Origin of the sequence: Pseudomonas carassii, assembly GCF_036324045.1 — a bacterium.
In the GTDB taxonomy this organism is placed as follows: Bacteria; Pseudomonadota; Gammaproteobacteria; order Pseudomonadales; family Pseudomonadaceae; genus Aquipseudomonas; species Aquipseudomonas peradeniyensis.
Map to the genome: position 1 here is coordinate 55,769 of NZ_JAZDCT010000023.1, position 40,778 is coordinate 96,546.

Here is a 40,778-nt window from a genome sequence, read left to right on the forward strand (position 1 = left end):
CCATGCCGATCATAGTGGTAGGTCACCTCACGCCCGAGGGGGTCAATGTGCCGCTCCAACTGGCCCCGGCTGTTTCGGTGGTATTGAGTCACATGACCTGCACTGTCGATATGGCGAGTCAGCAAGCCATTGGAATCAAGCAGGCATTCTTCTCGACGGCCGTCGGGCAGCACCATGCCGACCAGGCGCCCCAAGGCATCGTGTTGATATTCGGTGCGTTCGCCCAGTGCATCTACCAGGGTATGGAGATGGCCGGAGGTGTCGTAGCTGAAGCGCGTGGTGTATCCCGAACAGTCAGTCTGTCCGACCAGCAAGCCTAGGTCGTTCCAGCGAAGTTTGCGTGACCGACCCGCGCCATCGGTGATCTCGACCGGGTTGCCATGAGTATCGTGGAGATAACGGGTTTGCTGACCAAGCGGATCGGTTTCTCGAATGCAGTTGCCGCGTGGGTCGTAGGCGAAGGTCCAGTGGTTGCCGGCCCGGTCGGTATGGCTGCGGGGCAGTGACCAGTGCTCAAGCCAGACGGTGGACTCTTTTTGCCCGAGAGGGTCGATGGTTTCGGCAAGGTTGCCGGACTCGTCGTAGAAGTATTGCCACTCTGCTCCCATGGGGTCGCTGGCCGCCAGCAACTGTCGCTCATCGTTCCATTCGAAACGCCAGGTCTGGTCGAGGGCATCGGTGAAGGCGATGATCTGGTACTGACTGTTCCACTGTCGCACGCTGGTGCGTCCCAGGCTGTCGGTCACCTGAGTGATGCCTGCGGCTACATCGTAGGAGAAATCGTAATTGTCTCCCGCATCGGTCCAGTGACGGGACACTCGCCAGCCATCGGCATGACGTGCCCATTCATAGAAGCAGCGCAAGCCGCTGCGAGTTCGATGCTCGACCATGCGGCGAGCCGGGTCATAAGCAAAACTGCGGACTAGCCGGCCATCCCCATCAAACACCTGGGCAAGGTCCCCCTGGCTGTCGTAACCGTAGCTAGCCAGTTTTTGGAGGCCACCATCGGCGTCTTCACGCTCCAGCAGGCTGACACGTTGTGGCCATTCATGGCTGTAGTGCAACCGGATACGCACCAGGTCGAAGTTATCGCGCAGTTGCAGGAGCCTGCCTTGCTCGTCGTAGTCTAGGTAAATGCGGTTGTCGTTGCGGTCACCGAGCTGGCTCAGGCGCAGAATGTCAGGCTGACCGGGCGTAGGTTGGAACAGACGGTACTGCCCCTCACGGCTTTCGGTCAGTAGTTCACCGTTGAGTGCGCGGCGCACGCTCAGGCCTTCGCCAACGCTGAAGACCGCCTCGCCGGGCGTGATCGATCCCATGTCCACGACTCGTGCTTGCTCGTCGGTCAGCAGCAGCCGCTCACCCTGACCGGCAGTAGACTCGATGCGTACATGGACTTCGTAAGGCACGCTCCAGCCTGCGCCGAACAGTCCGTCGATACGTTCATCGTGACTGTTGTAGTAACGCTGCCAGTCCATTGGCAGCATGGCCTGCACGCTGAAGTCGAGATCGTCTTCAGAGCACAGTATCTTTGCTCCGGTCGGCGCATGCACAGGGTTGGGCGAGCCGGCGATTGCACGGGTCAGTGCGCCGGTCACCTGGCCTGTGACGACATTGCTTACACCCCCAATCAACATGCACCCAAACTTGCTATAAAACTTCCCCCCCCGCCCGCGCAACATCATCAACGCCGTAATCGCCAGGCCGATCCCCGGTGTCTTGCCGCTGCGGATCTCGCGCACCACGATCGGCCCGCCGCCGATGCGCACGTTGTTCGACACCAGTCCGCCATCGACGATCACCGCCTCGCAGGTGCTGCGATCGCCGCTGCGACAGGCCGGGTGGCCGTTGATCAGCACCTTGCTCGAGCCCTCGGCCAAGTACTGCGGCGGCATCGGCGGGTGCTTGGTGCACAGCACCTTGTCGTCGGGGGCTTCCTGGGTGTTGGGCGCGGGGCTGGCGACGGTCGGCCGCCACATCTGCGAGAAGAAGCCCTTGGCCATGTCGAGGAAGGTTTCTTCCTGCTCCTCGGCCTGCGCGTCACCGCCCCCGCCACTGGCCGGGGCCGAGGGGGCGGTCACCACGCCAGCCGCGCGCGCGGCGCGCATGCCGTTGGTCTTGGTGTTGGGCGAGCCACTGACGATGGTGGCCTGCACGGTCGGCGGGAACAGGGCGTTGCCGATGCCCTCGCATAATCGACTGAGCCCGGTGTCCGCGCCGGTCTTGGCCATGACCACGCCGACCACCAGGCCCACCACCGCGCCCAGCACGAAGCAGCCCAGGCCGCCGGTGACCACGGTAATGCCCAGTGCCGCGGCCACCGCGGCGGTGGCCAGGGCGCCGATGGCGACGTTGGCGGCCACTTCCAGCACGCCGCCGATGATGTCGGCCATCACCGAGGTGTGCAGCAGCGCGTCGCCCTCGCGGGCGGCCCAGAGTGCGTCGGACATCCGCTACGTCAGCCCAGGTTGTCGAAGGCGAGGGACTGCTTGAGCGTCGCCCAGTGCGTCGCCTCGGCCTCGCCCAGCGGGGTCGGCTTGACATAGCTCAGGGCGAACATCTTGCGCGTGCCCGGCAGCACCAGCGCCAGCTGGTACTGGTAGACTTTCTCCTGGCCCTTGCTGAACTGGCTGCTCAGCTCGATCGCCTCGATCGGCTGGGCCGCGCCTACCTGGGTGGCGCGGGCCGGCTGGAACTGCAGGTCCTTGACCTGCTGCTGCAGGCGCTGCAGCTGGCCGTCGAAGTTGCTCTGCAAGGTCTCGCCCTCTTCGAGCAGGCTGCGGCTGACGATCAGCGAGGTGCCCAGCGCCTCGAAGCGCAGGATGTTGATACTGGTGTCGCGTACCTGCGCGTCGGGCAGGGCGAAGCGGAATTCGTTGAGGCGGTAGCTCATGGTTCGGTCTCGTTACTTGCCGGCGGCGGGGAAAAGGGCCTTCACCGCGCCGTCGATGGTCGATTTCACGCCCTGGCTCTGCGGGTCGGTCTGCGCGCCGCTGCCCACGTTCAGGTCCAGGGTGCCGCCGGTGTTGATCTCGGCGTCGGCATTGGCGTGGAAGCTGAACTGCTCGCAGCTGATGTTGATCTGCCCGCTGGCGTTGAGCTCGATCACGCTCTTGCCGCAGACCAGGCGCAGGTTCTCGCCGACTTCGATCAGGTAGCTGGTGCTGACGCTGTCGGTCTTGCTGGCGCCGACCAGCAGCATGTCGTCGCGGCGCACGGCGCGGATGCGGTCCTGGCCGATGGTGATGGTCTCGAGCATGCCGACGGTCTGGCTGCGGTTGATGCCCACCGACAGCGTCTCGCTCTGCTCGACCACGGTGTCCATGTTGCGCTCGGCGTGCACGTACAGCTGTTCGGCGCCCTTCTTGTCCTCCATGCGGATTTCATTGAAGTTGGCCGGGCTGCCGCCCTTGCTCGAACGGCTCTTCATGCCGCTTTGCGTGGCGCCGCCGGGCAGGTCGTAGGGCACCGTCTGTTCGGCGTTGTACACCCGCCCGGTGATGATCGGTCGGTCGGGGTCGCCTTCGAGGAAGCTGACGATGACCTCCTGGCCGATCCGCGGCACCTGGATCGAGCCCCAGTTCTTGCCCGCCGTGGCTTGCGATACGCGGATCCAGCACGAGCTGTTCTCGTTGGACTGGTCGTGGCGGTCCCAGTGGAAGTGCACCTTGACCCGGCCATACTGGTCGGTCCAGATCTCCTCGCCGGACGGGCCGACCACCACGGCGGTCTGCGGCCCCTTGACGATCGGCCGCAGGGTGCTGCCCACCGGGCGGTAGCTCTGCTGCGCGTCGATGCAGCTGAGGTTGCTCTCGAACTGCGCCGCGCCGCTGCCGCCACCACTTTCCAGGCGCTCCTGGTGCACGTAGTAGCGGGCGGCGACGATCAGGTACTCGCGGTTCTGGTCCTGGCGGCTGAAGTTGCTCAGGCTGAACAGGTGGCCGCTGCCCAGGCCCCGGGCATTGCCGCGCAGCTCGACCCGCTCGTGCAGGCTCTGCAGCGACTCCAGGCGGGTGCGGGCGTAGTGCTCGCCGTCCTGGGTCTGCTCGTAGGCACCGGGGTAGTCGTACAGCGGGTAGTCGCCGGCCTGGTGCGGGCGCGGCATGGCCGAGCGCACGTCGATGCGCGCGCTGGGGCGCTGGAAGTCATAGTCGTTGAGCTCCAGGGAGCCCGACTGGACTTCCTGGGCCAGGTGCCAGTCGTTGATATGGTCGCGCTCGCGGTGCTGGCCGTCCGGCGGGTAGTAGGGCACGGTCTCGTAGCCCGGGGCCTTCTGGTGCGCGCCGTAGGCGTCGGCCAGTACCAGCACGTGGCGTTCCTGCTCGTGGCGGAAAAAGTAGTAGATGCCTTCTTCTTCCATCAGGCGGCTGACGAAGTCGAAGCTGGTCTCGCGGTACTGCACGCAGTACTCGCGCTCGCGGTAGTTGCGGCTGAGCAGGTCCTCGAAATCCGAGAAACCCAGGTCGCGGAACACCTGCTTGATGATCTGCGGCGCGCTCAGGTGCTGGAAGATCCGGCAGTCGCTGGTGCGCGTCAGCAGCCACAGCCACGGGCGCAGGGTGACCCGGTAGGCGGCGAACTGGCCCTGGTCCACCGACTGGCTGCAACGGGCGACGATGCCGTGGAAGTGCCGCGAGCTGCCGACGCTCTGCTGCACGCTCAGGCTCATGGGCTTGCCCAGCAGCTGGTTGAGGTCGATGGCCGGGTCGTCGCTGGTCAGCTGCAGCTCGTAGTCGAACAGGCGGCCGAGCTCCTCGCTGCCGCCCATCTCGGCAAGGATCAGCTTGTCCGGCCCCAGGGGGCTGTTGATCTGCGCCAGGCGCGTGAACTGCTTGAACAGCATGGTCGGTCCTGTCAGTCGGCGGCGCCGAAGTCATAGTGCAGGTCGTTGTCGCGGCGGCTGATGCTGACGCTGGCCAGCGGCTTGCCCTCGAGCAGACGGGTCAGGAACTCGCGGCTCATGTCCGGCAGCAGGCCGTTGGTGAGGATGGCGTCGATCATGCGGCCACCGCTCTCGGTCTCGCTGCAGCGCGAGACGATCAGCTCGACCACGCCGTCGTCGTAGGCGAAGCCGACCTTGTGGGTGCCTTCCACGCGCTTGCGGATGCGCTCCAGCTGCAGGCGGGTGATGGCCTTGAGCATGGCGTCGCTGAGCGGGTAGTAGGGGATGGTCACCAGGCGGCCGAGCAGCGCCGGCGGGAAGATCTCCAGCAGCGGCTTGCGCAGCGAGGTGGCCACGGCCTCCGGATCGGGCAGGGCCTGCGGGTCCTTGCAGATGTTGGCGATCAGCTCGGTGCCGGCGTTGGTGGTGAGCAGGATCAGGGTGTTGCGAAAATCGATCTGGCGGCCTTCGCCGTCTTCCATCACGCCCTTGTCGAACACCTGGAAGAAGATCTCGTGCACGTCGGGGTGGGCTTTCTCCACCTCGTCCAGCAGCACCACGCTATACGGGCGACGGCGCACCGCTTCGGTCAGCACGCCGCCCTCGCCGTAGCCGACGTAGCCGGGTGGCGCGCCCTTGAGGGTGGAGACGGTGTGGGCTTCCTGGAACTCGCTCATGTTGATGGTGATCAGGTTCTGCTCGCCGCCGTACATGGCCTCGGCCAGGGCCAGGGCGGTCTCGGTCTTGCCCACCCCGGAGGTGCCGGCGAGCATGAACACGCCGATCGGCTTGTTCGGGTTGTCGAGGCCGGCGCGGGAGGTCTGGATGCGCTTGGCGATCATCTTCAGCGCGTGGTCCTGGCCGATGATGCGCTTGGCCAGGTGGCTGTCGAGGTTGAGCACGGTCTCGATCTCGTTGCGCGCCATGCGGCCCACCGGGATGCCGGTCCAGTCGGCGACCACCGAGGCCACCGCCTGGTAGTCCACGGTCGGCAGGATCAGCGGGCTTTCGCCCTGCAGTTGGCTCAGGCGCTGTTGCAGGTCGATGAGTGTTTCACGCAGCTCATGGCTGCCCTGTGCGTCCACTTCCCGGTCGACCACGCCGACCTGCTCGCGCAGTTGCGCGCGGGTGGCCAGCAGTTCATCGACCAGGGCCTTCTCTTCGGCCCAACGGTTTTCCAGGTCGGCCAGGCGCTCGCGCTCCTCGACCAGCAGGCTGTCGGCCTGGGCCTGGCGCTGCCCGGTGCTGACGCCGATGGCGGCTTCGCGGGCAATGATCTGCAGTTCCACCTCCAGCGCTTCGATGCGCCGACGGCTGTCGTCCACCTCGGCCGGCACCGCGTGCAGGCTGATGGCGACGCGGGCGCAGGCGGTGTCGAGCAGGCTCACCGACTTGTCCGGCAGCTGGCGCGCCGGGATGTAGCGGTGCGACAGCTTCACGGCGGCTTCCAGCGCTTCGTCGAGGATCTGCACCTGATGGTGCTTCTCCATGGTCGAGGCCACGCCGCGCATCATCAACAGCGCCTTGGCCTCGCTCGGCTCGTCGACCTGGACTACCTGGAAACGGCGGGTCAGGGCCGGGTCCTTCTCGATGTGTTTCTTGTACTCGGCCCAGGTGGTCGCGGCCACGGTGCGCAGGCTGCCACGGGCCAGGGCCGGCTTGAGCAGGTTGGCGGCGTCACCGGTGCCTGCCGCGCCGCCGGCACCGACCAGGGTGTGGGCCTCGTCGATGAACAGGATGATCGGCTTGGGTGAGGCCTGGACGTCCTCGATCACCTGGCGCAGGCGCTGTTCGAACTCGCCCTTCATGCTGGCGCCGGCCTGCAGCAGGCCGACGTCCAGGCTGCGCAGCTCGACGTCTTTCAGTGCCGGCGGTACGTCGCCGGCGACGATGCGCAGGGCGAAGCCTTCGACCACGGCGGTCTTGCCGACGCCGGCCTCGCCGGTGAGGATCGGGTTGTTCTGGCGGCGGCGCATGAGGATGTCGACCAGCTGGCGGATCTCCTCGTCACGGCCGACGATGGGGTCGAGCTTGCCGCTGCGGGCCTGCTCGGTAAGGTCGACGGTGAAGCGCTTGAGCGCCTCCTGCTTGCCCATCGCCGCCGGAGCCATGGCGCCGCTGGCCTCGCCCGGCGCGGCGGCGCTGAAGCCGTCGCTGGCGGCCAGGTTGTTTTCCGGCGAGTCGCCGACGTACTCGTCGAAGCGCTCGCTCAGGGCCTCGATCTTCAGCTTGGCGAACTCGCTGGACAGCCCCAGCAGCGCGTTGCGCAGGCTTGGGGTCTTGAGGATGCCGACCAGCAGGTAGCCGGTGCGCACCTGGCTTTCGCCGAACATCAGGCTGCCGTAGACCCAGCCGCGCTCGACGGCTTCCTCGACCTGGGAGGACAGGTCGGTGATCGAGGTCGAGCCCCGTGGCAGGCGGTCCAGGGCGTCGGTCAGGTCGCGGGCCAGGCGTGCCGGCTCGACGTTGAACTGGCGGATGATGCGGTGCAGGTCGCTGTCCTGCAGTTGCAGCAGCTGGTGCAGCCAGTGCGCCAGCTCGACATAGGGGTTGCCCCGCAGCTTGCAGAACACCGTGGCCGCCTCGATGGCCTTGTAGGCGACGCTGTTGAGTTTGCCGAACAGCGCGGCGCGGCTGATTTCACCCATGGTCCTGACTCCTTGTGAGGGGGGCGGCGACCGGCTGGTCGGCGTAGTACCGGGCCAGCTTCAGGTCGCGTGCATCGTGCGAGGGGCGGCCGAGCCAGGTGTCGAACCCCAGGCGCTGACCGGCATTGAGTTGCAGCGCGGGCACCTGGCCCTGCGCGAGGATGAGGTTGAGGTCCCAGTCCAGTTCCTGGCCCAGGTACTCGGCGACCCAGGCCGCCAGCTCGACGAACGCCTGCCCGCCGGGGAGCAGGGCGTGGTACTGGTCGAGGGTCAGCGGGCCCAGGCACAGGCGGAACTTGTGCTGGCGGTCCCAGACGTAGCGGCCCAGGCACAGGTCGACGCCCAGGCGGTTGGCGCGTACGCCGAGCTGGCTGCGCTCGGGCAGCTCCAGCCACTGGCCGACGTACTCCTCGAGCTGCACCGGCACGCCGAAATAGCTCGACAGGATGCTGCACAGGCCGTCCGGGTAGCGGGTCTGCGCCGCCAGGTGGCCGGACCAGTGCAGCTTGGCGCTGTCGGCCAGTGGCCCCTGGCCTTGCAGTTCCGGCTGGCCGCGGCCGCTGAGGGCGGCCAGGCGCGCGGCCCAGTAGTCGTCGCCGGGGCGGTCGTGGCTGACGGTCGGCCGGGCCTCGGCCCAGGCGCGGTAGAACAGGCTCAGCAGGCGGTGGTGGAAGATGTCGAGGAAGCGCTTGCTGGTCGGGTCGGCGTGGTTGCGCTGGCGCTCGCGCATGTACTCGGTCAGGTGCAGCGGCAGCGGACCGTTGGGGCCGCCGAGGCCGAAGAAGAACTGCTCCAGGCGCGCCGGCTGATCGTCGTTGGCCGTGACCGAGGCCAGCGTCGCCGGGGCGAAGCTGCAATCCAGGCGCTGGCCCAGGCGCACCGGCTCGTCGGCCAGGCGTAGCGAATGGCCGAAGCGCGGCAGCTCGGGGTTTTCCGCCTCGAGGCGTCGCAGCGCCTGGAAGAAGTCGTACTCCCAGGGCTGCGCCTGCATGGCCTGTAGCGTGTTCACAGGGTCGGCCTGCGCCCGGGCTTGGCGTTCCAGCGCATGATCTCGCCACGTTCGCTGGTGCGCAGCACGGTTTCGGTGAAGCTGTTGATCGACACGTAGCGGGTCAGGAAGCGCTCGAACACCGCGCCCAGGAGGAACACGCCGGTGCCGCGGAAGGCATTCTCGTCGAACGTCAGGGTGATCTCCAGGCCGCGGCCGAAGACGATTGGCCCGGGCATCGGCAGGCGCCGGGTGCAGGGCTTGCAGCTGACTTCGCGCAGGCCGTCGATCTGCAGTTGCAGGGCACTGTCCTGCTGGTCGCCGTACAGGCGCAGCAGTTCGCGCAGGGCGGCGGCGCCCTGGCCCTGTTCGGCCAGGGACAGGTAGTTCAGCGACAGTTGGCTGATCAGACGCCAGGCCCGGTTGTCATGGGCATGGCTGGCCTTCGGTCGACTGGGGCCGGCCAGGCAGCGCACGGCGGACACCGGCGCGCTGTCGGCCAGGCTGAAGTCGCTGCGCCCGTCGCCGACGTTCATGAACAGCGGCAGGTCGCGGTTGCTGCACAGCGCGCTGATGCCCAGCTGGCGCAGGTCGTGGCGGTACGGCGCCTGGTGGCCGTCGACCAGGCTGACGAAGGTCTCGCTGCCCATGTAGCTGGAGCGCGTGCCGTTGCGTCGCTGCTCGCTGGACAGCACCCGGGGCTCGCGGCGGACGATGTAGTAGGCCTGGTCGCGGCCGTAGCGTGACGGGTCGCGCACGGCGTAGAACGGCAAAAATGCCTGGTCCGGCCCGGTGCCGTGGCCGCTGACCTGCTGCAATGAGTGGATCTCGAAATCGGTGGGCCGGGTGCGGTCGGCGATCACATGGTGCTCGTGGACCCGGTCGGTCAGGTGGATACGGTCGACCCGGCGCGGGAACAGGTTGATCGCCGGGGTGCAGAACGGCACGAACTGCGCGCTGCCCACGCTGCTCTCCAGCGCGGCGTCGAAACGCTCGAACAGCACCAACAGTTCCAGTTCCTGGCCATCGCAGCGTTTGACTGCCCGCTCCAGCCCGGCGAAATCAACGAACAGGAAACGCTGCGGCAGGGCGAAGTATTCCTGCAACAGGCGATAGCCCTGGAACGCCTGGGGGACCACCGGCAACGCCGCTTCGCGGTCGTCGAAACCGCACGGTAGCAAGGCCTGCTCGACCGGGATGCGCTCGACCCAGTCGGCCCCGGGCTGGCGCACGAACACCGCGCAGGCGCTGCCCAGCAGTTGCTCGTACAGGCGGAAGGGTGTTTCGTCGGCGCCATTGAGGTACAGCGGCAGGTGCGTCAGCGGCAGGCTGTTGAAGGGGATTTCCGCGCCGCTGCGCAAGCTCAGGCGCAGGCCGGCGCGGGCCTTCGGCTCGCTGGCGGCCAGGCGCCCGAGCACGGCGCCGGGGTTGCCGAAGTATTCGGCGCGGGCCACCTGCAGCGGCCACAGGGTCACGTCCTGGGTGCTGCGGAATTCGCACGGCGTCTGCGAGTTGCGGCCGAGGTTGGCGCGCAGCACGCTGTCGCGGGGCAGCTGGAAACCGGCGGCCAGAGAGCCCTCGTCGGGGTCGGTCTGCAGTTGCACCACGGTCATCGACGGGGTCGGCGCCAGGTAGTGCGGGTAGGCGATTTCCAGCAGGTTGTGGGTGAAGGTCGGGTACTCGGCGTCGAGTTTCAGCTGCACTCGCGCGGTGAGGTAGGCGAAGCCTTCCAGCAGGCGCTCGACATAGGGATCGGCGCATTCGATCCCGGACAGCGTCAGGCGCCCGGCGATCTTCGGGTATTCCTTGGCGAACTCGGCGGCACCCTCGCGAATGTGCTGTAGTTCCTGGTTGTACAGCTCGAGCAGGCGCGGGTTCATGCGCGTCTCCGGCGGTCGGCGGGGGCCACGCGCACGTGCCCGGACTCCAGGTCTACGTCGGTCTGCAACAGCAGCGGCAGGGCCGCCGGCTGGGCCCACAGGTCGCCTTCGATCTCGAAGCTCAGGGCATTGGCGTTCATCTCGCCGGGCGCGGCCTGGGCGCGCACCTTCAGGGTATGGGCGAGGATGCGCGGCTCGTAGGTGGCGATGGCCTGGTGGATGATGCGCTCGAGCGCGTTGAGGTCGATGTTCGACGCGCTGTTGCCGGCCAGGGCCGGCAGGCCGTAGTTGATCACCGAGGCGCCGGCCGGGGAATTCAGCGTGGCGCCGGTGTCGAGCAGCGAGGTGGTGTTGAGCAGCCAGGCCAGGTCGCGCAGCACCGAGGCCTTGAGCTGCTGCAGGCTGAGCACGCGCTTGTCGGGGGCTTCCTGCGGGTTGCCCGGGTCGTCATCGGTCAGGCGATCCAGCAGCGAGGGCTGCAGGCGGTCGCGGGTGGCGATCTCGGCTACCACTGGAACATCCCTGTGAACATTTTCTGGTCTTCGAAACCGGTGTCGCAGGACGCGCTCGGCGCCGGCGTGGAGGCTTCCAGGCCGGCCGGGGTCAGGCGCACGGCGCGCGAGGTCTTCAGGCATTCGCCCTTGAGCGTCGGGTGTGGCTGCACATGGGTCACCAGCACGATCGGCACACCGTCGAACTGCTCGACCCGGGCCTTGCCGGCGCGGTCGGGGCTCAGGCCGCAGGGCCATGGCATGTCCAGTGCCAGACGCTGTTCGCCGCGATCGAGCACGCACTGCCCGGCATTCTCGGTCAGCTTCACGGTCTGCCCGCCCAGGTTCGCCTGGTCCAGCAGTTCGGCGTCGGCGCAGGCGCTCAGGGCCAGCAGCAGGGCGCCGGCCAGGGCCACGCGCTTCATGTCAGCTCCCAGAACCAGACCTGTTTCGACTGGTAGTTCTGATCGGAGAAGCCTTTGGTCAGGCCGCGGTTCCACAGGTCGATATGGTCGCCCGTGCGGTTTTCCTGGCTTTGCCCGGTGCGGGCGAAGCAGTCCTTGTAGAAGATGATCCCGGTCTTGGCCTTGAGCTTGTCGCGCTCCTGGGCGCTGCCGCCGATGCGCTGCGGGCGTCCCAGCTGGCGCTCCAGCCAGTTGGCCAGGGATTCGGCGCCACGGGCATGGCCATGGGCGCATTTGGGTTCGGTATAGGTCGATTTGTTGACCTTGAGGCTCATCTCGCCATTGAGCGCGATGCTCATGCGGATGGCGCACTGGTTGTCCCACGGACCATCGCAGGGCGAGGACACTTTCGGATAGGCATTCCACAGGTTGATGAAAGAAGGCTTGGCCATGATGTTCACCGTGGGCGGGTGAGGCGTGGAGAAGGGCGCCCGCGCCGCCTGGGGCGGCACGGGCGCGGTCGGTCACATCTTGACGTTGGAGCGGATGTTCCAGCCGTACTTGATCGGGCCGCCTTCCTTGGTGCCGTCGGCCTTCTGCGGCTGGTAGTCGACGGTGACCTTGGCGAAGTTCAGGGTCACGTTCTCGGTCAGGCGGTCGTCGCTGCCCGAGCCGCCGGTGCTCAGCGAGCTGACGATCACCTCTTCGAGGTTGATGATCAGGTACTCGACCTGGCTTTCACCGCCGGCCTTGCGCACGGTCAGCTTGACCTTGTCGATGTGCTTGCCGCTGGAGCAGTGGGCCATCAGGTTGGGGCTGGACTTGTCGATGTACTTGGTGATCGACAGGTCCTGGATGTTGACCTTGCCCGAACCGCCGCCGCTGCCCATGTGCATGTTGCCGGACTGGGACATGCCCCAGCTCCAGTTGAGCACGTCGATTTCGTCCTTGTGGGCCTTGTCGTGGGACTCGCCCTTGATGTCGCCGATCTTGATGAAAATATCTACAGCCATGATGTCCTCGGGATTTCGCGTCGGTTAGCGGTAGTAGTGGCTAGTCGCGGGGCACGCCCGCTCCCTGCGTGGGAGCGGGCTTGCCCCGCGATGATCAGGCCCCTTTGGCCGAAGGCAGCTTCGACACCAGGCGCAGCGACACGGTCAGCCCTTCGAGCTGGTAGTGCGGGCGCAGGTAGAAGCGCGAGTTGTAGTAACCCGGGTTGCCTTCGACTTCCTCGACCACCACTTCGGCGGCCGCCAGTGGGTGCTGGGCCTTGGTGGTCTCGGTGGAGTGCGCCGGGTCGCCGTCGACGTAGTTGAGGATCCAGTCCTGCAGCCAGCGCTGCATCTCGTCCTTTTCCTTGAACGAGCCGATCTTGTCGCGAACGATGCACTTCAGGTAATGGGCGAAGCGGCAGGTGGCGAACAGGTACGGCAGGCGCGCGGCCAGGTTGGCGTTGGCGGTGGCGTCCGGGTCGTCGTACTCGGCCGGCTTCTGCAGCGACTGCGCGCCGATGAAGGCGGCGAAGTCGGTGTTCTTCTTGTGCAGCAGCGGCATGAAGCCGTTCTTGGCCAGCTCCGCCTCGCGGCGGTCCGAGATGGCGATCTCGGTCGGGCACTTCATGTCCACGCCACCGTCGTCGGTGGGGAAGGTGTGCGCCGGCAGGCCTTCGACTTCACCGCCCGACTCCACGCCGCGGATGCGCGAGCACCAGCCGTAGTGCTTGAACGAGCGGTTGATGTTCACCGCCATGGCGTAGGCGGCGTTGGCCCAGGTGTACTTGCTGCTGTCGGCGCCGTCGGTGTCTTCCTCGAAGGCGAAGGCCTCCACCGGGTCGGTCTTGGCGCCATAGGGCAGGCGTGCCAGGAAGCGCGGCATGGTCAGGCCGATGTAGCGCGAGTCTTCCGATTCGCGCAGCGAGCGCCAGCCGGCGTATTCCGGGGTGGTGAAGATCTTGGTCAGGTCGCGCGGGTTGGACAGCTCCTGCCACGAGCCCATGCCCATCACCGTCGGCGAGGCGGCGGAGATGAACGGCGCGTGCATCGAGGCGCAGACCTTGGACACTTCGCCCAGCAGCTCGACATCGGGGGGCGACTGGTCGAAGTAGTAGTCGCCCACCAGGCAGCCGTAGGGCTCGCCACCGAACTGGCCGTATTCCTCTTCGTAGAGCTTCTTGAACACCGGGCTCTGGTCCCAGGCGGTGCCCTTGAACTTCTTCAGGGTCTTGTGCAGGTCGTTCTTCGAGATGTTGAGCACGCGGATCTTCAGCTGCTCGTCGCTCTCGGTGTTGTTGACCAGGTAGTGCAGGCCGCGCCAGGCGCTTTCGAGCTTCTGGAAGTCATCGTGGTGGATGATCTGGTTGACCTGGGCGGTGAGCTTGGCGTCGATGGCGGCGATGATCTGCTCGATCGAGCCGATGGCATCGTTGGAGACCAGGCTGGTCTGTGCCAGGGCTTGCTCGGCGAGGGTGCGCACGGCGCTCTCGACGGCTTCCTTGGCCCGCTCGGTCTTGGGCTTGAATTCCTGCAGCAGGAGGCTGGCGAACTCGCTTGGGTCCTGGGTGGCCGCCTGCGGGGCCTGGCTGTCGCGCAACGGATCGTTCATGGTCGGTCTCCTCAGGCCTTCGGCTCGGTGTCGGCGGGTTTCGGCGCGCTGGCCAGGGCCTGGAGCAGCGCCGGGTCCTTGATGGCCTTGAGGATGATGTCCTCGGCGCCGGTCTTGCCGTCCATGTAGGTCAGCAGGTTGGCCAGCTGGGTACGGGCCTCGAGCAGCTGGTTCAGGGCATCGACCTTGCGCGCCACGGCGGCGGGGCTGAAGTCGTCCATGCTCTCGAAGGTGATGTCCAGGCTCAGGTTGCCTTCACCGGTCAGCTCGTTGGGCACGTTGAACGCCACGCGGGGCTTCATGGCCTTCAGGCGCGAGTCGAAGTTGTCGACGTCGATCTCCAGGAACTTGCGGTCGGCCACGGCCGGCAGCGGCTCGGCGGGCTTGCCGGCGAGGTCCGAGAGCACGCCCATGACGAAGGGCAGCTGGACCTTCTTCTCGGCGCCGTACAGCTCGACGTCATATTCGATCTGTACCCGCGGCGCACGGTTGCGCGCGATGAATTTCTGGGAGCTGTCTTTCGCCACGTTGTTCCTCCTGGTCGCCGGTACGGCGGCTCTGCTTGTTGCGGGCGTCGGTGTTTAGGCGGCCGGAACGACGTCAATCGTGTTCCGGGCCACGCAGGTTCTCGAATTGCGACATGCCATCGGGGATCAGGTCGCGGACGATGGTCGCGAAGTCGGCGTCGACCAGCTTCTTCGCCCGGCGCAGCAGCACCGGCAGCGGGCTGGAGGGCTCGTGGCGGGCGTAGTACTGGAGCAGGCGCTCGAGGCTCTGCAGCACGTCGTCGCGGCTGTTCACCTCGCCGGGGCGCGCGGCGACACGTGGCGCGGCGACGGCGGCGGGCAGCGGGTCGTCAGGGACGCCGTGCGCCGTCACTTCGTCCATGCTCGCGCTGACCGGCGCCGAGCCTTCCGGGCTGTAGTCGGCCAGCACCTGCTGGACCTGGCGCAGCGGCTGGCGCAGGGCGGACAGGTCGACGCCGCTGGCCGAACCGACCTGGTCGTTGACCCGGCTCTCGATGGTGTCCAGGGATTCGCGGGCCAGTTGCAGGGCTTGGCGGCATTGCGCGAGCTGCTCGGGGTCGGCGTCGCGCAGGGCGGCGGCCAGTTCCTCGGCGCTCAGCTGCTCGCTGGCGAAGTGCTGCACGCCCGCCGCATGCAGGGCGGCGCGCAGGGTGACCGGGCCAAAGGTGCGCGAACGCACCAGCACGGCGTCGCGCAGCAGGGCGATGTTGGTGTCGCAGGTGAGCCCGGCCAGGGCATTGACCCGCACGGTGGGGTCGTTGTCGTCGGCGGCGTCCAGCTGCGGGTGCAGGTGCAGCCAGTATTCGCCCAGCAGGTCGCGGATCAGCTCGAGGCTCGCGGCCAGGCCTGGCAGGCCATGCAGGGCCAGGTTGGCCTGGACCAGGAAGTGGGTGATGCGCAGGTCCTTGCTGCGTTGCAGCAGGCTGGTGCAGGACTGCTCGATGTCACGCCACTGCGGCGGCTCGGCCGCTTGCACGGCGTCGCCCATCACGCGCTCGGGGCGGCCCTGGGCGTCACGTTCCAGTTGCAGGAAATCGGCATCGTATTCGAGGTCGTCGCCGCACGGAAAGTCTGCGGAAACAGCGGCGAGCAGCTGCGGTGAGTTCACCAGAAATCGATCTCCATATCGGCCCTTGGTGAGGGCGTCGTTTGCGCCAAGTTGCAAATGTGAAATGGCGCACAAACTTGTCAAAGAATGCGAAGTTGATATCACCGTGATATCACTTTGGCACTCTTAAGTTGCGCATTTATGGTTTATTTCCAAATTGCTGTCAAGGTAAGCTACGCGCCGCGAAGGGTGACTGTGAACCAGTTGGCAGGTATTCGTGTCCATTGGTCAGGTGCCATCAAAGTGCCTTGCCGATAGGGTTTAATACGACCTTCCGGGAAGCGAATTTCGGTGTTATGCCCAGTATTTACAAGGGTTTAGCCGGAAAGCGAGGTCGGGCTCGCGAATCCACTCAAATGGATGTGTGAGTGTTTCATATATATGCAAGGAGGCGTGATGGCACTTTGCCTGACCATTACCAGTTATCACAAGATCACCCCTGGGCAATGCCCGGAGAAGTTGCTGGAAAACGGTGCCATCAGCGTAGGTCGTGCGGCGGATAATGACTGGGTACTTCCCGATCCGGAGCGCCTTGTTTCTTCGAAACATTGTGTGATCCAGTTCAAGGATGGCCGCTATTACTTGACCGATAACAGCACCAACGGCGTGGAACTGGTGCATGCCGGTATTCGCCTGCGTCGCGGTAACAGCGAACCGCTGATGGACGGTGAAGTTATTCGAATCGGCGATTACGAGATCCAGGCGCGCATCGATGCCGGCCTGTCGATTCCGGTCGCCGGGCAGCCGCAGACCCACAGTTTCGAAGCCCTGATGGCCAACCAGATGGCCGCCCCGAGCGCGCCCATCGTCGGCGCGCCGGCCGCGTTCTTGCAGGGGGCTTCGAGCCACGACACCCTGCCGGACCTGTTCGATTTTCTTGGCCCCTCAAGCGTGCCCCCGGCCAGCCAGGCGGACCATGTCCCCGCACAGCAGCATGACTTCCGTCCACCCACGCCGGTGGCACCGCCGCCCGCGCCGGTGCAGGCCGCCATGCCCGCCGCGCCGGGCATGATCCCCGATGACTGGAACCTGCTCGACGAAACGCCGGTCGTTGCTCCCCAGCCTGCGCCTGTGATCGCGCCGCCCCTGCCAGAGCCGGTAGCGCCGGTGGCACCGGTCGTCACGCCTGCGCCGCCGCCCATCGCCGTGTCGGCACTTGCGCCCGAGCCGGCTGGTGCCGGCGATGCCTTGCTGCAGGCCTTCCTGCGTGGCGCGGGCATCGAGCACCTGCGCATCGACGCGGCCGATGCCGCTGCGCAGATGGAGGCGGTCGGGCGCAGCTACCGCCTGATGGTCGAAGGTCTGATCGATGTGCTGCGCGCGCGCAGCAGCCTGAAGGGCGAGTTCCGCATGCAGCAGACCACCATCGCCCCGGTGCGCAACAACCCGTTGAAGTTCGCCCCCAACGCCGACGAAGCGCTGCTGTTGCTGCTGCGCGAGGGCAATCAGGCGTTCATGGCCCCGGACCAGGCGGTGCGCGACAGTTTCGACGACCTGCGCGCCCACCAGCTGGCGGTGATGGCGGGCGTCGAGGCGGCCATCAAGCACCTGCTCGAGCGCTTCGAGCCTGCCCGCCTGGAGCAGCGCCTGGCGCCCGCCGCCGGGTTGGCCAAGCTGTTCGGCGGTTCGCGCCAGGCCCACTGCTGGCAGCAGTTCACCGAGCTCTACAGCCAGATTTCCCGGGAAGCCGAAGACGACTTCCAGGACCTGTTCGGTCGCGAGTTCAGTCGCGCCTACGAGGCCCATAGCCAACGCATTCAACGCTCCTGAGGCCAACGCCCGGAGCACAGGAAGAACACAGGACGTCATGAGGACGAGGATGAGTGCAACGAGACTGATCGCAGCCCTGGCCATGGTGCTGCTCAGTGCCTGCAGCAAGGACAGCCCGGTCGAGCCTGCCGTCACCGACGCGGCGCCGGCGGCCACGGGTATCACCCTGTACTTCAGCGCCGCGGCCGGGCTCAACCCCGGTGCCGGCGGCACGCCCGCGCCGGTGCGGGTGCGCATCTACGAGCTGAAGAACAGCGCCGCCTTCGCTCGCGCCGACTATTTCGCCCTGGCCGAGCGCGCCCAGGCCACCCTGGCCGCCGATCTGATCGACCAGGACGAAGTCCTGCTCCAGCCCGGCGAGCAACTGCGCCTGGAGCGTCCGCTCGACCCGGCCACGCGCCAGGTCGGCCTGGTGGTCGGCTACCGCGAGGTCGACCAGGCCCAGTGGCGCAGCGTGCTGCCGGTGCCGCCCCGTGACTATCAGATCAGCCTCGATGTGCGCGCCGTGCGCAGCGCCGTGGCCACCCCACAACCTGAGCCTGCCCGCTAGGCAATCGGAGAACCCATGTCCTGGAACAATCGCGTGGTCTGGTCGGAAGGGATGTTCATCACCACCCAGCACTTCCAGCAGCACGACCGCTACCTGGAAAACTTCGTCGACGCCCGCAACCGGCCACTCAGCGCCGCTGCCTGGGGTTTTTCCGAGCTGCTGGTCGACCAGGGCCTGCTGGCCCAGGGCAAGCTGGCGATCCTCAGCGCCCGTGGCCTGTTGCCGGACGGCACGCCGTTCGACATCCCGCGTGACGACCTGCCGCCCGCGCCGCTGGAGATTCCCGACGACCTGCGCAACGGCGTGATCTACCTGGGCCTGCCGCTCAAGCGCGCCGGTGCCCGCGATACCGTCGATGACGGCGAAACGCCCGACGGCGCGCGCTATGTCAGCCGTATCAGTGAAGTCCGCGACGACAACGCCCCGTTCGAGAACCGCGCGCCATTGGCCCTGGGCAGCCGCGCCCTGCGCCTGCTTCGCGCCGAGGACGGCCTGAGCGACTATGCCGCGCTGGGCGTGGTGCGTATCCGGGAGAAGCGCGCCGATCGCGCCCTGGTGCTGGATGACGGTTACATCCCGCCGCTGCTCGATGTGACCGCCAGCAACCTGCTGTCGGGTTTCCGTGGCGAGCTGCTCGGCCTGCTGCACCAGCGCGGCGAGGCCCTGGCCGGGCGCGTGGTGGCCTCGGCCAACGGCGGTGCCTCGGAGATTGCCGATTTCATGCTGCTGCAACTGGTCAACCGCGCCCAGCCGCTGGTCGAGCACCTCAACCAGCTGACGCCGCTGCACCCCGAGCGGTTGTACAGCGAGCTGGTGGCCCTGGCCGGCGAGTTCGCCACCTTCACCCGTGAAGGGCGCCGCCCCGAGGCATATCCGGTGTACCAGCACGACGACCTGGCGGCCACCTTCGCCCCAGTGCTGGCCGCCCTGCGCGAGGCCCTGTCGATGCTGATCGACAGCAAGGCCGTGGCCATCCCGCTGGTCGAGAAGGCCTACGGCATTCATGTCGGCATGCTGGCCGACCGCAGCCTACTCGACAGTGCCAGCTTCGTCCTGGTGGTGCGCGCCGACGTGCCCAGCGAGACCCTGCGCAGCCGCTTCGGCCAGCAGAGCAAGATCGGCGCGGTGGAGCACATCCGCGACCTGGTCAACCTGCAACTGCCGGGCATTGGCCTGCTGCCGCTGCCGGTGGCGCCGAGGCAGATTCCGTTCCATGCCGGTTCCACCTACTTCGAGCTCGACCGAGGCAGCGAACACTGGAAGCAGCTGCAGCATTCCGGTGGTTTCGCCTTCTACGTCGCCGGCGAGTTCCCCGGCCTGAACCTGGCCTTCTGGGCCATTCGAGGATAAGCCGCGATGCAATCGGACGATCCGTTGGCCAATGACCGCACCCAGTTCATGCCGCGCCCCGGTGGCCGAGGCCCGCAGCCGGCCACGCCGGGACCTGCGCAGGCGGCGCCGCCACCGCCTCTGAACGTGCCGGCCGAACCACTGGCGCCGGGCCAGGCGGCGGGTTTGAACCCGCTGGAGCAGGCGGCCGGCCCGCTGCTGGCGTTGCTCACCCGCCTGCGCAACACCATCGCCCACCCGGCGCCGGCCAGCCTGCGTGCGCAACTGCTGGCCTACCTGCGCCAGTTCGAGGAGCGCGCCGAGGCCGCCGGGGTCGCGCGCAACGAGGTGCTGCTGGCGCGCTACGCCCTGTGCACCGCGCTCGACGAGGCAGTGCTCAGCACGCCGTGGGGCAGCGCCAGCGACTGGGGCAAGCAGAGCCTGCTGATCACCGTGCACAACGAGGCCTGGGGCGGCGAGAAGGTGTTCCAGCTGATGGAGCACTGTCTGCAGAGTCCACGTGAGCGCCTGCATCTGCTGGAGCTGTTGTACCTGTGCACCAGCCTTGGCTTCGAAGGCCGCTACCGGGTGATGAACGGTGGCCGTGCCCAGCTCGAGGCACTGCGCGAGCGCACCGCCGCGACCATCCGCAGCGCTCGTGGCGATATCGAGCGCGAGCTGTCGCCGCATTGGCGCGGCGTCACCGTGACCCGTGACCGCCTGGCGCAGTTCGTGCCGCCCTGGGTCGGCCTGGCCCTGGCCCTGGCGCTGCTGTTGCTGGTGCTGTTCGGCCTGCGCCTGAAGCTGGCCGCCGACGCCGAGCCGGTGTTCCGTGGCATCCATGCCCTGGGTGAGATCCCGGTGCAGGCCATGGACCGCCCGGTGGTGCAGCCAAAGCCGGTGGAACGTCCACGCCTGGCCGGTTTCCTGGCCGAAGACATCAAGGCCGGGCGGGTCGCCGTGGAGGATGCGGTGGACCGCTCGGTGGTGACCATCCGCGGCGACGAGCTGTTCGCCTCGGCCAGCGCCAGCATCAAGGGTGACTTCGAGCCGCTGATGCTGCGCATTGCCGAAGCCGTCGCCAAGGTCAAGGGCAACGTGAAGGTCACCGGCCACAGCGACAACCAGCGCATCGCCACGCTGCGCTTCCCGTCCAACTGGGCGTTGTCCCAGGCCCGTGCCGAGGAGGTGAAGAACCTGCTCGCCGCCCGCACCGGCCAGCCCGGGCGTTTCAGTGCCCAGGGCCTGAGCGACACCGAGCCGCTGGCGTCGAACGACAGCGCGCAGGGCCGGGCGAAGAATCGCCGGGTTGAAATCACCGTTCTGGCGGAGGGCGTCGAGTGAAGGCGTTTTTCAGTTTTGTCATTCGCTGGGTGGTCCCGGTGCTGGGCCTGCTCGCCCTCAGCCTGATCATCTGGTTCCTCGGTCCGCTGCTCGATGCGCTGGTGCCGGTCGCGCCACGTCTGGTGCTGATCGTCCTGCTGTTCGCGGTGTGGATCGCCTACCGCGTATGGCGCATCGTCCAGGCCCGGCGCCAGGCGGCCAAGGTGATGCAGAGCCTGGCTGCCGAAACCGCGCCGGACCCTGCCGGCGTTGCCACAGCCGAAGAGCTGGCGACCCTGCGCCAGCGCATGGACGAGGCCCTGGTGCTGCTGAAGAAGGCGCGTCTGGGCGGTGACGAGCGACGCAACCTGTACGAGCTTCCGTGGTACGTGATCATCGGCCCGCCCGGCTCGGGCAAGACCACCGCGCTGGTCAACTCCGGCCTGCACTTCCCGTTGGCGGCGCAGCTGGGCGAGGGCGCCATTCGTGGCGTGGGCGGCACACGCAACTGCGACTGGTGGTTCACCGACCAGGCCGTGCTGCTGGACACCGCCGGCCGCTACACCACCCAGGACAGCCATGCCCAGGTGGACAAGGCGGCCTGGCTGGGCTTCCTCGACCTGCTCAAGACCCAGCGTTCGCGCCGGCCCATCGACGGCGCCTTCATCGCCATCAGCCTGTCCGACCTGCTGCTGGGCAGTGACGCCGAGCGCGCCGCCCACGCGGCGGCGATCCGCACCCGCATCCAGGAGCTGTACAGCCAGCTGGGCGTGCGCTTCCCGATCTACCTGATGCTGACCAAGCTCGACCTGGTGCCGGGCTTCATGGAGTTCTTCGACAACCTGAGCAAGGAAGAGCGCGCCCAGGTGTGGGGCATGACCTTCCCCCTGGATGACGGCCAGCACGGCGATGGCCCGCTGGCCCAGTTCGGCAGCGAGTTCGCCTTGCTCGAGCAGCGTCTCAACCAGCGTCTGGTGGAGCGCCTGCAACAGGAACGCGACCCGGCGCGGCGCGACCTGGTCTACGGTTTCGTCCAGCAGTTCGCCGCCTTGCGCGGCAACCTCAAGACCTTCCTCGACGGCATCTTCAAGCCCAACGCCTTCGAAGCGCGCGCGCTGCTGCGCGGCGTGTACTTCACCAGCGGCACCCAGGAAGGCAGCCCCATCGACCGCCTGATCGGCAGCATGGCCCAGAGCATGGGCCTGGACCGTGCCCACCTGGCGCGGCAGAACGGCACCGGGCGCAGCTACTTCATCGAGAAGCTGTTCAGCGCCGTGGCCTTCGCCGAGCGCGGCCTGGTCGGCAGCAACCCCAAGGTCGAGCAGCGGCGCAAGTGGATCGCCCGCGGCGCCCTGGCCCTGAGCGTGGCCCTGGTGCTGGTGGTCGGCACCTTGTGGACCCTGAGCTATCGCGCCAACCAGCAGTACATCGCCGAGGTCGACAGCCGCCTCAAGCCGCTGGGCAAGAGCGTGCAGGAGCTGAGTCCGGCGCAGCGCAACGTGGTCGAAGTGCTGCCGTTGCTCAATGGCGTGCGCCGCCTGGCCGAAGATCCGCCCGGCTGGGCCGAGGGCCTGGGGCTGTACCAGGGCGACATGCTCGAAGGCGAGTCGGACAGCGTCTACCGCAAGTTGCTGATCGCCATCTTCGCCCCGCGCCTGGTCACCCGCATCGAAGAGCAGCTGTATGCCGGCGGCCCGTCCGACTACCTCTACGAGGGGCTCAAGGCCTACCTGATGCTGGCCGACGGCGAACACTACGACGCCGAGTTCATCAAGGCCTGGGTTACCCTCGACTGGGAGCGCAGCCTGCCCCGCGACCTGGCGCCGGACCTGCGTCAGGCCCTGGAGCAGCACCTGGCGGCGCTGTTCGACAAGCGCCCGCCCAATGCCCGTCTCGACCAGCGCCTGATCGACGACACCCGCCGCCAACTGCAGCAGCTGCCGGTGGCCCAGCGCGTCTACGATCGGGTCAAGCGCCAGAAACTGCCGGCCGGAGTCAGCGACTTCCGGGTCAGCGACGCCGCCGGCCGCGACGCCGCGCTGGTGTTCCGCTTCAAGAACGGCAAGCCGCTGAGCGAGCCGCTGCCGGGCATCTTCACCGTCGAGGGCTACCGTAAGGCGTTCCTCGCCGCCAGCCTGGCCCACAGCGAGACCCTGGCCGAGGAGCGCTGGGTGCTGGGCCGCGAGGCCAGCGAATCGGGCGATGCCAAGCGCCTGGCCGACGATGTGCTGCAGCTGTACTACCAGGACTACATCCGCCATTGGGATGCGCTACTGGCGGATCTGGACTTTGTGCCGATCACCAGCGTCGGCCAGGCCGCCGATGTGCTGCGGGTGCTGTCCGGGCCGACCTCGCCGATGAAGAAACTGCTGCAGGCGGTCGCCAAGGAAACCAACCTGGCGCAGCCGACCACTCTCGACAAGGTCCAGGCCAAGGCCGAGCAGGCCGGTGTCGACCAGTTGCGCCAGCGCCTCGGCGGCCTGCTCGGCGATGCGCCGCTGCCCAGCGACAACCCGGCTGCCCGTGAGGTGGACCCGGTGACCGCGCACTTCTCCGAGCTGGCCGCGCTGGTGGAAACCGGCGAAGGACAGCCTGCGGCCATCGACGGCCTGCTCACCGACCTCAACGCCCTGTACGTGCAGGTCAGCGCCATGGTCGGCGCCAGCGGCGACGCGCTGCTGGGCGAGGCCAAGAACCAGGCCCAGGCCGCCGCGCAGCGTGTCGCCCTGGGCGCCGCGCGCCAGCCCAAGGTGGTGCAGAACCTGGTGGGGTCGGTGCTTGGCTCGACCCATAACATCGTCATGGGCGGCGTGCGCAACCAGCTCAACGCCGCTTGGACCAGCGAGGTGGTGAACGTCTACCGCCAGTCCCTCAGCGGCCGCTACCCGCTGGTGGCCGGCAGCACGCGGGACGCCACCCTGGAGGACTTCGGTCTGTTCTTCGGCGTCGGCGGGGTGATGGACAACTACTTCCGCAAGTACCTGCAACCCTACGTCAATACCTCGAGCACGCCGTGGAGCTGGCAGCCCGGCGCGGCGCAGAAGCTGGGGATCAACAGCAACGTGCTGTACACCTTCCAGCGCGCGGCGAGCATCCGTGATGCGTTCTTCCGCAACAGCAACGGCGTGCAGCCGGGCGTGCGCTTCGAGCTCAAGCCGGTGGCGATGGACGCGACCATCACCCAGTTCCTGCTCGACCTCGATGGCCAGCAGGTCAGCTACGACCACGGCCCAAGTCGGCCGGTGGCGTTGCAGTGGCCGAATCCCAACAGCATCGGCGTGGTGCGCCTGTCGATCTCGCCGCCCTCGGCCACCGGCCGTTCCGGCCTGACCGTGGAAGGCCCCTGGGCCTGGTTCCGCCTGCTCGACCAGTCCGACCTGGTGGCCGGCAGCTCGCCGGAGCGCTTCAACCTGCGCCTGCGCGTCGATGGCGCCAGCGTGTCCTACGAGCTGCGCGCCAGCAGCGCCTTCAACCCGTTCCGCAGCCGAGTGCTCAGCGGTTTCAGCCTGCCGGAGCACCTGTGAACGACGTGGGTTTCTACGGAAAACTGGCCAGCCGCGGCGACTTCGTCAGTCGCGGCCTTCCAAACAGCTTCATCCAGCCCTGGGACCAGTGGCTGGCGGCGGGGATGCAGGCCAGCCAGCAGGCGCTGGGCGAGCGTTGGCTCGAGGCCTACCTGGTCAGCCCCTTGTGGCGATTCGCGCTGGCGCCGGGGCTGTGCGGGCCCGAGGCGGTCATCGGCGTGCTGATGCCGAGCATCGACCGGGTCGGGCGGTATTTTCCGCTGACCGTGGCCCAGGTGCTGGAGCCGGGGCAGCTGTTGGCGCCTGTGGTGGCCGGGGCCGAGGAATGGTTCGAGGCGGTCGAGGAGGCATTGCTGGCGACGCTTGAACCCGGTGCTGCCTTTGAGGAATTCGAGGCTGCTTTGCAGCCTTTTCGCGGCGCGAGGCCGCTCCTACAGGGACCTCAGGTGACTGTCGGTGGGTTGCAGCGGTTGGATGCGACCACGCCGCAGGGGCGCGCACTGGCCTTGGCCGAATGCGCCTGTGAGGGCATGAGCCTGTGGTGGGGCAGGGGTTCCGAACGTATCGCCCCGGGGTTGATGCGCTGCGCGGGCCTGCCGCGCAGCGAGGATTTCGCCGGGTTTCTACTGGGTAGCGAGGCGCGCAGCGAATGACCGACATGCAGTACACAGCGGCCAGCTACAGCCATGTCGGCATGGTGCGCAAGATCAACGAGGACGCCTGCCTGGAGTTGACCTGGGCAGGCCTGTGGGCAGTGGCCGACGGCATGGGCGGGCATGCGGCGGGCGACTATGTCAGCAGCCTGGCCATGGACAGCCTGCGCAGCCTGCCGATGCTCGACTCGCTCGACGACTTCAGCGGCGAGGTGCGCGACGGCCTGGCCTGGGTCAACGGCATCGTGCGCGAGGAAACCGTGCGCCGTGGCGTGGCGATGATGGGCAGCACCGTGGTGGTGCTGGCGGCGCGTGGCGACCAGGCCATCGGCCTGTGGGCCGGCGACAGTCGCCTGTACCGCCTGCGCGATGGTCGCATCGAGCGCCTCAGCCACGACCACAGCTACGTCCAGGAGCTGCAGGACAGCGGCCTGCTCAACGAGGCCGAGGCGCGGGTGCATCCGCGCGGCAACATCGTCACCCGCGCCATCGGCGTCGAGGATGACCTCGACCTGCAGGCCGTGGCCCTGCAGGTGCGGCCCGGCGACACCTACCTGCTGTGCAGCGATGGCCTGAACAAGACCGCCGAGGACCACGAAATCGCCGAAGTGCTCGGCCACGCCGACCCCTACGAGGTGGTCCGCAGCCTGGTGCACCTGGGGCTGACCCGTGGCGCGCCGGACAACATCACCGCAGTGGTCGTCAAGGTGAACTGAAGACATCATGGACATGCAAATCCCCGGATTCGACATCGATCGCGAGCTTGGCCAGGGCGCCATGGCCAGCGTGTACCTCGCCACCCAGCGTTCCCTGGAACGCAAGGTGGCGCTGAAAATCATGGCGGCGAGCCTGGCCGCCGACCCGACCTTCTGCGAGCGCTTCCTGCGCGAAGGGCGCACCCTGGCGCGGCTGGCGCACCCGAACATCGCCACCATCCACGACATCGGCAATGTCGGCGAGCTGTACTACATGGCCATGGAGTACCTGCCCGACGGCACGCTCAAAGAGCGCATCGCCGATGGGCTGACGCCCGAGCAGGGCCTCGCCTACGTGCGCCAGATCGCCCAGGCGCTGGGTTATGCCCATGCCCAGGGCCTGGTGCACCGCGACGTCAAGCCGGCCAACATCCTGTTCCGCGCCGACGGCACCGCGGTGCTGTCGGACTTCGGCATCGCCAAGTCGCTGGATGACCGCACCCAGTTCACCCAGGCCGGCTTCGCCGTCGGCACGCCGAGCTACATGAGTCCGGAGCAGGCGCGCGGCATGGAGATCGACGGCCGCGCCGACCTGTATGCGCTGGGCGTGGTGCTCTACGAGATCCTGGTCGGCAAGCTGCCGTACAGCGGCACCGACGCGCTGTCCACGGCGCTGGCGCACCTGACCGAGCCGCTGCCGGCACTGCCCATCGAGCATGGCCGCTACCAGGACATCCTGCGGGGCCTGCTGGCCAAGGATCCCAACGAGCGCTTCGCCGACGCGGCGGCGTTGCTGGCCGCGCTGGACCGCCTGACGGTCCAGGCGCCGGTCGAGGACAACGACAGCACATTGGTGCGGCCGTTGCCGATCCCGCCGCCGGTCACCCCGCAACCGGTGTCCATCGACATTCCGCAGGCCGTTGCCGCTCCCGTGAGCGAGCCTGCCCGGCGGCCCGAACCCAATCCCGCGCCCGTCGTGAAGTCCGGATCGAACAAGCCGGCCAAGGCCGTGCTGGCGGTGGCGATCGCGGCGGCGCTGGGATTGGGTGGTGCGTTTTTCTGGCTGCTCGGCGGCAGTGACGCGCCCGCGCCAGAAACACCGGTGGCGCAGACGCCCGCCGACAGCGTGGCCCCCGCCGAACCCAAGATCACACCCGTTGCCGCCTCGGACGATGGCCGCCCACTGCTGATGCCCGGCAAGAAGACCCTGTTCCAGCGTGTGCTGACCAAGCCCGAGGCCCAGCTGGTGGCCCAGCCCGGCGATGCCTCGGGCGAGAAACTGCCGGCCTTCTCCGTGCTCTACGTCTACCAGCGCAAGGACGTCGGCGGCCAGGCCTGGGTCCAGGTCGGCGCAGCCAGCGACGGCCAGCGCGATGGCTGGCTGCCGGCCGCGCAGACCAGCGACTGGAAACAGAGCCTGGTGCTCAAGTTCACCGAGCGCTCGGGCCGCTCGCCGGTGATGTTCATGCGTCAGGTGGACGATGTGCAGCACTTGCTCGACGACACCGCCCAGGCCCGCGACAGCCTGCTCAAGGCACAGAACCACCCCGACCAGGTACCGCAGGTGATGGCCCTGGAGCCGGCGGCCAGCGCCGTGCCGCAGAACCAGTTCTACCTGATGCCGATCTTCGACTACCGCGAAAGCTTCGATGCCGGCGGCCAGCCGGTGCAGCTGCTCAACATCGCCTCGATCGACCCCGGTGCCAGTGCCCGCGACAGCGCGCCCAAGGCAGCCGGCGTGACGGCGGTCGGCGACAACAGCTTCCGCACCGGCATCGTCCTGGTGGTGGACACCTCGGTGTCCATGCAGCCCTATATCGACCGTGTACGCCAGGTGGTCAGCGAGCTGCAGCAGCAACTGGCGGCCCGGGGCGAGCTGGACAGCGTCAGCTTCGGCCTGGTGGGTTTCCGCAACAACGTCAAGCGCACCCCGGGCCTCGAGTACTTGAGCAAGACCCTGGTCAGCCTGGAGGAGGGCCGGGATCCTGCGCGCTTCCTCAAGGCCGCCTCGCAGGTCAGGGCCACCAGCGTTTCCAGCCATTCGTTCAACGAGGACGCCTTCGCCGGGGTGATGCAGGCCGTCGAGGGCATGGACTGGTCCGGCTACGGCGGGCGCCTCATCCTGCTGGTCAGCGATGCCGGCGCACTGCGCAAGAATGACCCGTTCAGCAGCACCCAGATGAACGAGGCCGAAGTGCGCCAGGCGGCGCTGAGCAAGCAGATCAAGATCTACGCCCTGCACCTGCGCACCCCGGCCGGGGTGAAGAACCACGGCGCGGCCGAAAGCCAGTATCGCGTGCTCACCGCCGACAGCAACCCGCAGATCGGTGACCTCTACGTCGGCGTGCCGGGGGGCGAGGTCGGCGTGTTCGGCGAGCGCGTGCGCGAGATCGGCTCGACCTTCGCCGAGCTGGTGCATCAGGTGCGCAACCAGCAACCACAGCCGGTGCCGCTGCTGACCTCGGCCTCGGGGTTGGCGGCCAAGTCCCAGGCCATCGGCTATGCCATGCACATGGACTTCCTCGGCCGCCATGGCGCGAGCCAGGCGCCGCAGCTGGTCAGCGCCTGGACCGCCGACCGCGACCTGACCAACCCGACGCTGCCCACCCTGCAGGTGTGCGTGATGCTCACCAAGCTGCAGCTCAACGACCTGCAGCAGTCGCTCAAGCTGATCGTCGATGCCGCGCGCAAGACCCGCAGCTCGCCGGGCGACTTCTTCAACGAGATCGCCAGCGCCAGCGCCTACATGAGCCGCGATCCCGGCGCCCTGCGCAAGGGCGCCAACCTGGCCCAGGGCGGGGTGCTCGGCGAGTACCTCGATGGCCTGCCGTACCGCAGCAAGTCCCTGAGCATGACCCAGGACCTGTGGCTGTCGCTGTCGGTGGCCGAGCAGGAGGACTTTATCGACGAACTGGACTCGAAGATCCGCCTGTACGAGACCTTCCACAACGACATGGCCAACTGGGTGCGCTTCGGCAAGGCCGAACCGGGTGACGCCCTGTACCGTGTCCCGCTGTCGACGCTGCCGTGATGATTCGCCTGGACGGGGTGCGCATGACGCGCGGGCAGGGCGCCCAGCGTTACAGCCTGCAGGTCGACCGGCTGCACCTGGCCGTGGGCGAGCGGGTGGCGCTGGTCGGCCCCAGCGGCTGCGGCAAGAGCACTTTGCTCGACCTGCTGGCGCTGGTGCTGGCGCCGGATGCGGCAGAGGGCTTCGTCCTCGGCGGCGAGGATGTCGCCGGGCTGTGGCACGGCCGGCAGCTTGATCGCCTGGCCAGCTGGCGCAGCCGCCACCTCGGTTACGTGTTGCAGGCGGGTGGGCTGCTGGGCTTTCTCGACGTGCGCGACAATATCCGTCTGCCACGCCAGCTGCTGGGGCTCGGCGATGACGGCAGCGTCGAGCGCCTGGCCGAAGCGTTGGATGTGCATGACCAGCTGGGCAAGAAACCCGCCGCCCTGTCCCTCGGCCAGCGTCAGCGGGTCAGCTGCGCCCGTGCCCTGGCCCATGCCCCGACGCTGCTGCTGGCCGACGAACCGACCGCCGCGCTGGACCCGGTCAATGCCGAGCGGGTGATACAGCTGTTGCTGCGCGAGGCCGAGGCGCGCCAGGTGACCTGCGTGGTCGCCACCCACGACGAAGGCCTGGCCCGCCAAGCCGGGTTGACGGTGCTGCGCATGGCCTGTCGGCGTGAGGTCGACGGTGGTGTCACGGCAACGCTGGAGCGGGCCGCCTGATGCGCCCGCTGCTGATCGCCGGGCTGGCCTGGCAGGACTACCGCAACGATGCGCGGCTGTCGGCGTGCGGCGTGCTGGCGCTGGTGGCGGTGATTGCGCCGCTGCTGGTGCTGTTCGGCCTGAAGTTCGGCCTGGTCGGCAGCCTGACCGAGCGCCTGCAGCGCGACCCGGGCGTGCGCGAGATCATTCCGCTTGGCGGTGGGCGCTTTCGCGCCGAATTCATAGAGGAACTGGCACAACATCCGGGAGTGGCCTTCGCCATCCCCCGGACCCGACAGATCGCCGCCACCGCCGAACTGCTGTTGCCCGCCCACGGGCGTGGCCTGACGGTTGAGATGCTGCCCACCGCCGAGGGCGATCCCTTGTTGGCGCAGGTTGCTCCCCCGACGGGTCTGCAACAGGTGGTGCTGAGTTTTACCGCCGCGGAAAAGCTCGGCGCCAGGGCCGGAGACGAGCTGCAGGCCAGCTTCAGCCGTCGACAGGCCGGACAGATGCAATGGCGGCAGACGCGTCTTCAGGTCATCAGTGTGTTGCCCCTGGCGGCGTTCGAGCGCGATGGCCTGTTCGCATCGTTGCAGCTGCTCGAGGCTGTCGAGGACTACCGCGATGGCCGCGCGGTGCCGACACTGGGTTGGCAGGGCGAGGAGCAGGGAAGCGCGCAGCAGCGGGTGTACCCGGCATTTCGCCTGTATGCCCGCGAACTGACCGATGTCGAGCCGCTGCGCCAGTTCTTCGCCGAACACAAGCTGCTGGTCTCGACCCAGGCCGCACAGATCGCCCAGGTGCAGTCGCTCGGTCGCAACCTCGACCTGGTGTTCTGGATCATCGCCAGCTTGGCCGTGGCCGGCGCCGTGGCGGCCATTGCCGCGGGCGCGGTGGCGGCGGTGGAGCGCAAGCAGCGCGAGCTGGCGGTGCTGCGCCTGCTGGGCTTCGGCACTGCCGCGCTGCTGTTGTTCGTGGTGCTCCAGGCGCTCTACAGCGGCCTTTTGGCCGCCGCCGTGGCGGGGTTGTTGTACCTGTTGGCCGAACATGGCCTGAACCGACTTTTCATGCAGGTGCCCGGCGAGTTCGCCAGCCACCTGCTGCCCATGCACTACCTCGTTGCGTTGTGTGCCGTGCTGCTGGCCAGCACCGCCGCCGCCGCCCTGGGCGGCTGGCGGGTGGCGCGCATCGAAGCCTGCCAAGGAATACGTGATGTCTGATCGCCGTCTCGGGGCTGCCGCCCTGATCCTCACCGCGCTGAGCCTGGGGGCCTGTTCCCCGGCCGATGGCGACGACAAGGCCAAGCCGGCCGTGCAGTCCCAGGCCGGGGCCGACAGCAAGTTCGACAACCCCAAACCGTTGCCAGGCGATGTCAGCCTGCCGCTGCCCTGTGGCGGCGAGCTGGTGCTACGCAGTGTCTACGTGCTGGCCCAGGGCAGCCTCGACGACCGCGAGGTCAACCTCGGCTACCCGTTCAGCGAAGGCGAGGCCGGCTACAAGCAGTCGTTCATTTCCGGCTACCGACGCGACTTCATCAACGGCCAGTTCAGCCTGCAGGACCTGGCGCCGCAGTGGCAGAAGGCCGTCGGCCCGAGCCTGCCGAAGGTCGAGAAAGGCAGCCCGCTCACGCCGATGATGTACTTCATCGGCAAGTACGAAGTGACCGCCCGCCAGTACGCCCAGGTGATGGCCCAGGCGCCGTCGCTGGCCGGCGGCGACGCGGCGCCGGCCTGTGAGGCGAACAACGACGCGGCGGGGCGCCTGCCCAAGGTCAAGCTGTCGCGCTTCGAGGCCGAACGTTTCGCCGCCGTCTACAGCGCCTGGCTGATGAAGCATCATCGCGACCTGCTGCCGGTCAGTGGCCGTGGTAGCAAGGCCGAGGACGGTGGCACCGGTTTCGTACGCCTGCCCACCGAAGTCGAGTGGGAATTCGCCGCCCGTGGCGGTTCGGCGGTCAGCCGCCAGGAACTGGAAGGACGGCTGTTCCCGCGCAAGGTTGAAGGCGCCGACAGTGAGGGACCGCTGGCCGACTTCGCGGTGTTCAACCAGGTGGCCGGTGGCACCGGGCAGGCGGCGCGGCTGATGCCGATCGGTACCAAGCAGCCCAACCCGCTGGGGTTGTTCGACGTGATCGGCAACGCCGCCGAGATGGTCCAGGAGTCGTTCCAGCTGGTCAACGCAGGGCGCCTGCAGGGTGCCTACGGTGGTTTCGTGGTCAAGGGCGGCAACTACCTCGAGGGCGAGGGCACCCTGTTCACCGGCATGCGCCGCGAGTACCCGCTGTTCGGCGCCGACGGCACCGAGCAGCGCAACGAGACCACTGGCTTTCGCGTGGCCATCGGCGCCCTGTCGGCGCCGCGCTCGCGCTACCAGGAACTGTTCGAGCAGTGGCAGAAGGAAGGCCGGCTGGCCGGCCTGACCGACGATATCGACGCCGCCCAGGACCCGACCAAGCGCCTGGACAGCATCATCGCCGCCGCCACCGACCCGCGCCAGCAGGCCGAGCTCGGCCTGGTCAACGAAGAGCTCAAGCGCAACGTCTCGCTGATCGCCCGCCAGCGTGAAGAGGCCGCTGGCAACCTGATCCAGTCCGCCGCCCTGGTGGCCGAGACCGTCAACAACTACAACATCCGCCTGACCAATCTGCAGGCCACCCAGGCCAAGGCCGAGGCTTCGGGCGACCAGACCAGCGCGCGCATGTACGGCGCCGCCATCGCCAATGGCCGCGCCGCGCTCGACGGCGCCGTGGCCATCTACATCGACAACCTGTCCAGCGGCACGCGCTACACCGACGCGGTGATCCAGGCGCAGTTCCAGCGGGTCAAGGAAGAGCTCAATCGCAAGCCGGTCCTGGGCAACAGCCTGGTGACCCGCGCCACCCTGTTCGTCCGCCACGTCGGGGAGTACCGCCAGAACCGGCGGGCCGATCCGGCGACGATCCTCAAGGAGCTGCTGGCATCGGCCGCCCCGCGACCCTAAGGACAGCTTCGACAGAAAGGACTCCCGGGAGGCACGAAGCCCCCGGATACCGAGAAACCCAAGAAGAGAAACCAGACCATGTTCACCCGCAAACCCCTGATCACTGCATCCCAGGCCCGTACCGCGCTGCTGCTGGCAGCCGGGTTCAGCACCGTCCTGTTGAGCGGTTGCGCCAGCTCGCCCGTGTCCAAGGTCGGCGCCACGACCAAGGTCGAGTACTACCCCAACTGCTACGAGCCGGTGCAGCACCTGCGCTCCACCGACGGTGACATGACCCGCTCGGTCGCCACCGGCGCGCTGCTCGGCGCGGTCGGCGGTGCCCTGACCGGCGCCCTGGTCGACAAGGAAAACCGCGGCCGCAATGCCGCCATCGGCGCCGCCGGTGGCGCCCTGGTCGGCGGCGCGGCCGGTTACTACACCGAGCGTCAGAAGCAGATCAGCGACGACAAGCAGCGCATCGCCTCGTACGCCACCGATATCGACAAGAGCGCCGCCGACCTGGACCGCACCACGGCCTACGCCAAGTCGTCGCAGTCCTGCTACCAGCGCGAGTTCGCCAGCCTGATCCAGAACCGCAAGTCTGGCCGCATCAACGACACCGAGGGGCGCAAGCGCCTGGCCGAGATCGTCGCCGGCCTGCAGGAGTCGAACAACCTGCTGAGCACCGTCAACGGCCGCCTGGGTGAGAACCTGAACAACTACACCCAGGCCTACGAGCAGGACCTCAAGCAGGTCGGCGTCGCGCGCACCGACGTGGTCGCCGTGGCCGAGCCGCCGAAAGTGGCGACCACCGGCAAGAAGAAAGAAGTGAAGAAGGTCCAGCCGGCCAAGAAGGTGACCAAGGACGTGCCGCAGGAAGCCGTGGCCACCGAGAAGACCCTGCAGAATGCCAACGGCAAGAAAGCCGAGGCCCAGCAGGTGGCCAAGGCCGGTACCGACCAGGTCAACGCCATGTGCCGCAACCCGGACATGGGTGACTGGGCGCCGGTGCCGTGCCCGAACGTGTGATCCGGTAAGGCCGCTCGCCGACCTGTAGGAGCGGGCTTGCCCCGCGATTGCGATGGTGAATGTACCGGCGCAATCGCGGGCAAGTCCGCTCTCACAAGGCGCGCGATACAGCCGCTATTTGTGTAAGGAAACCACCCCGTGACAGATCTTCTGGTCAACTCCCTGGCCAACAACTCCCAGTTCCTCGCACGCCAGCGCATCCAGGGGCGGATCAACCTGCCGCAGATGTTCGCGGCCATCGACGCTGATCCGCGTATCGTCGGTGCTGGTGTGGTGTACATCGACGCCGACTACAACGTCGTCACCCTGCGTGAGTTCCAGCCGATCTGCAGTATCCGTCCCAAGCGCGTGATCCTGCGCGAGATCAAGAAATACCAGACCCCTGACCAGTACACCCAGCAATTGCAGCACAATCCGCGCGAGTCGCGGGTGGTCAAGGAGGCGGTCAACACGACCCTCTCTTGTGCAGGCGCGGTGATCGGCTGGTTCGTGGTGTTCAGTGGCACCATTGCCGCGCCCTTTTCCGGTGGCACCAGCCTGGTGCTGACCTACATCGGTGGCGCCGCAGCCACCGCCAGCAGCATTCAGTGCGGTATCGGTGTGATGCGCACGGTACGCGAAGTGACTAATCCGGCGGCCAATGATGCCCTCGATGAAAGCGAGTGGTACCAGGCCGCCTCGAAGGTGCTTGATGGCGTCTCGCTGCTGGGTGTCGGCGCGTCTGGCCTGAGCACGTTGAAGTATCTGCAGGTGCACAAGGCCGCGACCGGGCGTAGCTGGCTGGAGTTGTCCAGGAGTCTCAGCCGTCAGCAGCGCAAGGCGCTGACCGACGAGCTGCTGTCTATCAGGCATCCGAGCCTGACGGCCAAGCAGATCAAGTTGCGGCAGGCGGCAGGGACCATGACCAAGCGCTACACCCCGACCGAGATCAGCCACGCCACGAAGACCCTGATGCGTGACTCGCTCGGCGCTACCTTCGGCCTGGCTGGCAGTGCCACGGTACAGAGCATCGCCGTGGGGCTTTACGAGGAGGTCGAGTAACGATGAAGCCTGCAGCTTTCCAGACCTTCATGCGCCGTTACTTTCCGACGTTCTTGCTGGGCTTTTTCATTTGCCTCATGTCGACGGCGTTGTCAGCGACCCTGTGGATTGACAGTCACTGGCGCAATCATCCGGACAATCCGTCGTTCACCATGATATCCAGCGCAGTGCTGGTCTTGCTGCTGTGCGCCGGGCATTTCGCGATGGTCCGGGGCTTCACTTGGGCCGTATGGGTGGTGCTCCCTGTACCGACTGTGGCTTTGCTGATGGCGTTGAGCTTGCTCGGTAGTGGTGTGAATGCTGTCTTGCTGGCAATCCTGCTGGCGCTGCCATTACTCGCGCTGCTGGTGTTCAACAGCCAGCGGCATCGGGAGATGCGGCAGCGGTTGGTGGAACTGCGCAGGGTGCGGCGCTAGCTATCGCGGGGCAAGCCCGCTCCCACGCGGATGATGCTTATAACATTGTTCCCTGCGCGACAGCGCAGCTTGAAGGGCTGGGTAATCTCCTACAAGGACGGTCCTGTACTGATCTGGTGGGAGCGGGCTGGCCCTGTGATCGGATTACAAGTTCGCCACCAGGGCTTCCAGTTGCTCCTGTCGCTCGGTTTGGCTGACTCGCGCCCCGGCATTGAGCGTGGACCACTGCGGATGCGCCCGGGCCTTGCGCAGCGCCTCGGGCAGCTTGCCCTCGCGCCAGCCGTTGTCGTCCGCAGGGGCCAGGCGAATGCTGTCCTGCGCCGCGTGCCCTCGTCCTTCCAGCGCTGTGATCAACTGCTGCTGCCGCAGTGCCAGCAGGCGCAGCACGGCATCGTCCACCGTCAATTCGCGCTGGCCCTTGAGCTTGCCCATCAGCCGCGAGCCGTAGTTGCGCGCGGTCTGCAAGGCGCCGCCGGCGATGGCGCCGGCGAGCGCGGCGGCGCCCAGGGTCAGGCCGCCCACCAGCAGGTCCACGCCCGCGCCCGCTGCGGCACCGGCCGCCACACCGCTGCCCAGGCGCACACCGAGCAGCTTCAGGGTTTCCGGGTTGAACAGGTCGTCGCCCCAGCGTCCGTCGAGCAGCGGCAGGTCACCGGCATTGGCATCCTCGCGGCGGAACGCATACAGCTTGAGCAGCGCCTCGACACAGCGTTGTTCGCGCTGGCGCACATCCTGGCGCAGGGCTTCGATGGCCCGTGCCTCGGCGGCAGGCTCTGCCTCGACGCTGCGTCGGCAGGCGGCGCAATCGAGCAGTAGCTCAGCGATCAGGCGTTTGCCGCTGTGGCGGCGGGCCAGGCGCTGGGCCTGCTGGTCGTCGATCAGCCGTTGCAGCGCCGGGCGGGCATCTTCCAGCAGCAGCGCCAGGCTTTCGTAGAGGCGGCGCTCGCCGTCCTCGGGTGGGGCCACGCTGTCGAAACGCACCAGCGCATGCAGGCCCAGGCGCGCCAGGGCCTCGCGCCATTGCGGCTCGCGGTGCTGGCTGCTGGCGACGAAGTTGAGCACCGGTAGCAGCGGCTTGCCGCAACCGGCCAGTACTTCCAGTTCGTCGCGGTACTTGGCCAGCACCGGTTCGCGGGCGTCGATCACGTACAGGCCGGCGTTGCTCGCCAGCAGCTGGCGCAGCACCTTGGCTTCCTGTTCGAAGCGCTGGCGCGCCTCGCTGCCCTGGAGGAAGCGTTCCAGGCGGGCGGGGCCGTCCAGGCGCTCGCCCGGACGCTCGAGGCGCTCCAGGTAGTCGAGCAGGGCGATGGCGTCTTCCAGGCCTGGGGTGTCGTACAGCTCCAGCAACGGCTCGCCGTCCACCGACAGGCGTGCGCCTTCCACATGGCGGGTGGTGCTGGGGCGGTGGGAGACCTCGCCGAAGCCGACGTCGCGGGTGAGGGTGCGCAGCAGCGAGGTCTTGCCGACGTTGGTGTGGCCGACCACGGCCAGTTTCAGCGGCTCAGTCATGGCCATGCTCCAGCCAGGTCACGGGCGAAGTGTCGGCGTGGGCCAGGCCCAGGCGGTCGAGGGCTTCGTGCCAGTCGCCCAGGCGTGCCGCGTCCAGGGCTTGGCCCGGTTGTGCCTGCAGCAGCCAGATCCGGGTGGCGCCGGCATTGCGCGCCAGCTCGGCGAGCAACGCCAGGCTGCCGCGGTCGGGCGAGCGGCGTGGGTCGCAGGCGATGGCCAGGCGCGCCGGGGGGAAGCGGCTCAGTTGCTCGAGCAGCTTGTTGCGCGACTCGCGGCTGTCGAGCACGCCGGCGTGGGTGACCGACCGGGGCAGGGCGGGTGGCCATGGGCGCTGGTCGTCCAGCTCCAGGCCGACCAGCAAGGCGCCGCTGCTGCCGCTCTCCAGTTGGCCGGCTTCGAAGCGCGGCAGGGTGTCGGGGGCGGGGTCCTGCACGCCGATGCGTTCGCTGCGCGGCATCAGCGCGTCGCGCAACTGGGCGTAGCCGGGCAGCTCGAGGTCCAGCGCCAGCCGCTCGCGGCCCTGGCGCCAGCGCCACAGGCACAGCGCGGCCAGCGCCAGGCGCGGCAGCAGGCCGTAGACCAGCACCACGCCGAGCAGCCAGCTGGCCCAGGCCTGGCGCGCCAGGTCGAGTGCCGGCAGGGTGTCGCCGCTGGCGCGGATCATCGCCTCATCCGGCACGGCGAAACCGAGTAGCGAGGGCAGGGCGCCAAGGGCCTGGGTCAGGGTGATGAAGGGTTCGGCGGCGAGCAGCGTGGTTTCCCAGACGAACCCGTAGCGCCGGGTCGCCAGCAGGGCCAGAAGCATTGCCAAGGCGGTGAGCATCGCCAGCAGCCACAGGCCATGCACCAGCAGGCCGAGCAACCAGCGATTCAGGCGCTGGCGCTGCAGCAGCACCAGCAGCGCCGGGGCCAGTTGCGCAGCCTTGGCGTCGCGGGCCAGGCGCTCGCTCAGCCACAGCCACAGGCGGCCCAGCGCCGCGCCTTGCTCGCTGGCGAAGAAGAAGCCCACGGCCCAGCCGAGCAGCAGCAGGAGGTTGAGCCCGAGCAGGCTGCCCAGGGCCCAGAACACGTTCACCGGCCGCTGCCCATCGCCCAAGGCCGCCAGCCCCAGGCCGGCGCCGCTGAGCACGGCCAGGAGCATCAGCGCCAGCAACGCCAGGCGCGCGCCCTGCTTCCAGTGGCGCAGCGCCGCGTCCATGCCGTCACGCTCGGCCAGCCACAGGGCGCGGGCCTCGATGCGCGTAGCGAGGTCGCCGCCTTGCTGGCGGGCGCGACGGTTGGCTTCCTGGTCCTCAAGGGGGCCGGCGTGTTCCTCGCGCAGGCGTATCGCTTCGGTTAGCCAGCGCTTGTCGAGTGGAGTGGGTGCCGTCACAAGCTCTTCCATTGCACAGGTCAGGGCGCAAGCATAACCCACGCGCCCGGTGCTATCCTCGCCGGCATGAACACATCACTCCCCCTCAGCCTGATCGCGGCGCTCGCCGAGAACCGTGTGATCGGCATCGACAACTCCATGCCCTGGCACCTGCCGGGGGATTTCAAGTACTTCAAGGCCACCACCCTGGGCAAGCCGATCATCATGGGCCGCAAGACCTGGGACTCTCTGGGCCGGCCGCTGCCGGGGCGGTTGAATATCGTCGTCAGCCGTCAGCCCGGCCTGCAGTTGGCCGGGGCCGAGGTGTTCGCTTCGCTGGAGGAGGCACTGGTGCGCGCCGAGCAGTGGGCGCGGGAGCAGGGCGTCGGCGAGCTGATGCTGATCGGTGGCGCGCAGCTGTATGGGCAGGCGCTGGAGAAGGGGCTGGTGAAGCGGATGTACCTGACCCGGGTGGAGCTGTCGCCACAGGGCGATGCCTGGTTCCCCGAGTTCGACAGCGAGCAGTGGCACCTGACTTCGAGTGAGCCGCAAGCGGCCGAGGGCGACGGACCGGCGTACCACTTCGAGGTGTGGGACAAGCACTGAAAGCCGATGAGTCCGGCACGACGCAAGCCCGCGCCTGTCGGGTTTTGTCATTTTGGTTATTAATAAATATCTTCTTATTCCTTTACCAATATATACCCCTCCCTATACTTGCACCCAAGCACGCAAACTTCCGGAGGCGTCCCCATGCGCAATGAGTCGATTCGTTACCTGATTGTGCCGGGCTGGCAAGGATCGCCAGACAACCATTGGCAGAGTCACTGGCAGCGCAGCCTGCCCAACAGCGCCCGGGTCGAGCAGCATGACTGGCTGACCCCGCAGCGGCGCGACTGGGTCCAGGCGCTTGAGCAGGCGATTGCCGCCGAACGCTCGCCGGTGATTCTCATCGCCCACAGCCTGGGCTGCATCACGGTCGCCCATTGGGCCGCCCAGGCCAGCGCGGATCTGCTGCACCGGGTGCGCGGCGCATTGCTGGTGGCGCCGGCGGATGTCGAGCGTCCGACCTGCGCGCCAGCCTTGCGCAATTTCGCGCCGATTCCACTGCAGGCTTTGCCGTTCCCCAGCCAGGTGGTCAGCTCCGACAACGACCCGGCGGTGAGCGTGCCGCGCGCGCTGTACCTGGCCCAGGCCTGGGGCGCCGAGGCCGGGCTGCTGGCCGACGCCGGGCATATCAACGTCAAGTCCGGCCATGAGCGTTGGGAACAGGGCTTCGCCTACCTCTACCGCCTGCAGGCCCGTGTCGATCAGCGCGCGCTGCGCCGCGCCTGATCCGCCGGATTCTTCGAACGAGTCGAATCCCCGGCCGCCTGCGGCTGGGGCGGGAGTATTCCATGACGTTTCACACTGCTTTCGGCCAGCCGTTGCTGACCTTCCCCGAACTGGACAAGAGCCCATTGAGCATCCGCGCCAAGGCGCTGGTGTTCGTCGATCCGCGTTCCCAGGCGCTGCGCCAGGCCCTGGAGCGATTGGCGCCACAACCCTTGCCCGTGTTGATCCGTGGCGAGACCGGCACCGGCAAGGAGTTGCTGGCCCGGCAGATCCATCGCGCCAGTGACCGCGGCGGGTTGTTCGTATCGGTCAATTGCGCGGCCATCAGCCCGACCTATGCCGATGCCGAGCTGTTCGGCTACAGCGCCGGCACCCAGGGCGGCACCGCCAGCAGTCGAGCCGGCTGGTTCGGCTCGGCCAACGGCGGCACGCTGTACCTGGATGAGATCGCCGACCTGCCCCTGGCGATCCAGGGCAAGTTGCTGGCGGCCCTGGAGAACCGCGAGGTGACCCGGGTCGGCGCCACTCAGCCACAGGCAGTCGATGTGCGACTGGTGGCCGCCTCCAGCATCGACCTGGCCCAGGCCGTGCGCGCCGGGCGCTTCAACGAACGGCTTTACCATTACCTGCATGAGGGTGAACTCGAGCTGCCGGCATTACGCGATCGGGTCGGCGATATCCTGCCGTTGGCCGAGTACTTCGTCGGTATCTATAGCGTGCGCCTGGATCGGCCGCTGCCCCTGATCAGCGAGGCGGCCCAGCAGGCGCTGGAGGCCCATGCCTGGCCGGGCAATACCCGTGAGCTGGAGAACGTCATCCACTTTGCCCTGCTGGTCAGCGACGGCGAGGAAATCCTCCCGGCGCACCTCGACCTTCCGGATACCACCCCCCTGGCCAGCCTGGCCCGTCAGCTCGCGCAACTGGGCGCCAGTCGGGAGTCGCAAACCCTGGCCGAACTGCGCGGGCTGCTGAACGCAGCCTTGGCGCAATTGGGCGAATCCGCGCCGTAGAGCAGTGCGTGGCCGCTCATAAGCAAAGGTCGTGATGGCGATTTGTTTTTGGAATAAGCAGCTAATCAAAAGATATTGTTACGGAATAAAAAATCTCGGTATTGTCCGTTTTACGCCCACCCGAACGGATGGGCACTCGACTCGCCATCTGCGATGGCCCAGCTTTAGAACAAGGATCACCATGAAAAAGACCCTGCTGACCACCGCCCTGGCCGCCGCCCTTTCGTTCGCTGGCCTGGCCAATGCCGCCGAGAAACTGGTGGTCGCCGCCACGCCCGTGCCGCATGCCGAAATCCTCGAACTGATCAAGCCGACCCTGGCCAAGGAAGGCGTGGACCTGCAGATCAAGGTCTTCACCGACTACGTCCAGCCCAACGTGCAGGTCGACCAGAAGCGCCTGGACGCCAACTACTTCCAGACTCTGCCGTACCTGAAGAACTTCAACGAAGGCAAGGGCACCCACCTGGAAACCGTGATCGGCGTGCACGTCGAGCCGTTCGGTGGTTACTCGAAGAAGGTCAAGAGCCTGGCCGAGCTGAAGGACGGCGCCACCGTTGCCATCCCTAACGAAGGCAGCAACAGCGGCCGCGCCCTGCTTCTGCTGCAGAAGGCTGGCCTGATCACCCTGAAGGATCCGAAGAACGCCCTGGCCACGCCGAAAGACATCGCCGAGAACCCGAAGAAGCTCAAGTTCCGCGAGCTGGAATCGGCCATGCTGCCGCGTGTGCTGGATCAGGTCGACCTGGACATGATCAACACCAACTACGCCCTGGAAGCCGGCCTGAACCCGGCCAAGGACGCCCTGGTGATCGAAGGCAGCGACTCGCCGTACGTTAACTTCCTGGTCGCCCGCCCGGACAACAAGGACAGCGAGGCCATCCAGAAGCTGGCCAAGGCGCTGACCAGCCCGGAAGTGAAGGCGTTCATCGAGAAGAAATACAGCGGCGCGGTACTGCCGGCGTTCTGATACGCGGCACGACTTCCGTCTGAACGAAAAAACCGACGCAAACTGCGTCGGTTTTTTAATGGCCGAAACCTGTAG

The 40,778-nt window shown here is 67.5% G+C and carries 33 protein-coding genes (1 of these 33 cut by a window edge); 18 read left to right on the forward strand and 15 right to left on the reverse strand.

Going from position 1 to position 40,778, the window contains the following annotated elements; translation table 11 throughout:
• The 13 genes from V0R62_RS17340 to tssA all read right to left on the reverse strand — a co-directional run.
• Positions 1-2,450 carry the 5' portion of an RHS repeat-associated core domain-containing protein gene (locus V0R62_RS17340; RefSeq protein ID WP_330104605.1) on the reverse strand. Its footprint begins 1,924 nt before the window's first position, so the window shows 2,450 of its 4,374 coding nt (coding positions 1-2,450); the start codon lies at positions 2,448-2,450; its stop codon lies beyond the left edge, outside the window.
• 8 nt (positions 2,451-2,458) lie between these two features.
• Positions 2,459-2,893: a DcrB-related protein gene (locus tag V0R62_RS17345; RefSeq protein ID WP_330104606.1), complete on the reverse strand. Its 435-nt coding sequence runs from the start codon at positions 2,891-2,893 to the stop codon at positions 2,459-2,461.
• 12 nt (positions 2,894-2,905) lie between these two features.
• Positions 2,906-4,843: a type VI secretion system Vgr family protein gene (locus tag V0R62_RS17350; RefSeq protein ID WP_330104607.1), complete on the reverse strand. Its 1,938-nt coding sequence runs from the start codon at positions 4,841-4,843 to the stop codon at positions 2,906-2,908.
• A gap of 11 nt (positions 4,844-4,854) precedes the next feature.
• Positions 4,855-7,530, reverse strand: a complete 2,676-nt coding sequence (gene tssH, locus V0R62_RS17355; RefSeq protein ID WP_330104608.1) for a type VI secretion system ATPase TssH — start codon at positions 7,528-7,530, stop codon at positions 4,855-4,857.
• Positions 7,523-8,572 (reverse strand): type VI secretion system baseplate subunit TssG, encoded by a 1,050-nt coding sequence (gene tssG, locus V0R62_RS17360; RefSeq protein WP_186731904.1) that lies wholly within the window; start codon positions 8,570-8,572, stop codon positions 7,523-7,525. Before tssG ends, tssH begins: the two co-directional genes overlap by 8 nt.
• On the reverse strand, positions 8,536-10,398 hold the full coding sequence (gene tssF / locus V0R62_RS17365; protein ID WP_330104609.1) for a type VI secretion system baseplate subunit TssF: 1,863 nt from the start codon (positions 10,396-10,398) through the stop codon (positions 8,536-8,538). The genes tssG and tssF overlap by 37 nt, the downstream gene beginning before the upstream one ends.
• Positions 10,395-10,910 carry a type VI secretion system baseplate subunit TssE gene (gene tssE, locus V0R62_RS17370; RefSeq protein WP_038707176.1) on the reverse strand — a complete coding sequence of 172 codons (516 nt, stop codon included), beginning with the start codon at positions 10,908-10,910 and terminating at the stop codon, positions 10,395-10,397. The genes tssF and tssE overlap by 4 nt, the downstream gene beginning before the upstream one ends.
• On the reverse strand, positions 10,904-11,314 hold the full coding sequence (locus V0R62_RS17375) for a hypothetical protein (protein ID WP_186712082.1): 411 nt from the start codon (positions 11,312-11,314) through the stop codon (positions 10,904-10,906). The genes tssE and V0R62_RS17375 overlap by 7 nt, the downstream gene beginning before the upstream one ends.
• Positions 11,311-11,745 (reverse strand): type VI secretion system amidase effector protein Tae4, encoded by a 435-nt coding sequence (locus V0R62_RS17380; RefSeq protein ID WP_028689174.1) that lies wholly within the window; start codon positions 11,743-11,745, stop codon positions 11,311-11,313. Before V0R62_RS17380 ends, V0R62_RS17375 begins: the two co-directional genes overlap by 4 nt.
• A 72-nt stretch (positions 11,746-11,817) precedes the next feature.
• Positions 11,818-12,306, reverse strand: coding sequence for an Hcp family type VI secretion system effector (locus tag V0R62_RS17385; protein WP_050703365.1), 489 nt, complete (start codon positions 12,304-12,306; stop codon positions 11,818-11,820).
• Between the two features lie 94 nt (positions 12,307-12,400).
• Positions 12,401-13,894, reverse strand: coding sequence for a type VI secretion system contractile sheath large subunit (tssC, locus tag V0R62_RS17390; protein ID WP_046857484.1), 1,494 nt, complete (start codon positions 13,892-13,894; stop codon positions 12,401-12,403).
• 11 nt (positions 13,895-13,905) lie between these two features.
• Positions 13,906-14,421: a type VI secretion system contractile sheath small subunit gene (gene tssB / locus V0R62_RS17395; RefSeq protein WP_023632506.1), complete on the reverse strand. Its 516-nt coding sequence runs from the start codon at positions 14,419-14,421 to the stop codon at positions 13,906-13,908.
• Between the two features lie 73 nt (positions 14,422-14,494).
• Positions 14,495-15,529 carry a type VI secretion system protein TssA gene (tssA, locus tag V0R62_RS17400; RefSeq protein WP_330104610.1) on the reverse strand — a complete coding sequence of 345 codons (1,035 nt, stop codon included), beginning with the start codon at positions 15,527-15,529 and terminating at the stop codon, positions 14,495-14,497.
• Between the two features lie 396 nt (positions 15,530-15,925).
• Between tssA and tagH the strand changes: the two genes are divergently transcribed.
• From tagH to V0R62_RS17470, 14 genes are all read left to right on the forward strand, one after another.
• Entirely contained in the window at positions 15,926-17,299 is a 1,374-nt protein-coding gene (gene tagH / locus V0R62_RS17405; protein ID WP_330104611.1) for a type VI secretion system-associated FHA domain protein TagH, read from the forward strand.
• 49 nt (positions 17,300-17,348) lie between these two features.
• The gene (tssJ, locus tag V0R62_RS17410) at positions 17,349-17,849 is read left to right on the forward strand and encodes a type VI secretion system lipoprotein TssJ (RefSeq protein ID WP_186712079.1); all 501 of its coding nucleotides are present in this window, start codon (positions 17,349-17,351) and stop codon (positions 17,847-17,849) included.
• Between the two features lie 15 nt (positions 17,850-17,864).
• On the forward strand, positions 17,865-19,199 hold the full coding sequence (tssK, locus tag V0R62_RS17415; protein ID WP_203648699.1) for a type VI secretion system baseplate subunit TssK: 1,335 nt from the start codon (positions 17,865-17,867) through the stop codon (positions 19,197-19,199).
• Between the two features lie 6 nt (positions 19,200-19,205).
• A complete protein-coding gene (locus V0R62_RS17420; RefSeq protein WP_330104612.1) occupies positions 19,206-20,522 on the forward strand; it encodes a DotU family type VI secretion system protein in 1,317 nt (438 codons plus the stop codon).
• On the forward strand, positions 20,519-24,025 hold the full coding sequence (gene tssM, locus V0R62_RS17425; RefSeq protein WP_330104613.1) for a type VI secretion system membrane subunit TssM: 3,507 nt from the start codon (positions 20,519-20,521) through the stop codon (positions 24,023-24,025). The genes V0R62_RS17420 and tssM overlap by 4 nt, the downstream gene beginning before the upstream one ends.
• The gene (tagF, locus tag V0R62_RS17430; RefSeq protein WP_330104614.1) at positions 24,022-24,678 is read left to right on the forward strand and encodes a type VI secretion system-associated protein TagF; all 657 of its coding nucleotides are present in this window, start codon (positions 24,022-24,024) and stop codon (positions 24,676-24,678) included. The genes tssM and tagF overlap by 4 nt, the downstream gene beginning before the upstream one ends.
• Entirely contained in the window at positions 24,675-25,394 is a 720-nt protein-coding gene (locus V0R62_RS17435; RefSeq protein ID WP_050703375.1) for a PP2C family protein-serine/threonine phosphatase, read from the forward strand. Before tagF ends, V0R62_RS17435 begins: the two co-directional genes overlap by 4 nt.
• A 7-nt stretch (positions 25,395-25,401) precedes the next feature.
• Positions 25,402-28,404 carry a serine/threonine-protein kinase gene (locus V0R62_RS17440; protein ID WP_330104615.1) on the forward strand — a complete coding sequence of 1,001 codons (3,003 nt, stop codon included), beginning with the start codon at positions 25,402-25,404 and terminating at the stop codon, positions 28,402-28,404.
• Positions 28,404-29,108 (forward strand): ABC transporter ATP-binding protein, encoded by a 705-nt coding sequence (locus tag V0R62_RS17445; protein ID WP_330104626.1) that lies wholly within the window; start codon positions 28,404-28,406, stop codon positions 29,106-29,108. The genes V0R62_RS17440 and V0R62_RS17445 overlap by 1 nt, the downstream gene beginning before the upstream one ends.
• A complete protein-coding gene (locus V0R62_RS17450) occupies positions 29,108-30,310 on the forward strand; it encodes an FtsX-like permease family protein (protein WP_330104616.1) in 1,203 nt (400 codons plus the stop codon). The genes V0R62_RS17445 and V0R62_RS17450 overlap by 1 nt, the downstream gene beginning before the upstream one ends.
• Positions 30,303-32,069, forward strand: a complete 1,767-nt coding sequence (locus V0R62_RS17455; RefSeq protein WP_330104617.1) for a formylglycine-generating enzyme family protein — start codon at positions 30,303-30,305, stop codon at positions 32,067-32,069. Before V0R62_RS17450 ends, V0R62_RS17455 begins: the two co-directional genes overlap by 8 nt.
• 78 nt (positions 32,070-32,147) lie before the next feature.
• A complete protein-coding gene (gene tagQ, locus V0R62_RS17460; RefSeq protein WP_330104618.1) occupies positions 32,148-33,077 on the forward strand; it encodes a type VI secretion system-associated lipoprotein TagQ in 930 nt (309 codons plus the stop codon).
• 138 nt (positions 33,078-33,215) lie between these two features.
• Positions 33,216-34,118 (forward strand): NAD synthetase, encoded by a 903-nt coding sequence (locus V0R62_RS17465; RefSeq protein WP_110735424.1) that lies wholly within the window; start codon positions 33,216-33,218, stop codon positions 34,116-34,118.
• A gap of 2 nt (positions 34,119-34,120) precedes the next feature.
• Positions 34,121-34,534, forward strand: coding sequence for a hypothetical protein (locus tag V0R62_RS17470; protein ID WP_330104619.1), 414 nt, complete (start codon positions 34,121-34,123; stop codon positions 34,532-34,534).
• 144 nt (positions 34,535-34,678) lie between these two features.
• Here the strand turns inward: V0R62_RS17470 and V0R62_RS17475 are convergent, their stop codons facing one another.
• Both V0R62_RS17475 and V0R62_RS17480 read right to left on the reverse strand, forming a co-directional pair.
• Positions 34,679-36,043 (reverse strand): GTPase/DUF3482 domain-containing protein, encoded by a 1,365-nt coding sequence (locus V0R62_RS17475; RefSeq protein ID WP_330104620.1) that lies wholly within the window; start codon positions 36,041-36,043, stop codon positions 34,679-34,681.
• Positions 36,036-37,427 carry a DUF2868 domain-containing protein gene (locus V0R62_RS17480; protein WP_330104621.1) on the reverse strand — a complete coding sequence of 464 codons (1,392 nt, stop codon included), beginning with the start codon at positions 37,425-37,427 and terminating at the stop codon, positions 36,036-36,038. Before V0R62_RS17480 ends, V0R62_RS17475 begins: the two co-directional genes overlap by 8 nt.
• A gap of 54 nt (positions 37,428-37,481) precedes the next feature.
• Here V0R62_RS17480 and V0R62_RS17485 point away from each other — a divergent pair, with 54 nt between their 5' ends.
• The 4 genes from V0R62_RS17485 to V0R62_RS17500 all read left to right on the forward strand — a co-directional run bounded on the left by V0R62_RS17485 (position 37,482) and on the right by V0R62_RS17500 (position 40,703).
• The gene (locus V0R62_RS17485; RefSeq protein ID WP_330104622.1) at positions 37,482-38,000 is read left to right on the forward strand and encodes a dihydrofolate reductase; all 519 of its coding nucleotides are present in this window, start codon (positions 37,482-37,484) and stop codon (positions 37,998-38,000) included.
• Between the two features lie 144 nt (positions 38,001-38,144).
• Positions 38,145-38,726, forward strand: a complete 582-nt coding sequence (locus tag V0R62_RS17490; protein ID WP_330104623.1) for an alpha/beta hydrolase — start codon at positions 38,145-38,147, stop codon at positions 38,724-38,726.
• Positions 38,727-38,788: 62 nt separating this feature from the next.
• On the forward strand, positions 38,789-39,736 hold the full coding sequence (locus V0R62_RS17495) for a sigma 54-interacting transcriptional regulator (protein ID WP_330104624.1): 948 nt from the start codon (positions 38,789-38,791) through the stop codon (positions 39,734-39,736).
• Positions 39,737-39,917: 181 nt separating this feature from the next.
• Positions 39,918-40,703 (forward strand): MetQ/NlpA family ABC transporter substrate-binding protein, encoded by a 786-nt coding sequence (locus tag V0R62_RS17500; RefSeq protein ID WP_050707418.1) that lies wholly within the window; start codon positions 39,918-39,920, stop codon positions 40,701-40,703.
• The last annotated feature ends 75 nt before the right edge of the window (positions 40,704-40,778 follow it).

Coding starts and splice junctions, on each gene's coding strand:
- V0R62_RS17345 (WP_330104606.1), bottom strand. CDS start 2,893: ATGAGCTACCGCCTCAACGAATTCCGCTTCGCCCTGCCCGACGCGCAG.
- V0R62_RS17350 (WP_330104607.1), bottom strand. CDS start 4,843: ATGCTGTTCAAGCAGTTCACGCGCCTGGCGCAGATCAACAGCCCCCTG.
- tssH (WP_330104608.1), bottom strand. CDS start 7,530: ATGGGTGAAATCAGCCGCGCCGCGCTGTTCGGCAAACTCAACAGCGTC.
- tssF (WP_330104609.1), bottom strand. CDS start 10,398: ATGAACCCGCGCCTGCTCGAGCTGTACAACCAGGAACTACAGCACATT.
- V0R62_RS17375 (WP_186712082.1), bottom strand. CDS start 11,314: ATGAAGCGCGTGGCCCTGGCCGGCGCCCTGCTGCTGGCCCTGAGCGCC.
- V0R62_RS17380 (WP_028689174.1), bottom strand. CDS start 11,745: ATGGCCAAGCCTTCTTTCATCAACCTGTGGAATGCCTATCCGAAAGTG.
- V0R62_RS17385 (WP_050703365.1), bottom strand. CDS start 12,306: ATGGCTGTAGATATTTTCATCAAGATCGGCGACATCAAGGGCGAGTCC.
- tssC (WP_046857484.1), bottom strand. CDS start 13,894: ATGAACGATCCGTTGCGCGACAGCCAGGCCCCGCAGGCGGCCACCCAG.
- tagH (WP_330104611.1), top strand. CDS start 15,926: ATGGCACTTTGCCTGACCATTACCAGTTATCACAAGATCACCCCTGGG.
- tssJ (WP_186712079.1), top strand. CDS start 17,349: ATGAGTGCAACGAGACTGATCGCAGCCCTGGCCATGGTGCTGCTCAGT.
- tssK (WP_203648699.1), top strand. CDS start 17,865: ATGTCCTGGAACAATCGCGTGGTCTGGTCGGAAGGGATGTTCATCACC.
- V0R62_RS17420 (WP_330104612.1), top strand. CDS start 19,206: ATGCAATCGGACGATCCGTTGGCCAATGACCGCACCCAGTTCATGCCG.
- V0R62_RS17435 (WP_050703375.1), top strand. CDS start 24,675: ATGACCGACATGCAGTACACAGCGGCCAGCTACAGCCATGTCGGCATG.
- V0R62_RS17440 (WP_330104615.1), top strand. CDS start 25,402: ATGGACATGCAAATCCCCGGATTCGACATCGATCGCGAGCTTGGCCAG.
- V0R62_RS17445 (WP_330104626.1), top strand. CDS start 28,404: ATGATTCGCCTGGACGGGGTGCGCATGACGCGCGGGCAGGGCGCCCAG.
- V0R62_RS17450 (WP_330104616.1), top strand. CDS start 29,108: ATGCGCCCGCTGCTGATCGCCGGGCTGGCCTGGCAGGACTACCGCAAC.
- V0R62_RS17455 (WP_330104617.1), top strand. CDS start 30,303: ATGTCTGATCGCCGTCTCGGGGCTGCCGCCCTGATCCTCACCGCGCTG.
- tagQ (WP_330104618.1), top strand. CDS start 32,148: ATGTTCACCCGCAAACCCCTGATCACTGCATCCCAGGCCCGTACCGCG.
- V0R62_RS17470 (WP_330104619.1), top strand. CDS start 34,121: ATGAAGCCTGCAGCTTTCCAGACCTTCATGCGCCGTTACTTTCCGACG.
- V0R62_RS17475 (WP_330104620.1), bottom strand. CDS start 36,043: ATGACTGAGCCGCTGAAACTGGCCGTGGTCGGCCACACCAACGTCGGC.
- V0R62_RS17480 (WP_330104621.1), bottom strand. CDS start 37,427: ATGGAAGAGCTTGTGACGGCACCCACTCCACTCGACAAGCGCTGGCTA.
- V0R62_RS17485 (WP_330104622.1), top strand. CDS start 37,482: ATGAACACATCACTCCCCCTCAGCCTGATCGCGGCGCTCGCCGAGAAC.
- V0R62_RS17490 (WP_330104623.1), top strand. CDS start 38,145: ATGCGCAATGAGTCGATTCGTTACCTGATTGTGCCGGGCTGGCAAGGA.
- V0R62_RS17495 (WP_330104624.1), top strand. CDS start 38,789: ATGACGTTTCACACTGCTTTCGGCCAGCCGTTGCTGACCTTCCCCGAA.
- V0R62_RS17500 (WP_050707418.1), top strand. CDS start 39,918: ATGAAAAAGACCCTGCTGACCACCGCCCTGGCCGCCGCCCTTTCGTTC.